Origin of the sequence: Aeoliella straminimaris (assembly GCF_024054565.1) — a bacterium.
GTDB lineage: Bacteria > Planctomycetota > Planctomycetia > Pirellulales > Lacipirellulaceae > Aeoliella > Aeoliella straminimaris.
In genome coordinates this window covers 115,344-173,014 of the sequence record NZ_JAMXLR010000003.1, presented here as the reverse complement: position 1 = coordinate 173,014, position 57,671 = coordinate 115,344, and the positions used below count along the sequence as shown (strand labels likewise).

Sequence of the window (57,671 nt, the reverse complement as noted above, 5' to 3'; positions counted from 1 at the left end):
CGCATTGCCGGCGAGCCGCGATTGATTGGCGCGGCGGGACGCCATCTGTCGTTGGAGCTCGAGCAGCATGGCATACGGCTTCGCGCCGTGGCGTTTGGCGGCAGCGACTGGTTGGACGACTTCCAGGCCGTGGCCGGCGGGCCGATCTCCGTGGCATTCCATCCTGTGCTCAACCGATTCCGCGGACGCGTGAGTGTGGAGATGCATCTTGCCGATTGGCGCAGAGACGACTGAGGCGACAAGCAACCGTCCGCCCCCCGACTGTCCCCCCCCTACGAATTCGCAGTTCTCCGGGCTCACCAACCGGGGACCCCGCGCGAACTGGCAAGGCATACGGAAGGATGGGGCGATCGTCGCGCTTTCCTCGCGCCCGCGGCGCGGGTATCCTGCAGAGTGCCCCACATTGCCCCACGGTAGCCTGTAAAGAAGTGTATGTCCGACTCACCCGACCTTAACTCGCCGCGATTTCCCCATCTGCAAGTTGCCTTGCCGACGTGGGTCGAGTCGTTTCTGCCGGCCGCCGACCACGTGTTCGAAACCGTGGAGGAGCGGATGCAGTTGGCGATCGACCTGGCGCGGCGCAATATCGAGCAGGGCACCGGCGGGCCGTTCGGTGCGGCGGTGTTCGATCTGCACCATGGCACGCTGCTGGCCCCGGGCGTGAATATCGTGGTCACCTCCAGGTGGTCGGGTGCGCATGCCGAGATGGTGGCCTTTGCCATCGCCCAGCAACTGGCCGGCTCGCACGACTTGGGTAGCGAGCAGGATCGCCACTACGAGATTGTGACCAGCTGCGAACCTTGCTCCATGTGTTTCGGCGCTACCCCTTGGTCGGGCGTGAAGCGGCTGGTGTGTGGCGCCACCGAGGCCGACGCCCGCGCGATTGGGTTCGACGAAGGACCCAAGCCGGCCGACTGGGTACAGGAGCTGGAGTCGCGGGGCATCGAAGTGCTCGAAGGGATCCATCGCCAGCAAGCGGCCCAGGTGCTGCGCGACTACGCGACCACCGGCGGCTACATTTACAATGGGCAGCGAGGTAGTTGAGAAAATAGTACAAGACATTCGGGTGCCTGGGGTCGAGTCCCGCGAGCCCCTAGAGCTGAACTTGCTAAGGCTCGCGGAGCTCGTCCCCAGGCACCCAGCGAAGTCGTTGAGAAGTTCGTCGCACAAAGTTCGTTAGCAAGAAAGAAACATAGCCGTGAAGACACCGTTTCCCCCGCTCGAGTTGCCGACTCGTTTGCTGCACGGCCCTGGCCCCTCGCCGGTCGCTCCGAGTGTGCTCGAAGCACTGGCCAAGCCTTGTATCGGCCACATGGATCCCGAGTTCATGCGGGCGATGAACGAGATTCGCGAGATGCTGCAGGCGGTGTTCGAGACCGAAAACGAGATGACGCTCGCCTGCAGCGGTACCGGTTCGGCCGGTGCGGAGATGCTGGCCGACAACCTGGTAGAGCCGGGCGACAAGTGCGTGGTATGCGTCAACGGTGTGTTCGGTGGCCGCTTTGCCGAGAAGTGTCGCCGCGCTGGTGGTGAGGTGCAGACGCTGAATGCCACGTGGGGCGAGGCGTTCGACCAGGACGCCTTGGTGGACCTGGTTGGCGAACTAAAGCCGAAAGTCATGATGATTGTCCACGCCGAGACTTCCACCGGTGTGCATCAACCGATCGACAAGTTAGGCGAAGCGGTGCACCAGAATGGCGGGCTGCTGCTGGTCGACTGCGTTACCTCATTGTGCGGCGTGCCGGTGAAGATCGACGAGTGGCAAATCGACGGTGCGTATAGTGGCACGCAAAAGTGCCTATCCTGCCCGCCGGGACTCGCTCCGGTGACGCTCTCGGAGCGGGCCATGCACAAAGTGAACAATCGCAAGCATCCGGTGAATTCGTGGTACCTCGACCTGACGCTGGTCGGCAACTACTGGAGCGGCTCGCGGGCGTACCACCATACCGCGCCGGTGAACATGAACTACGGCCTGCACGAAGCGTTGCGGTTGATCCTCGAAGAAGGCCTGATGAAGCGTTTCGAGCGGCATCGCAACGCACATGAACTCTTGAAAGTGCAACTCGAAGAGCGCGGCATCGAGTACGCCTCCGACCCGTTGAACTCGCTGCCACAACTAAACTTGGTAAAGGTGCCGGAGCGATTGAAAGACGAAGCGGCCGCGCGGCGCGCACTGCTCGAAGAGCACCACATCGAGATCGGCGGTGGACTCGGCGAGCTGGCCGGCAAGTGCTGGCGAATCGGCCTGATGGGGCACGGTGCCCGCGAGGAAAACGTCGGCAAGATTGTCGAAGCGCTCGACGCGGTGGCTCCGGTGTAGGCATAGTAACTTGCCAAAGCCGGGCCTCACCTGAGAGAGTGCGCGGCAGAGGCACCGCTGCTTCGAGCGGATGAGCTCCGACTCTTGGAACCGTAACAAACTAGCATCAACCTGCAGTTACCCGCCGCTCACGGAGCGTACTGACCCGCAAGACTCGTTCATTCGAGTCCAAACATACCCTCAATATCCCCTTTTCTCGACCAATTCTCGGCTTAGCTCGCTCGGCTTACCGAAGACGCGTGTAGATTGTCATAAGCTAGCAATCTCGCCCGCTCGAACCTTGGGAGCCTTCCGATGCTCAAGATACCCACCATCCGCCTGGCCATTGTAAGTGTGGTCGCAGTCATGGTCGCTGCTCCGGCCGTTGCTCAGATTCGCCTCAAACTGGGCGATGACTTCAAGCCGCGCATCGAATTCAATCGAGATAACGATGACGGTAACAAGGTCGAGGACCGACGCTGGCGTGGGGACGACCCGAAATACGACGGCAATCGCAACGGACGCCAAGAGAACTGGGTGATTCGCCCGGGCACCAATCCTCAAGTGAAGATCGTGCCGAACCTGGGCGGACGCGATGCGACATTCGTCATTCGCAGTGGCTCCTACAAGGGTCAGCATCACGGTTCGTACTACTGCAAGGGCGACAAGTACTACTACGTGCCGTGGGTCGATCACTCGCACAATCACAACCACGCCTCGCCACAGCCGGTGGTGATGACGTTTGGTGGCTACACGCATGTGGACGAGTTGGCGCTCGCGCTCGAGACTCAGTTGAACGAGTTGTGCCTGGACCTACACTACAACTATCAGCACAACCACGGTTACGTGGAAACCTACACCGAAGCGTACAGCCTACTGCAGACTGCCAAGCACGTCCACGCTGCCGAGCACCAGGGTGACCGCGAGACGATTCGCCAGCATTTGGGTGGCATGGACTCGCTGTTCCACCACATTGAAGACGATGTGCGCGGTTGGTCGCGGCACCAACATCGACAGATCGGCCAGGGTGGCTTGCTCACCAAGTGCGAGCAGGTCGAAGCGACACTGCACCACTTGATGTACGACGTTGGCGTGCATCTTGCCGCTGCCGGGGAACAGGCCCCACCGCCACCCGGATACGAGGAGCAGGCTCCGCCCCCACCTATAACTCCTCCGACTACCCCCCCCGTGACACCAAAGGTTGGTTCGCCAACTTAGATGTCGGAACTGAGTCGCCGGTTGTGAACGAATCCGTCGCGAATTCTCTGGAAACGCCAATCGACGGTAATCAGCTGGCGCAAAAAAAGCTCCACCCACCTCAAACGAACGAGGCAGGTGGAGCTTTTCGTGTTCTGCGAGATTCTGCTCGTTAGCGATAGGTCAAGATCACGCCGCCGTGGACGCGGAAGGCGATTTTGACTTCGAAGCCGCAGGGCCATTGATAGGTCACGTAGCCGCGACCCAGCAGGCCGACATCCGTTCCGCAGCAAACCGGAGCGCCGGTGCAGCAGGCGGGCACGCACACGTCGACCGCGTACAGGCAATTGGTGCAGTCGGCTGGGTTGTCGACGCACAAGGTCTGCGGCACGCCAGGTCCGTAGCAGCGGTACATCCGTCGGGCGGACAGCTTCGTGTGGTCGCGGACCACTTCAATCGGGCAGCAGGTCGGCGATGCCGGCATCGGCTGCGACTGGATGATGGTGGGAGCTTGCTCCATGATAGTTGCCTCGCTGGGCGGGGCGGGGGGAGCAACCAGCGACTCTTCGGTGGCCGGTGTGGGCTCCTGAGCGATGGCATGGCCATTCCATGACGCAGCCAGGGCCACGACGAACATTAGGGTGGCTAACTTCAGTGAGGTTTTCATGTTGGGCCTCCTCGAGCGGACAAATTAGTCGTGGGACTTTCACTAGTCTAGCATTGCCGAGATGGCGGTTGGGGCCAAGTGGGCGCTTTTTGCCGGTTTTTTCGCTTCCTTCGGAAATGTGGGGTGCCGAAGCGTGTTGCAGGCCGAATGGTCCACTACCTGTAAACGCGGGAAACTCGTCTGCGCCAGGTGGCGTCCTTGCCGAAAGACGCCTGGTTAGCGCCTTCGGGCAGGTAGCACGCCCGCAGTGGGTGCCATTTTGCCATGAGTCGCGGTGGCGTGGGAGTCGCTCAGCGATCGAGTAACACGATCGCGTGTTCGTTGTTCGAGGAATTGAACACCACCAGGCACTCGTCTTGAGCGATTGTCGCACTCGCGAACAAATGTGTCAGGTCGATGTGCGCCTCCGCCAGGGTGTCGGTCAGGTGTCGCAGCGCACCGGGCTTGTGAGCCGTATCGACGAGCACGACATCTCGAACTTCGAGCTTGTAGCCGTGTTTCTCCAAGGCCTCCGTGGTGCGCAGTGTGTCGTCGGTAACCAACCGTACGACGCCCTCGTCACCCTCGACCCAGGCGCTCATGGCCAAGGTGTTCACCCCTTTTTCGGCCACGACCTTAGAAAACTTGGCTAACCCGCCGATCTCGTCGGCCATTCGCACCACCACCTCTTTACCTTGTCTTGCCTTGAGCATGATTCTGTACTCCTTGCTAGTGCATATAGGATGAGAAATGCATGTAAGCACAACAACGGCTGATGCATCTTTCATTATAGCGATGTCGATGCAGAACCTTGAATCCGTCGTCCGACGGTCACCGGGGAGTTGCCTTGGAGGATGACTGCCAGCATCGCGATCCGCGCGCTGCAGTCTGCGGAATCGCACACGTGGTTGACTGCCAGTTGTCATGACATGCGTAGCGGCAGTAGGCTGGGATTGGGTGACTACCTCGCCGCATTGCCAAGAACCGCCGGTGTGCGGGACGGCTCCACGTTGCTCGCCCGTTTGAAGACTCTGCCGCGCCCGTTCGGACGAATATACAGAGGAGTTTGGGCAGACGCTTTTTGACTCCCGCCACTTGTCGATTGAAGCCCTCGTCCTCACTAGTCCGATGAACGACTCCAATCCCTACCAGTCGCCGGCGACGAAACCAAGACCACGCGGGTGGTTTTTGGTCGACTTCATACTGGCCGGCCTGTGGATCGCCATTCCCATCGGCGTGTTCGCAGGTCGGCAGATTCTACTGCCCATCTATCTCGAGTTTGGCATCGAGTTACCGGCGGTCACGCAGCTGCTGGTTCGTTTGTACGCGCCCGTGCCGCTGTCTTACTTGTCCATTCTGGTTTTGGCCGGGATCCTTCTGATCCCACACGGAAATGTGCGCCGCGTGTTCCTGGCATTTGCGTGTGTTCTTGGACTCTTTGTTGGCCTGCTTTGTCTGCTGGCGCATGCGACTGCGATGGTGCGTTTGATTGAAGGACTGGATGGTTGAGAACGGCAGAGGGCACCTGCCCCAAAGAAGCTGGACCGCGTCCCGACGGCTTGGTAAGCTGAAGGCCTCATCCAGGTCAGTCGGGAGAGCAGTTCGTGCGATCACGGCATTGGTTCGTTTACGCGAACGACAAGCAGTACGGGCCGTACAGCGACGATCAGTTGAACACGCTGGTCGAAGAGCACAAGATCGCGCCCGAGACACTCTTGCGCCTGGACGGTGGGAACGAATGGCGAGAGTCGAAGGAAGTCAACGGCTTGTGGGATCCGGAGGAGGTTGGCAACCCTCGTCTGCAGGACACGCTGTTTGTGGTGGAGTGCCTGTTCGCCGGCCTGCTTGGCGTTGTTGCCGTGTATGGTAGCGGCAATGCGATTGCCGGGGGCGGGGCGACCGTGTTTGTGCTGGTCGCGCTCAAGAACCGCAGGGATCGTGCGGAGATGCCACACTACACTCGCAGGTTTCTGCCGAAGAGCGTCGGAGGAATCCTGTTCTGCGTGGGGTGCGTCGCCGTGATGGCGACTGCCGTTTGGCTGGCCATTCGATAACTGGCACGCGCGAGGTCGCTCCACTCGGTTGGCACTCCACTCCGCTGGGTCGGTCGCCGTGAAGCAGCGTCGACTTGCCGATTTCTAGTTGCTGGAAACCGATTTCCCCGCGTCGGTAGCCCACGGCGACTTCGCAATGGTTCCCAGCTTGTCCTTCTTTGTGCGAAGCGCCAACCGTCCGGGCGTCGGGTGGGCGAAGGCAGGCGGGCGGGAGGGCGTCCAGAATCTGCACCTACCCGCTGTTCTGGAGCCGCAGCCCTCGGTTCCCTGCAGGGGATGAAAATCTTTCAAAGTCAACCGCCACAAAACGGCGCTTGGTGGTATTAGCAGATGTTGGGGAAGGCTTCTCCATGCTCCAGGGCGTGCCGCCCGGCTTGTGTTTCGGATGGAGGCGGCAGGCACCTTGGAGCTGTAACCTAGTTTCGCTTCAAGCCGGGCGGCGAGTAGCGTTCGTCCGCACGTGCTGCAGTTGGCAAACTCCTGCCATTTGGCAGCATGGCAAAGATAAGGACTCGTGATGCGACTCGTCCGAATGAAACCATCGGTCCGAAATGGATTTACGCTGGTTGAGCTGTTGGTTGTCATTGCCATCATTGGCATTCTGGTGGCTCTGCTGTTACCGGCAGTGCAGGCGGCACGCGAGGCCGCTCGCCGCGCCAATTGCACCAGTAATCTCAAGAACCTCACCCTGGCGATGGCCAATCTCGAGTCGGCCACGGGACGTTTGCCCTCCTCGGGATGGCGAGGAAACTGGACGGGCGACCCCGACCGAGGGCTCGATCACACTCAGCCCGGCGGTTGGATCTTCGCACTGCTGCCTTATATCGAGGAGCAGGCACTGTACGACACCGGTAGCGGCGCCACGGGTGCTGCGCGTGGTGTACTGCTGGCCGAACGCGATGCCACGCCGGTGGGCGTGCTGAACTGTCCCTCGCGCCGCAAAGGTGGCCCGTACCCGCAAAGTGGTATGAGCCCCTATTCCTCGAGTGGGTGGACCGCCAGATCTGGCGACGGCAAGGGAGGAGTGATTTCGTACGGCCAACCTCAGGGCGCTCGTAGCGACTATGCCTCGAACGTGGGCGACGCCACCGGCTACGACCAGAAGTGCCAAGAGATCTCACCCGGTAACTACTCTTCGTTGCCGGCCGGATTTCCCCCTCGAGTATCGGAATTCAACGGCGTGACGTTCTGCGGCACGGCGGTGAAGTTTCGCCAGATAACCGATGGCTTGAGCAACACCATCGCACTCGGTGAACGATGGGTGCCAGTGCAATCGTACACGGGCGAAGTCTACTTCAAGGCCGACGACTGGTCGATGTACACAGGTTTTCAGGACGACACCGTGCGATCGACCTACTACGACGGACGCAACGCGGATCACATTCCTCGCAGCGACGCCGACGAAACCTACTCGCTCACCGACCTGGCTGCCCGAGAAGCCTTCGGCAGCGCACATCCTGGCGGTTGCCTGTTCTCGAATTGCGATAGCTCGGTAAGCGTCGTGAACTACGACGTCGACCCGCAAGTGTTCCGCCAGATGGGCCATCGCAACGATGGTGGCGAGATCAAAGAGTACAGCCGGCGGTAGGGCATCGCAGCGGGCGCAGCCAAACGTGGTAGCGGAATTGGATCGACTGATTTTCTATTCTCTGAACGACACCTCTTTTCCAGAGCCGAACTCATGAAGAAAACTCACCCTCTGCGCGACCTCACTACCAATGCGGCCTATTGCCTGATGGCGGTGGCCACGCTTTCGCTCGCGGCCCCGGCATCGCACGCCATTGAGTTGATCTCGCCCGGCGACCCGGTGCTGGCAATCGACTTGGATATCTCCACCGGAAGCGATGTGCGCGACGGCCAATTGGCCGACCTGTTGCTCGATGGCGACTCGGGTACCAAGACCCTGAACCGCGGTGGCGACAACGCTGGCTTCATCGTAACGCCGTCGGTGGCCTCGATTGTGCAAAGCTTAGTCATGACCACGGCCAACGACTCCGAGGGTCGCGATCCCGCTTCGTACCTGCTGTACGGCACCAACGATCCGGTCACCAGCACCGAAGCCAGCAACGGCCGCCAAGAAGATTGGACACTGATTTCGATGGGCGACCTGGCGCTGCCCTCGGACCGTCAGTCGGTGGCCGACCCAGTGGGGTTCAGTAACGCGGTCTCCTACTCTTCGTACAAAATGGTCTGGCCCACCATGAAGGACACCGGCCAGAATCTGACGCAGTTGGCCGACATCGGATTCTATAGCTCGCTGGATGGTACAGGCGCCAACCTGCTGACGTTAGGCGATCCGATTCTTTCCATTCGCGACGTCGATTACCAGTACGACAGCCGAACCGGCTCGTCCGACGGAACCCAGGAGGCGGCCCAGGCCATCGACCAGGACCCGGGCACCAAGTACCTGAACTTCGGCAAAGACAACACCGGCATCATCGTGACTCCTTCGGCGGGGCTATCAATTGTCGACGGTTTTCAGCTCACCACTGCCAACGACGCCCCCGAGCGCGATCCTGCCTCGTGGGAGCTGTACGGCACCAACGACGACGTGACGTCGGTATACAACACGGATGGCCAGTCAGAGGATTGGACGCTGATCGACACGGGCTCGCTGGAACTTCCCAACGAACGACTAACGGTGGGATCCCTGGTGTCGGTGGAAAACGCAGGCGGTGCCTTTACCTCGTACCGACTGGTCTTTCCGACGCTGCGCAACAGCGGCGGTGCGAATTCCATGCAGATTGCCGAGATCCAATTGATCGGGACCAGAGTCCCGGAACCCAGCACGGCTGTCCTTTGCCTGGGCGTGGCGGCATCGCTGTTCGCATGGCGCCGACGCAACAAACTCGAATAGCTCGGCTGGCGTACCCCTATCACTGTTCTCGATCGCTGTTGGTTTGGCGGGCCACGTATAGATTCCGAGAGTCGGCTTGTCACTCTTCACCTTCGAGTCTCCTTCCATCGTATCTGTCTGTTACCACAAGGTGGTTCAACCATGGGATGTTCTCATTCGCTGCGTCTGATCGCGGCCCTTACCGTGCTGCTGGCGGCCAGAGAGGCCGCGGCGCTTAACATTCTCTCGCCGGGCGACCCCATCCTGGCGATTGACCTCGATGCCAGCACTGGGAGCGATGTGCGTGATGGCCAATTGGCCGACCTGCTGCTGGATGGCGACTCGGGTACCAAGACCTTGAACCGTGGTGGCGACAATGCCGGCTTCATCGTAACGCCTTCCTCTTCGTCCATCGTGCAAAGCTTCGTGATGACTACGGCTAACGATGCCGAGGGACGCGACCCCGCGGAGTACTTGCTGTACGGCACCAACGATCCAATCACCAGCACCGAGGCCAGCAACGGCCGCGATGAAGACTGGACGCTAATCTCGATGGGCGACCTGGCGCTACCCTCAGCCCGGCAAACGATCGCCGAACCGGTGGGATTCAGCAATGCGGTCTCCTACGCTTCGTACAAGATGGTATGGCCCAGCATGAAGGATCCGGGCCAGAACCTGACGCAGCTGGCCGATATCGGGTTTTACAGCTCGCTGGATGGCACGGGCTCGAACTTGCTTTCGTTTGGTAATCCGATCATCTCGATCCGCGACGTCGACTATACGTCCCAGAGTCGAACCGGTTCGGGTGGTGGAACTCAAGAGGCGCCCCAGGCCATCGATCAGAACTACGGCACCAAGTACCTGAACTTCGGCAAAGAAAATTCCGGTTTCATTGTGACGCCCTCCAAAGGATCGTACGCGGTCACCAGCTTCCAGCTTACCACCGCCAACGATATTCCCGATCGCGACCCGACCTCCTGGGAACTGTACGGCACCAACGATCCGATCACTTCCACCGACAACAGCGCCGGGAACGAAGAAAACTGGACACTCATCGATTCGGGCGAGGTGGAACTGCCGACCGACCGGACCGCCAATGGGCCAATCGTAGAGGTCAATAACACAGCCGGGGCGTTCAGTTCGTACCGGATGGTGTTTCCCACGCTCCGCAATGCGGGCGCCACGAACTCGATGCAAATTGCCGAAGTGGAGTTCTTCATCGACGATCCGGCCACGCTGGTTGTCGATCGGAGCAGTGGCGAAGTGATGATCCGTGCCGACCAGGATGTCACGTTCTCGGGATACTCCCTATCGTCGACGAGCTCGCAGATCATTAACATCGCTGGATGGCAATCGGTCGCGGCGAGCGGCGGCGATCCGGGCGACACTTGGCTCGAAGACCCAGACTCCAGCGAGGCGAAGGTGAGCGAAGCCGATACCGCGGGCGGCGACGACAACGGCATCACCCTGGCGGCCGGCGCCACCTATAGTTTGGGCAACCTGTGGTCGATTGCTCCCAGCAGCTACGAAGACCTGATCTTCCAGTTGCTCGACGAAAACGGAGCCGCCATCGCGGACGGCGTCGAGTACGTTGGCGACGAGATTGTTGCGGGCGACTACACCGGCGATGGCGTGGTCGACTTCAACGACTGGCAAGTGTTTCGCCAGGGCTACGGCAGCGATTACCTCGATGCCACTGCCGCGCAGGCCTACCTTGGTGGCGATCTGGATGGCGATTTCGATAGCGATCAGTACGATTTCCAGATGCTGGTCACCTCGGCCGGCGGCATGGCGGCTTTGTTCGGCACGGCCGTGCCGGAACCGAGTTCGGTGGCCTTGGTGGCAGTGGCTGCCGCGCTGGGCATGGTGCAGATGCGGCGTCGTGCGGCCGCGGCCTTGGCGACGGCTGCCGTGTTGATAGTGGGTGTGTTGGCGACCACCGATAACGCTGCGGCACAGGAGTTTTCGGTAGTGGGAGGGTTGCCCTCGATTACCATTCCCGAAGGACAGGCTAACGACCAAGAGACCCAGGGGCCCGAGAAGCTGTTCGACGACACCTACCTGGACGAAGGCAACAATATCAACACCGAGCTGTTCCTGTTGGACTACAATGATCTGACCGCGGATCTCGACCAGTACGCGGGCGACGGAGTGGGGCCGATGACCTTGTTCATGGATTACGGTTCCTCGGTGTCGGCCAACTGGTTTGCCTACGCTCAGCGATCGGGTGCCGATCCGACGGCCGACCGTGTTGGCAAGTTTGAGTTCTGGTTTAGCAACTCCGACTTCGGCGGCGTTCTGCCGGGAACCTCGCCCGACGCGAGTTTCAGCCTCGGCGCTACGGACGATCGTTTACTCAACAGTAAATTGTATCCCTTCACGCTTTCCGGCACGCACGCGGGGCGCTACGTTGCCGTACGGCTCACGGCTTCGGAAGTGTCCACCAGCCGCCCCACTAACAATATTGGGGGGCACGAGTTTCGTCTGCTCTCCGGGCCTGGCGATGTGGTGCTGAAGATCGACCGGGCCAGCGGCGAGATGACGCTCAGCAACAACGAAGCGGGCGCCACGGGCATCGAGATGCGGAATATCACCATCAGCAGCGCCGGTGGTGGGTTGCTGCCAGGCGAATTCGATGGCATTGGAGGCGACACCGCGTCGTTCCCGCTGGGCAACGGCACCGGCAATGGTTGGGAGATTGGCGGCGGGTCAAGTGAATCCCGCCTGGTCGAGGGCTACTGGTCCGATGGGTCGACACTGGCTGCCGGCACAACGGGGCTGTCTCTCGGCGCCGGCTATAACGCCTTGTTGCGATCCGAAGACGTGGTGCTGCAATGGATGAACTCCGACGGCGACGTGTACGACGCCCGTGTTATGTATACCGGAGTGGCTCCCCAACTGCTGTTTGGCGACTACAACGACGATGGCATGGTCGACATCGCCGACTACACCGTGTGGCGCAACCATCTGGGTTCGTCGACGGCCCTGCCTAACGATCCGACCGAGGGCGTCGACGGCGACGACTACACCCGCTGGCGCGACAATTTTGGCGCCGTCGGTACCCCATCGGCCGCCATGCTGGCGGTTCCCGAACCCACTTCGCTCGGGCTGCTACTGGGCGCGTGCGGCCTGTTGGGCCTTACCGCGGCACGTCGGAAAAAGTAACCCCTCGCAAGAACGCCCCTTGGTTGCTTGGGGCAGTGAGCAACCACAGGGCCGGAAGGCGAGATCCAAGTGCGACCATTGATGGGATGCCATCAATGGTCGTTCTTTTTTGGGGGGTAGGTTTTTCACGCCCGCCGCCAGGCGGTCGTGAACACTTATCTGACTTGCTGCGCAGCTCGCTTGATGAATCGAAGCGGCTGGGGCCGACGTTTGTGAAGCTTGTGTTAAGTTTGCCGGGGATCGCCACCTGCCTGTTCAGAATTCAATATACTGCCGCTTCGTCCGTTTTCTGCTTGTATTTCGTTGGATGGGGCGTTACTGTTGGCGGCGATGCGAAGGGCGGCGGGTCAACCAGTGCCGACAGGAAAGTGACGATCGAAGTGCGCGACGCAGGACAACGGCCATTGAACGGCATATCGCTGTGGTTAACTCGCCAGAGCCCGTTTGTCTTCTCAACTTACTGCATTATCGCTGCCTTTACCACGTATTTCTGCATGTACGCGTTCCGCAAACCATTCAATGCGGCGGAGTACAGTGGGCTGGAGCTGTGGGGCATTGGCTATAAGATCGTGTTGGTCACCGCGCAACTGGCCGGCTACACCTTGTCCAAGTTTATCGGCATCAAGGTGATCAGCGAGATGCCAGCCGCCCGGCGGGCGATTGCGATCTTGGCACTGATCGGCATCGCGCAGGTCGCCTTGGTGCTGTTCGCTATCGTGCCACCTCCTTATAACTGGCCCTTGTTGTTCGTGAACGGGCTGCCGCTGGGCATGGTGTTTGGGCTGGTCCTCTCGTTCCTCGAAGGTCGACAAGTGACCGAGGCACTCACCGCCGGACTGTGCGCCAGCTTCATTTTGTCGTCGGACGTGGTGAAATCGGTCGGCCGAACCTTGATTGTCGACTTTGGAGTCTCCGATTTTTCGATGCCGTGGCTCACCGGCATGATTTTTGTCCTGCCGCTGCTGTTAGGCGTGTACATGCTCAGCCAGATTCCGCCGCCAGGCGAGGGAGACGTCGAAGAGCGAAGTCGCCGACTGCCGATGAATCGCGCCGAACGGTGGGCCTTCTACCGCCGCCATGCGTTTGGCTTGAACGGCCTAGTGCTGATTTACATCCTACTGACCGTGATGCGTTCGATTCGCGACGATTTCGGCGTCGAAATCTGGCAAGATCTAAAGTACGAGGGGGAGCCCGCCATCTACGCGTGGTGCGGGCTGGCCATCGTGATCGGTGTGCTGCTGATCAACGGCAGTGCGATCCTAGTGCGCGACAATCGCAGCGCATTTCTGGGTTCCTTTGGTCTGATCGCCGGCGGGTTTGTCCTGGTGTTGTTCAGCTTATGGGGGTTTTCGGCCCAGATCGTTTCGCCGTTCCTGTTCATGGTGGCCGTTGGCCTGGGAACCTACGTGCCGTACGTGGCGTTCCATACCACGGTGTTCGAGCGGATGCTGGCGCTGTTTCGCGATCGTGGCAACATTGGCTATCTGATGTACCTGGCCGACGCCATGGGTTATCTGGGTGCCGTGGGGGTGTACATCGCCAAGTACAAGCTTTCCAGATCGAGTGGCTACCTCGAGCTGTTCACCGCCAGTAGCTACTGGCTCAGCATTGCGGCCCTGCTAATCACGACCACCTTGTTCGTGTTCTATTGGCGCACCTCGCGGCAGACGGTCACCAGTCCGGCGCCGGCCAACTCCGTGGCGGAGAGCGCCTGAAGTCGCTCGCTCCCACCTCTCATGGCGTGTTACGCGTCGCGCGGACTACGACGCTTGGAAGCGTCTTTCGGCCGCGTTGCCTCGGGATGGGTGAAGTGGGGCGGCGGGATGTCGTGGGCCAGGTTGCGGCGGTACTGCGACGGAGTGGCCTTGAACTCGCGGCGAAACGCCCGTGTGTAGAGTTCCGGCCGGTCGAAGCCGCACTCCTGGGCGATCCGGGTGACACTCCAATCGGTGTCGCAGAGCAGTTCGAGCGACTTGTGTAAGCGAACCCGTCGAATCTCGTCCCGCGGGGTCCGCCCCAGGTACTTGCGGAAGCCGATCTCCAACGCTCGCCGGCTGAGAGGAATCTCCGCCAGGATGTCGGAGATCTTCAGCCGTTCCGCATAGTTGGCGTGAATGTACCGAATGGCCTCAGCCAGCATCTCGTCGTCGATGGCAAATTTGTCGGTCGATTGCCGAGCAATGATTCGTGCCGGCGGCAGCCGCTGATCCCGCGCCCGACTGGGACGGTGATTCAACTGCATGTCGAGCATCTCCGCGGCGTGGAAACCAACGAGTTGCGGGGCCTGATCGATACCCGAGAGCGGCGGTTGCGACACCCGACTGCAGAGCTCGTCGTGTTCGCCCCCTAGTACGGCGATGTCGTCAGGCACCGAGATTCCCTGGTGGTGGCACGCCTCGGTGATCAGTCGACCCTGGATGGAATCAAAGCTCAACAGCGCCGTGGGGCGGGGGAGCGAATCGAGCCACCCGCCCAACCGCATGAGCTGCCCTTCGGTATCGAGCTGGTCCATGCACGTGTCGGGCTCGAACACCAGGCAGCGGTAACCGGCGTTCTGGATGCAGCGTTCGAACTCATCGCCCAGGCGGTCGAAGTACGTCGGTCGTAGCGTGGAGCGGCAGTAGGCGAATTGCCGGTAGCCCTGGCCCACAAAGTACTGCACGGCCAGTTCGGCCGCCTTCTCCTCGTTGCAGGTGCACGTAGGAATCAGGTTGGTGCCATAGCGAAACCACGAAACGTTAACGGACGGAATCTTCCGCGTGATGATCTGCTCGGCCAGCTTGGCCGTGGTGACGCGGGCGATCACTCCGTCGCCCTGCCAGCCTTCGGGCAATTGCATGTCATCGTACTTGCCACGCGGTTCGAACGAAAACAACCAACTCTTGCCGCGCGACTTGGAGTAGTCGACGATGCCTTCGATCAATCCCGATCCCCAAGTGGTCGACGTGTCGATCAGCAGTGCAATCCTCATCGATCGGCCGTCGCGAGATCGTCGCCGTGACGGTTCATTGCTTAGCGTTTCGCTCATGCGTGAAAAGCCCCAGCTGATTTGTGAGATCAGGACAGGACGCTGTGCGCACAAATACGGGCAAATCGCGTAGGTGGCTCACAGCATGCCGTATAACTGGCAAAGCCTGTGGGGCCCCATTATGTATTTCAATGTTAAGAATGGACGAAAGCATCAAAGGCAATTCGATCGATGAGCAATTCAACAACCTGGAGCCAACGATCATTGGCCGTGTTTCCCGCGGGTAGCAACGGCGAATTCAATCTGCCTGAGGATCTCGCGACCGTGATTCACTCGGGCACTGGTTGCCGATTGGTGACCGCCAGTGGACAGAAAATGCTCGACTTTTCCATGGGCTGGGGCTCGGTACTGGTGGGGCACGCCGACCCCAGAATCACCGACTACTGGTCGAGCCAGCACATGAATCGTTCGCTCGCCCGGCGAATCACCTTGGAGCTGTTCCGCCGCGGCATATTCCTCAATCCGATGGGCACCAAGCTCTACCTGTCGTTGGCCCATGATCAGGCCGTGTGCGACCAGTTTCTCTCGATCCTGGATGATGTGCTGGCGGAGGTCAAAGTGCAGACGAGCGCCTCATGCTGACGGCGGGCGCTAGGCACTTGCGGGCGTCGCGACTCGGTCGACGTAGGGCAGAAAGTGCTTTACCGGCGGCGTCTCGAGGTTGGCCACCTTGGCCTCGTCGTCCCACCGCCGCAGGCGAATGGCGGCCTCGAAGTGCTCGCCCTGGCGGAAGCTTTCGCACTCTTCGTCGGTCATGATGCCACCTTGCAGTTCCAGGCTTTGCTTCGATGGCAGGCTCAGGGCATCCCAATAGCCGGGCTCCGTGGCGCACAAGTAGCGTTTGGATTCCACATGCAGTTTCACCGGCTGCACCACGGCCGGAGGAAAGTGCCGCTCGAGCCACGCCGCGGCCAGGTCCTCATGCCGGTCGTCGATGCCTTGCAGCGGGGCATCGTCGGGCAATTCGTGCAGCAAATGACCGACGTCGTGCAACAACGCCGCGGCAATCAGGGCGTCGCCCGCCTGCTGCTGTTCGGCCAGCAAGGCGGCCTGCAGGGCATGCTGCAGTTGGGTGACGTCTTCGCCACCGTACATCGAGTCACCCTGTTCGTCGAACATTTCTTCAATCCGCAGGGTGCATTCGTGTTGCACAACACTAGCGTCGGCAGGCTGCATAGGAATCGGTTCCTCGTTCTTGGGGGCAGTCGATCATTCGCAAGGGGGGTGCCTCGAGCTTGCACCGAGTGTAACCACGGTGTATCCCGCCTGCGGGTACCTTATTGCGCAGATTCCTGGACCGCAAGCGCACGCGCACCTCGAGTGAGAAAACACAGGATGCAACTGCTTGCAGCAAGTGTGTGAAGATTTCGCGTGAGTCGCGCAGAGTGTCAAAAGGAGACCTCGTCCTCCGTTGCTTTTCGTGAATCTTCTGCGAATGGACCGAAGTCATCATGTTTTCTTCATAGTCGGTCGGCACCATCACACGCATCCGTTGGGGCGGAATCTGTGGGGGCGGCTGGTCTATCTCTCAATGATTGTCTGCCTTGGCTGTCGAAGTTCACCTGTCTTGGCTCTGAAATTTGGTGTGAGAAGGAGAAACTCATGAAGCGACATCTAGCGTGGTATTGTTGTCTAGTTGCCCTGGTGCTCGGTTTGCACACCACGAAGGCATCCGCCCAGGTTATCTTTTTTGAAGATTTCGAAGGCGCCGTACTTGGCAACAGCGTCAACGAACGCATCGGCACCTCGATTGCCGAACGCGTGGCGACCGAACCAAACACTTCAGCGATTCCCGGTGTGTGGAGCAGCACGGCTCCCGCTGGCTGGACCGTCGACAAGGCGGTCGATACTTACCGGGGGGCGCCCACCGTCACCGTTGGTGTGCCCGGCGTTGGCCTGGCCGATTACGGGGTCGACGAATGGGAAGGCTGGAACTTCGCCCGTTTGGACTTCTGGTCCACCGCGGCCGGCGATCAGGATCGCTCGCAGTTTGGCACCACCAGCAACGCGTCGGGTACGGTAGCGATTGCCGATCCCGACGAGTACTTCGACCTGGGTAGCCAGAACGATGCCGTAAATGGTGGCTACTACAGCACGGCTCTGATCACTCCCTCCTTCCAGGTAAACGGTGGTACCCTGCACGGAGTGGGCTTCGACTCCAGTTGGCGGCCGGAAGCGTTCGACGACAGTGCGCTCGGTGGCACGTTGGTCGATTTGAACAATCAGTCGGTGGAGATCGTTGCCACGTTCGACAACGGCACCTCGGTGGAGGTGGCTGCCTGGGATTCCGATAACAGCACGAATGATCCGGAGTTCAAGGACAACGCCCAGGACCAGCACTTTGATGCAGGCTCGGGAACGCTCGCCTTTGTCGCTCCCGCCGACGCCACATCGGCCACTCTATCTTTTAAGATTGCCAACGCCGCAAACGACTGGTGGTGGGCCATCGATAACGTCGAGGTGGCGGACATCACCGGCGGCACTGGGCAGAAGCTGTTCGAGGATTTCGAAGGCGTCACGCTGGGCGACAGCGTGAACGAGCGCATTACCGCCGGCTCGTCGCTCGAGGCCGCCTCGGATGGCACAACCAGTATTCTCGGCACCGAGTATCCGACCACCTCCCGAGAGAACGCCTTCACGCACACCTTCCCGACAGGATGGTCGACCGACAACGCGGGCACCCCCGGCGCCGGCGGTGGCGACGATGGCTTTGGCGTGCTGGAGTGGGAGCAGTGGAGCATTGCCGAGCAGGGGTTCTGGGCCGAAGTGGGTGGTTCTACCCGCAATGGGTTCACCAAAGCCACGGGCAATGTGGCCGTGGCCGATGGCGACGAATGGGACGATCTGGGTGATCCCGGCGATCAAGGCGACCTGACGACCCTGATGAAGACCTCGCCGATTGACGTTTCGGCCGAAGGTATTGTGACCATCGACTTCGACTCGAGCTGGCGTCCCGAGGATTCGCAGGAAGTCACGCTGATTGCTTACCTGGATGGCAGTCCCACTGAACTGCTGCACTGGGTTAGCGATAGCCAGGATCCCAACTACCACGGCACCAACGTGAACGAAGACGTTGGCTTCCTGCTCGACACGACGGGTGCCTCGATGTTGGAGCTGGAATTCGGCTACGTGGGCAACGACGACTGGTGGTGGGCCATCGACAACGTCCGCGTGCAGTCGGGCGCCATCCCCAGCCTGGTTCCCGAGCCATCCAGCATCGCCATGCTTGGCTTGCTGCTGGGCGGATTGGGCATTGCCACCCGGCGACGTCGCTAACTGCTCGCTGAATTGCTGAAGGTTGCCTCGCCGCCGCACGTTCACCGGCGGCGAGGCGCCTTGTGTCAAACACCCGCGATTAGCTTGCCACCCGCTGGCGGCCAGCTGTTGATCGCGGACCATCGGACGCCACTACTCCTTGCCGCCTGTTCTCAAAGACGTTTACCACTATGCCGAAGCTATTGATCGCACGACGCGTACACTTGCCGATACTTTTTGTGCTGGCGCTTTCCACACGACCGGCCACCGCGGTTGACCTGTTTTCCGAGGACTTCGAAGGGGTCGCGTTGCAGCCGACCGTGACGTTCGAATCGGAGCTCCGCAGCCGCAACGCTTGGCAAACCGTGGGGCCGGATGGTCCCGCCGGTTGGACCGAGGTGAACCTGACCAGTTCGCTGGGCGATCCCGCCAGTGGGGTGCTCGAGTTCGAAGGCTGGCGGTTTGTCGACAAGCAGTGGTGGATTGAGACTGCCGGCGACCAGGGCCGCACCAACTTTGTCAGCGGCGTGGGTACCATCGCGGTGGCCGATCCCGACGAATGGGACGACTTTGGCAACCCGGATCAAAGTTCGGAAGACGACTTGCTGCCCGAGAATGGCGTATTCGACTCCACGTTGGTCACGCCCAGCATCTCGATCGCTGGCGTTACCGATCCGGTGCGTTTGAATTTCAGTTCATCCTGGTTCGACGAGGATCAGCAAACGGCCACCTTGACCGCCACTTACAATGTTGGTGACCCCGAAGTGCTCGACATCTGGACATCGGTGCCCACCGATCCCAACTTCAAAGATCAGGCCCACGACGAAAGTTTGACCTACGAACTGCAGGACATTCCGGCCGGTGCCTCTAGTGTGAAATTCGAGTTCCGCCTGCAGGGCAATAACGACTGGTGGTGGGCCGTCGACAACGTGCGGGTCTTCACTGGCGACAACCAGGGGGCCGATGGCGTGTTGAAGGCCATTCTCGACCGCGACAACGGCACCGTTACCATTCTCAACAACACCGGCTCCCCCGTTCAGCTGCGGGGCTACTCTCTTCGTTCCGAAGAAGGAGCGTTCGACGAGGCGGCCGCCAACTTTCTGTCGGCGTCCGATTCCAACTGGGTGCAAGCCACGCAGGTGGGCGGCGACGTGAACGACCTGTCCGAACTGCACCTGAGCAGCACCACGTTGGCTGCCGGGGCCTCGATTCAATTGGGCGAAGACGTCTGGCTGCGGTACTTCGAAGAGAATCGTGATATCGAGTTCAACTACCTGGTCGAAGGTAGCGACGACCAAATTACCGGCCTGCTGGAGTTCGTAGGCAACGGCGGACAGTCGTATCAGTTCCTCGACCTGAATTTCGACGGAACCGTCGACATCGACGACTGGACCGCGTTTATCGACATCACGGACCAGGCGGACCTTTCGCAGCTTACCACTGCCCAAGCCTATCTGAAGGGCGACTTGAACGACGATGGCAAGCTGAGCGCGGGCGACTTCGTCGCTTTCCAGCGCGAGTTCGACGCCATCCTGGGAGCGGGAGCATTCGCCGCGGCGCTCAGCGGTGCGGTCGTGCCTGAGCCCAGTTCTACGATACTTGGCTTGATGGCGCTAGCCATGGTTGCCGGGGCAGTGAGATGGACCATTGGCCACCGTCCTGCCCGAGGGCTGACGATCGTTGGCACGGCAGTGGTTGGCTTGAGCCTATTGTTGGCAGCCGAACACAGTCATGCCCAGCGTTTGAGCGACGGTGTGGGCGTGACGGAATGGGAAGAGTGGGGCTTCGCCGACCGCGAATGGTGGGCGGACGTAGCCGGCAACCAGCGGCGTGCCGAGTTCACCAATGCGTCGGGCGTCGTGGCGATTGCCGACCCGGACGAATGGGACGACATCGGTGGTCCCGGCGGCATCTACACTTTCAACAGCCAGTTGCGCAGCCCGGCGATCGACCTGACGGGCGTCGACCCGAGTTCGCTGAGTCTGACATTCGCCTCGAGTTGGCGGCCCGAAGACACCCAGGGCGCCAGTCTTCAGGTGTTTTACGACGGCGTGGCCACCGAGGTGTTTCAGTGGAGCTCGGACGCGACCGACCCCAACTTCAAAGAAGACGCGCCGAACGAGATGGTCAACGTGAGCCTGCCATCGGCGGGTGCAGCCACCACCATGCAACTGGGCTTCAACCTGTTTAACGCCACGAACGACTGGTGGTGGGCCATCGACAATATCACCGTATCGGGTGGCACCGGATCGCTCATGTTCGAAAACTTCGAGAGCGTAGTGCTGGGGGAGGCCATCGATGAAAACAGAGACCTGGGCGATGCGGTTTATTCGCAGGAGGGGCCCGAGGGTTGGATTGTGAACACCGACAACTATGTGCCACCCGTAAGCCTGTTGCATGAACCACATCCCGATTCGATTACTCGATTCGTTCCACCCCCACCCCCCGCCAGTCTGGAACTGCACATCAATGCGAACAACGGGCAAGCGGCTTTGGTCTCGGTATCGGAAGATCCGGTGGTGCTGACTGGCTACTCCATCAGCAGCGAAGCGGGGGCGCTGATGCCCAGTGACTGGCAGCTTTCGAACCTCGACGCCCGCAATGTCGATAGCGGTGGCAGCGGCCCTGGCGATGCTTGGAACACGGTGCTCGCTACCCCCGAGTTGGTGTTCGAAGCTTTCCTCAATGGCGAAACGGTCATCGCGCCGGGGCAGTCGCTGTCGATTGGAAAGCTGTACGACACGCTCGTGGGTGGCGAAGACCTGCAGCTGGCCTACTCGTTCATGCAGACGGACGAGTTCGGCCAGGTGCTGGCCCGCTCGTCCGATACGGCATTTGCGCCTGCGGTGGTGAGCTACATATCGGTTTCCCTGGACGGCGACTTCAATGGCGACGGTTTCGTCGATCTGGCCGACTACAACGTGTGGCGCAACAACCTAGGTGGCACCGCCGATCTGAGCGGCAATGGCGACGAAACCGGGGGCAGCGCCGGCGTGGTCGACGCGGCCGACTACACCCTGTGGAAGGAGAACTTCGGAGTCACGTTCGCCTCGTCAAATCTGGTGGCTGGTTCCCAAGTGCCCGAGCCCGGCACGGTGGTGCTGCTGGTGGCTGCTGTGTCGTGTGGTTTGCTGCGTCGGATCCGCGTGGGCAAAACCCTGTCGATCGCGGTGCTGGCCATCGCCTGCATGATGGGCGCAGCTGCCAAGGCTCAGTTGCCGCCCGAACCGTTCGTGGATCGCGACTACCGCTTTGGCGACAACGATCCAGGGGCAGTTGCCGGAGCGGCCATGAGCCTGACGGACAACAGCGGTAACACCATCACCTACGACAGCGCCGGACAGGCCAACTTTAATCAGTTGATCGACCTGGTGGCCAAGGGACGCTTCAATCTGTTTCCCACGTATGCCGACACCAGCGACCGACCCGACGGCAACGGTGGCTTGGGGATCGCACTGAACCAGAACGCGTTCGACCGCCAGTACCTGCGAACCGGATTTGGCGAAGCGCTCAACTATCCCGAGCAGTCGCCTTCGTCGATTGCGTCGCTCGTGAACCCGGGCGGAACGCTGAACTTCTTCCGCATCAACGACCGCGGCTTTGACCTGTGGGTCAAACCGACCGACGTAGCCGCTGGCGAACAGCACATTGTGATGGATAGCCAGCAACATGGCGTGTTCATCGACAACGAAGGCAAGTTCACCATGCGTTACGCGAGCGAGTTCGACATCGACATCGAGGTGCTTCCCGGTGACGATGGCGTGTTGGGCACCGACGACGACGTTTTGAACGTGGGCGAGCCGGAGATCACTCCCGGCGACTACACCACCGATGTCACCGCGGTAGACGACCAGTGGTACCATCTGGAGGTGGTTAGACCACGCGGGCCGGGCAATGGCTCGATTCTCTACGTCGACGGCGTGGCCAAAGCGGTCGGTTTTGGCAACTATGCCATCGAAACGGTGGTAAACATCGGCGAGGGCGACCTTTTCACCAACATCGCCGCCCTGGACACCAGCCCGCTATACGTTGGTGCCCGGACCGATGCCGAGGTGCTGGACCGCAACCTTGGCAGCAGCACGCCTGAGGACGACTTCTACTTCCACGGGGTAGTAGACGACCTCGAGATGTTCGTCATGGGGTTGAACGACAACGACAACCTCGACGGCATTGGTAATAACCAACTAAACGACTGGGGCGAGTACGTATTTCAACGCGATAACGGCTACGCCCAAGCATTTGCCCCGGCCGTGGACGGCGACCTCAACGGCGACGACATGGTCAGCGAGGCCGATGCGTCGTTGTTTGTGTCGAACTGGTTGTTCGAGAATCGCTTGCAGTCGATCGATCCGTTCGACGAGTCGGTGACCAGCCGGTTGGTGGGAGATCTGTCGACGCGGGCGCTGGGCGATTTCAACTACAACGGCAAAGTCGATCTGGAAGACTGGGCAATCCTGAACAACGCCAACCCCGCTGCAGGGGCCTTCGCGATGCGGTTGATTTCGTCGACCCAAGTGCCCGAGCCATCGACCACCGTGCTGGTGGGTTTTGCCGCCACGGTGACGCTCGTGTGGGGCAGGATACGACGACCGGTGGCCCGCTAGCCGGCAGGTCGCCCAATGTTTTGCGCTGGCGGTCAAGTGAGATCGGCGGAGTGCGCGTAGAATCGCTTGGCCCGAGCGGAGCAAGCGCTAGGCAGACGGAATAAACATGTTAACCAAACGGCTGGCAAATCGAGGCTATGGAGTAGCAATGACCAACCAAGATAACGGAAGCACAGGTCGCAAGGCGGCCTTTACCCTGGTCGAACTGCTGGTGGTGATCGCCATCATCGGAATCCTGGTAGCTTTGTTGCTGCCGGCGGTGCAGGCAGCCCGCGAGGCCGCCCGCCGCACCCAGTGCAGCAACAACCTCAAGCAAATCGGCTTGGCCGCTTTGAATTACGAGTCGACCCGGGGAGTGTTGCCGCCGGGCACCTACCTGGGCGAAGGCAGTGCATGGTCGGCATTTATCTTGCCTCACCTGGAGCAAGGCTCCCTGTTTTCGCACCTCACGATTGGTGAGGACGAAAGTGGAAACTATCAGTGGGCCTACAACAATGGCGAATACGCCAGCGTGGGCGACCTGCCCAACGAGTACCGCAATATTGCACTCGTCGAGACCGTGCTCCCCGTGTTCCGCTGCCCGTCGATGGACCTGCCCGAACATATGTACGATCGCTCGGCGGTTAATTGGCTCGTGATGCGGCGTGTGCCAGGTTCGTACCTGGGGGTCTCCTCGGGGTTGATTCAATCGCAGTACCCCACGTTCTGGATTCGCCATAAGAAGCATCCCAAGGAGAATCCGCTATACGAAGGTGCCGACGGCGTGATGGTGGGTGTCCATCACAAGCAGGATCGCAAGGGTGGTTCCATCGCGCTGCGGCGCATCACGGATGGTACGTCGAATACCGTGATGGTTGGCGAGGCCGTGTCCGACACCGAGACCATCGAAACCGACGGCCGGCAGTCGGAGGCCGTGGAAGGCAATCGCAAGGATCACTGGTACGGGGGAAGCGACGACATTGATACCAAGATCGGCAACTCGGAAGAGGACTTCAGCGATCCATCCGAGTTCCTTGGCTCCACAGGCGTTGGCATCAACTTGCAGCGTTCGAGCGCCGAGAACCGCGGCATCTGCACCAGTGGTGCGACCCCCCAGTGCCAGGCCCTGCAACTGAGCTTCGGCAGCGAGCACTCCGGCATCGTGCAGATGCTGTTTGTTGACGGGCATCTCGAGCAGGTCGAGGAGAATATCGATCCGCAGGTCTGGAGCGACATGGGTAACCGCGATAGCCGCGTGCTCACCACGGGGGGAGCCGATCGCCGCTAGTTTGCCTTGGTAGCTATCTTTGTGGAGTGGTCCGCTCGCTCGCCGGCGAGACTGTACCCGAGCCGCACTCCACCTAGCTTTTGATTCTCACCCTCGCTCTTGGCATTTCCTCCAGAAAGAGTTGTTGTCGATGACTTCGCACTTCTGTCGCTTCAGTCTTGCGTGGCTGGTCCTGGCCTGCTGCACCACCGTTACCCTCGCTCACCAGGGCCCCGATCCCGTGGCCCATTGGACGTTCAAACGCGCTTCGATCGTCGATGGTGTGTGTCGGGCGCGGCTAGGGCCCGACCTGAGGCTGGCCGACAGCGTCCGCGTGGTGAACGATGCCTATGGGCAGTCGCTCGATCTGACGGACGACCGCCAGGTGGCGGGTGTTTCCGACGCGGCGCCGAGCGATGCTGACTCCACGCCGGCCGAAGTCCTCACCGTGGCCGCTTGGGTGTTGATCGACGAAGCCGAGTCCACAGGGGGCATCGTCTCCGCGTATCAAGACGATCAGGGAAAGCCACAACTGGCGTGGTCACTCGGGTACGACGAACACGTGCCGACGTTTCGCCTTCGCACCGCCGATGGTCAGGTACAGGTGCTTCGTGGATCGACCAAGTACCAAAAAGGCCAATGGGTGCATGTGGCGGGCGTATTCGATGGTTCGCTGGCCGAGCTGTACGTCAACGGTCAACTCGATGCAGAACTGCAACTGACGGACGGTGTTTCCTGGAATCCTGCAGGCACCCAGTACGCCTTGGGTGGGCTGCTCGATGCCGAGGCGACACCACTGCGGGGCCGATTAAAGGAGGCCAGCGTGTACGATATGGCCGCCAAGGCCCAGTGGGTGCAGCACGCTTTTTCGCACATGGTGAAACTGACCACCATCGAACCCGACGCCCGAGCCGACGCCCTGGCGATGATGGTCGAGCCTTACCTGCAGTACGGTACGCAAGATGGCATGACCGTAATGTGGCAAACCACGCTGCCCGGTTCGTCGATCGTGCACTATGGCGAGACAGCCGATTGTCCTCAGCAGGTGGAGGGCGATGCGGCCGAGATCCACGAGGTTCGCATCACGGGGCTCGAGCCCGAGACCCTGTACTTCTATTGTGTGGAGTCGAAGGACGACGGGGGCCAGACTGTCACCAGCGACGTCTCCACATTCTCGACCGCGGTGCTACCAGGCACGCCGTTTGCGTTTGCGGTGATCAGCGATACGCAGATGCATCCCGTGGTGGCCGGCAAGCTGTCGAAGCTCGCGTGGGCCCAGCGGCCGAGCTTCTTGTTGCACCCTGGCGATCTGGTCGACACCGGCGTAAACGACTCGCATTGGACGCAGCACTTTTTTCCCGGCATGCACGAGCTGATCTCTCGCGTGCCGATGTACCCGGTGCTCGGCAACCATGAGCAGAATGCACGCAACTACTACGAGTACATGTCGCTCCCGAGCCCAGAGTACTACTACGAGTTTCCCTATGGCGACGCGCAATTCTTCATGATTGACTCCAATCGCAACGTGGGTCCTGGTTCCGAGCAGTACGAGTGGCTGGACGAGCAGTTGGGCAAGTCGCAGGCTAAGTGGAAGTTTGTTTGCCACCATCACCCACCCTATTCGTCGGACGAGAACGACTACGGCGACTTGTGGAAGACCAACAAGAGTTCGCGGGGCGATCTGCGTGCCAGGCAGCTTTCGACGCTGTACGACAAGCACAAGGTCGACATCGTGTGGAACGGTCACATCCATTCCTACGAGCGAACGTGGCCCGTGAAAGACGGTCAGGCGGCTGACGACCAAGAGGGCTCGATCTACATGATCGTTGGCGGTGGCGGCGGCAATTTGGAAACCCCGGGGCCGTATCGTCCGTTCTTTCAGAACCAGGTCCGCCGCGGCCATCACTACGTGATGGTGCATATCAATGGGCAAACCTTGGAGCTTAGATCGTACGACCTCGACGACCGTTTGTTCGACACGGTGCAAATCAAGAAGCCGGCCGCCACCCCCTGACTCGCACAGCGAGTTTCGCCGTTACCCAGCATGGGGGAGATGCTTGCGGCCCCTGGCATGTGAGCGAATTTGCACACTGCCCTGTAGAATGCGAAGAAGTTCAAGCACCGACGGGCAGTTTTCGTCGTGCATTGCGTCTGTACAGCGGCCGCAGACGCTTTGGCATACGGATTGCGTATAATTTGAGTTGTCAGTTTGGTTCCTTGTAAAAGGAGACGCTCAAATGACCACGCATGCAAACCGGCTTGGAGAGAGTCTCGACCGGGCTTACCGCCATTGGCGGGAACGTGGGGTTTTAGAGACTTCACACAAACAGGATTCCACCCCTCCGCATCTGACGGTGGCCATCAGCCGCGAGCGAGGTGCCGGTGGTGGTAGTGTCGCGAGAAACCTGGCGCAGCGACTGGACTGGCCGCTGTACGACCGCGAGCTGCTGGAGCACATCGCCGAGAAATCGGGTGTTCAGGAGAAGATGCTTAGCGACCTCGATGAGTCGCGGCCGGCGTGGTTCTCGGAGATACTCAAGTCGCTGGGCACCGATCGGCCGATGACCGCGGCTGGCTACGCGGCCTTGCTCCACAAGCTGCTGGCCGGGTTGTACATGCACGGCAATTGCATCGTGCTGGGACGCGGGGCGGCTCAGATCCTACCTCCCGAGCACACCCTGCGGGTCCGGTTGATCGCCCCGTATGAACATCGCGTTGACCGCGTGGCCGAGAACTTCCCCAGCCGGCAGGAGGCCATCAAGCACGTCAAACAGGTTGACAAAGATCGTGCACTGTTCGTCAGGGAGTACTTCCATCGCGATGTGAACAACTGCCACGACTACGACCTGACCATCGACACTGCCCGGCTGGATGTGGTGACCTGCTGCGAGTTGATCGAACGGGCCATGGCGGGGCGAATTGCCGAACTGCAGCGACAGTAAACGCAAGACAATCGCGCCGCCTGCAAACGAGGCACTCGGATGTGCTTGGGTTCGTGATCTACAGTCGCGGGTCGACCGGTTCGCTCTCGAGCGCAAGTACACCGAACACGCATTCGTGCACTCGCCGGAGTGGTTCGCGGCGGACGAATCGCTCGAGCGCCTCGATGCCCAGTGCGAACTCACGCAGGGCCAGCGAACGCTTCGCGCCGAGCCCCCGCTTGCGTAGCCGCGACAGGTTCTCGTCGCTCGTGTAGTCCGGGCCATAGATGATCCGCAGGTACTCGCGGCCCCGGCACTTCACGGCCGGCTGCAGCAAGCCCTTCTTGCCTTTGGCGATATAGTCTAGCGGCTTGACTACCATGCCCTCGCCGCCGCGGCTATTAAGTTCGGTCCACCAGTTGGTCGCCTCGGCCACCTGCTCCTGGTCGGTCACGTCGACCACGCGATAAGGCGTGGCGAGCATCACCTGTGGATCTTGCTGGCAGACCTTGGCGAGAGTCTGCATGTGCCAGTGGTGGTTCTGCTGCACGTGCGTGCGACCTTGGGTGGCCAGGATGTGAAACGGTGCGAGCTTAAGGTCGTCCACCGACTCCACTGGCCAGCAGTAGTGGCGGTAGGCGGCGACGAACTGCCCGGCGGTTTCGGCCCGCTGTTCGAATTGCTCCTGAAGACCTTCCAGAAGTTCGGATTCCTCTCCGTGCAGTCGGGAAGTTGCAGCGCGAAGCGACTCGAGTACCGCCGGTAGTGCGCCCCGGGCCGCCGAGCCCACCGCGGCGTACTGCGATTTTAGCAATTCCTGAGCCTTGGCCGACCACGGCATCAACTCACAGTCGAGCACCACCCAATCGGTAGCGAACTCATCCCAGAAACCGGCCTTCGTGAGCGCCTGACGCACCCGTTCGAGCAACACCGCTTCGAGCGCAGTGTCGTTGAAGAACCGGCGACCGGTACGCGTGGTGATGATGCCGGCTTCGCCCTCCACGCCGAATCGCTCCGCCGCGGCTGCTTCGTCTCGACACACTACGACCACCGCCCGCGAGCCCATGTGCTTCTCCTGGCACACAACCTGCGGCATGCCTTGGCTGCGGTAGTAGGCCAGTGCTTCCTCGGGATGCTCCAAGTAACCTCGCTTGGTGCTTGTTTCCGAAGGCGACATCGTCGGCGGCAGATAGACCAGCCACTTGGGGTTCGCGGCAAACCGGCTCATCACCTCCAGGGCGGCGGTGCCGTTCTCTTCGCGGATGGTCACGTTGTGCCGCAGCCGGGTGGAGATGATCCGCTTGCCGGTCACGTCGGCCAGGTCCAACAGATCGTCGTGCGCGTGCTGCGAGGAAAGCGCAGGCGACTTCTGATCGTCCGCCAGAAACGGCCGGGCCGGCTCGCAGTAGGTTTGCTGGGCCTTGACCGAGAGCGTCTCGAGTTCCGGATAGCGAAGCGCGGTCAGCGCGCCGCCGAATACGCAGCCCGTGTCGATGTTGATCGTCTTGTTCAGCCACTCCGTCTCGGGCACCGGCGTGTGGCCGTACACCACCATCGCGCTGCCACGGTACTCGGCGGCCCACGGGTAGCGGACCGGCAGGCCAAACTCGTCGGTCTCGCCGGTGGTCTCACCGTACAGGGCAAAATCGCGCACCTTACCGGAACCACGCCCCTGCATCGATTCCTTCATCCCGGCGTGCGCAACGACAATCTTGCCATCGTCGAGCACGTAGTGGCTCACCAGGCTGTCGAGAAAGTCCGCCAGTTCTTTAGTGAAGGTGTCTCGCTGGTCTTCGGGCACCGCGTCGATTTCTGCGAGCGACTCGGCCAGCCCGTGCGCAATCTGCACGTCGCGGCCGCGAAGCTTGCGCATCAACTTCGTGTCGTGGTTGCCCGGCACGCACAGGGCGTTGCCCGAGGCGACCATGTTCCGCACCAGGCTCACGGTGTCGAGGACCCTCGGTCCGCGATCGACCAGGTCGCCGACGAACACCGCCTTGCGGCCGGCGGCATGCACATAGTGCAGGGGTGACCAGCCCGGGCCAGTGCTTCCGATCGGCTGACTTTCATAGCCAAGCTGCACGAGCAACTCTTCCAACTCGTCGCAGCAGCCGTGCACGTCGCCGATGAAGTCCAGCGGACCGTGCTCGTCGCGGCGGTCGTTCCACAGCGGCGTTCGCTGGATGGTGACCGCGTCGACCTCCTCAGGCGAGTTGAGCACGAAGATATGGCGAAAGCCCTCCCGCTTGAGGCTCTTGATCGACCGCCGCAGCTGCGAGCGTTGCTGACGAATGACATGCCGGCCAAACTCCCGATCCGCTCGGTCGCGGTTTCGCTCCTGGCAGAGATCCTCTGGCAGGTTAAACACGATGGCCACCGGCAGTGTGTGGTACTTCCTCGCCAGCGATACCAGCGGCGCCCGCGCCTCCCGCTGCACGTTGGTCGCATCGACCACGGTCAGCCGCCCCGCCGCGAGCCGCTTACCGGCGATGTAGTACAACACATCAAAGGCGTCGTTTGTCGCGAACTGATTGTTTTCGTCATCGCTCACCAATCCGCGGCAATAATCACTCGAGAGCACCTCGGTCGGCAGGAAATGCTGGCGCGCAAAGGTGCTCTTGCCGGAACCACTGGGGCCGATCAGGACAACGAGGGATAGGTTGGGGATGGCGAGTTCAGGCATTGACCTACTTACTATTCCTTTCGTTCCGTCCGCAGCCGTACCAGCAAGTCATTCAGCACCGCCTTACCAGTCGCTTGTTCTGGCAAAGTCGACTTCTCCATTGCAGACTCCAGCTCACCGATTAGCCGCACATACTCCCGCTCGTGGAACGTGAGGTCCGCCGTGTCGAGTGTGCCCTTTTCGGCGCCCGCGAGCTTTCGCTCCACGAGTTCGTCGATGTAGGGCAGCTTGGCCGCCTGGTTGAGCGTCAGCAAATTGGCTTCCACCTGGCCGGTTCGCATCAGGTGGATGCCGGTCAGCAGTACGCGATAGACGTACAGCAGGGGCTTGACCTTCGGCGGATCGTCTTTGCCAAACAGCTTCCACTGCGTTGCCGCAAAGCCGAGGTAGTGGTGCCCGTGGAACCTGGTGATGCAGTCCTGGGCGATGGACTTCAGTTCCTCGTGCTCCGGCGTGGTATGCACCACCAGAGGCGAGAGCAACTGCTCCAGCACGTAGCCATTCTTCCTGAGCATCAGCGTGAAGAACTTCTTCGCGTCGTGCGTCACCAGGTCCATCTCCAGCCCATCGTGGATGCCCTCTTTTTCGACGGTCTCTTCACCGGGGTCCAAACCGACTACTTGCTCCAGCGGCAGCAGGTGCACGCCTCGCAAATCAAAATCGGAATCAGCCGATGGAAAACCATAGAGGTGCGCGCCGCTGATCGTGGCGAACAGCAGCGGGTACGGGTGGGCGTCGACTTGACGCTGCAGTTTGGAGTAGTCGATGGTTTGGGCGTTCATATCAATCTATCTAACCACAGAGAACACAGAGGTCGCAGAGTTTGGGGCTTGCCTTAGCTCAGTGCCTCTCTGTGAACTCTGTGTTTTTCGCATTAATTGCATGTGTGTTGTCTGTCACGGCAACTCCTCTCCCACCGCCAACCTCCGCGCCCGCACCAAAAATGCATTCGCTCGCTCGTAGTCCGGCCGCTCCGGTAGCTTCGATTCTTCGAGCGCCCGGTCGAAATCTTTATGCAGCTCTTTGCGCCAGGCCTCGATCTCGTCCCATGGCATCTGCTCCGTCTTGATCGCGAACAGTCGCTCGCGGTGCTGGCCGACGTCGACCGGTACGAAACCCTCGCGGAGCACGTGGATGCCCGAGAGCAGTAGTCGCACCAGGTGCATGACGTGTTTGGGTTTGATGCGGCCGTGGCTCCTGAGGTCGGCCTGCATTCGCTTGAACTGGCTCATCACGTAGCCGTTGTAGGTCTGGTACACCAGCCGCGAGAGGAAGGCGTCGCGCATCGCCAGCAGCTCCTCGGCCAGCGGCGTGGCGAACTCCACCAGCGGCGTATACAGGCACTCCAGAATGTTGGGGTTCCCCTTCAGGGCCATGACCAGGAATTTTTGGATTTCCCAATAACACTCATCGGAACCCTCGTTTTCCAGTTGCTCGGGCACACCGTACAACGACCATTCGAGCTCGGCGGATGGCAGGTAGATGCCGCGGCGATCGGTATCCGACTCGTCGGTGTCGAGCCCGAACGCCCGCGAGCCGACCACGCACCGATAGATCACGCGGTCGAACAGCCCGTGCGTCGACAGGGCTGGGTTGGAGTGGCCCACGTCGCCCTGGCCGGATGGCATCGCCTTCCACTGGGCGAGCAACATCAATTGGTGATGGTGCAGCAGCGCTTCGAAGCCATCCGGAAAGCGGATGCGATAGGAGTGATTCTGATCCAGCGGCGAACGCACCACCACGCCCACTGCCCCCGCCGGGTGCACAGCCTTCCCGTCGGACCCTTGAACGGCCTTGAGTGCAACGACCTGGGTACCTACGGAGTAGATGAGGTTCGGTCCTGTGTGGACGCGGGATTTCATGGGCTGGCGGTTTGGGCAAAGGTCATTTGACAACGGCGGGCGCGCCGTAAGCGTTGTCCGAGACATGCGTCTTTTCGGCCGCTACAACGGCATCGGCTGGGGCTTGGTGATTGGGAAACCAGTTTTTCGAGACGTCGCAACTTTGCTCCGGCACGCCGCGGATCTTGATCGGCAGCTTCTCGGCACCGAACGTATTGTTCTCAATGCGGATGGTCGTACCTGCGATGTTCGTACCATCTTTGCGATCGCGTCCTCCGTGCATGTCGAAGCAGTGGCTGAGCGACTCGCCGAGTTCGACGTTGTGCCGCGCCGTGTAGCTGCACCCCGGCTGACCCGTGCCCGCAATCGAGTGTCGGTTCCAGTTGAACAGGTTGTATTCGATGAGCGACTGCGAGTCGGCGTGGCATACGCCGTAGCCGAGGCCATTGTACTGGCAATGGTGGATATAGTTGTGATGAATATGGTGGCCATCACCGCCGCGAAGGAAGACACCCGCGTGGGAGAAGCCCTTGATTTCACAGTTATCGACGGTGAGCTTGGGTACATGGCAGACAATGCCGTTCGACGTGGGGAGCTTGTAGTAGTACTCCCGGCCCTTGCCCCCTTCGCCGAACGAACGCCGATGATGATCCAGGTACCGCCTGTCATTCGGTCCCTTGAGCCGCAGTCCGGTCACTCGTACGTTCGGTCCAACCGGCTTCAACACGACGGGCGTATCGAGTGCGTCGCACAACAGTAGAGCACCTGACGAGCCCTGCTGGCCTCGATTGCTCGCGAGTGTTACGCCTGCGGGTATCTCCAGCACCAATCGCTCGATGTAAACCGGTGCAGTGAGGTTTACTTCCACGTCGCCCGGAAGGAAGACGACCTCACCCGCCTGTGCCTGCGTCAGCGCGTCAAGCAGTTGGTCTACCGTGCGTACGGTGTAGTCTCCGCCGGTAACGATGTCGACGTAACCCGCCGCACCGCCAATCGGGCCACGGGCATCGGGCTTCGCTCCGTAAACCGCGCCGTCGATAATGGTCCAGCTCGAGGAATCAGTTGCCGGCGTGGCCGATCGCGAAACGCTTGCCATCGACATCCCGAGCACGGTAGCGGTGATCACTCCGAGCGATATGCGGATAGAGTAACTGAGGGGCATCATGTTGGTTCCTTTCGCAAGTCAATCCAGTTGTCAAACGCGGCTTGGTTGGCAACTGGCGTGGGTACCCTTTGAGTCGAAGAGGTCCGGCGAGTTCATAAAAGGATGAATGATGAAGGAGAAAACGTCGTAGCTACTTGCGCGCCTTGGCGTTCTTCACGCATGTCACTAGGATCGCGGTGAGCTCGTTGATCTCAGACTGCAACTCTGAAATTAGTTCTGCGACGACTATGTTGGCGTGCACGAGTAGTACTATCCAGTAAGCCGCCTCTTCAAGTTCCTGCAAGCCGACCTCGATCTTGCTAACAAATTCCGCGTTAGTTCTCGCTCGTGTCGACTCCCGGCAGTGCGCACCGACAGACGTACCAGAGCGAAGCAGTTGCTTTCCAATTACCTGAGCTTCTGTCGTTTTAGGGAGTGCTGCGTACAACCGGATGATCAGCAAGGCAAACTGCTTGGTGCGCGTCGTCAAGTCAACCATGTTCTCACTCATCATTCATCCTTCCGCCTTCATTCTTTGGAAAACACGGCCATCTGCGACGGGGCACCCAAATCCGCTTCTTCTGGACCCACGGGCAAGAATCGCACCTGATAACCATACTGCTCGGCCACGCCGCCCGCCCAGGTCTCAAACTCCGCCCGCGTCCACTCGAAGCGGTGATCGCTGTGCCGCATCTCTCCGGCGGGGAGCGACTCCCACACCACGTTATACTCACGGTTGGGCGTGGTGAGGACCACGGTCCGCGGACGGGCATGCTCAAACACCACACGTTCGAAGGCCGCCAGCCGTGGCGGGTCGAGGTGTTCAATCACTTCGACAATGGCGGCCGCGTCGAAGTTCGCCAGTCGCTCGTCGCGGTAGGTCAGGGCGCCGTGCAGCAGGCGGATTCGCTCTCGCTGCCGCTCCGGCAGCCGGTCGAGCTTCAGTCGGCGATGGGCGATCTCCAGCGACCGCACGGAGACGTCCATGCCGACGATCTCGGTGAACTGCCCGTCAGCGAGCAATTCGCGGAGCAGCTTGCCCTCGCCGCAACCGAGGTCGACCACTCTTTTCGCGCCCGAGGAGCGAATCGCGGCCAGCACCGCGCCGAGACGTTGTTCATGCAGGCTGAGCTCGCGCTCGGTCGGTGGAGGCGCAGCGCTGATCGGTGCTTCTTCGTCGGCCGGTTCGACTGCTTCCTCCTCGACCAATCGCGCGAGAGCCTGTCGCACCAGGCTGTGCCGCTTCGACAAGTAACGCTGGGTGATAGTCGACTTCTCCGGATGATCGCCAAGCCACGACTCGCCCTTGGCGAGCAGCTTCTCGACTTCGTCCGGGCCGATGTAGTAGTGCTTCTTGCCGTCGAACACGGGAATCAGCACGTACAGATGCTGCAGCAGTTGGGCGATGGTGGTGGTGTGCCGCAGCTCGACGGAGTAGTAGGGACTCTCGCCCCACTCGAGGAACTGCTCGTCGAGCGGATGCCGCGTGGCGGTGATCTCGTACCCGAGTGGGCCGAACATCCGCTCGAGCATCTCGGCGGCCGGGCAGTTGGGTCCGCTCCGCACGGGGAGCACATCGATTCGCGCGGTGAGCGGAATCTCGACGTCCACCAATTCCGGGCGGTCCTTCGACTTGCCAGACAGGGCCGATCCAAACACCTGCGAAATCGCCACGCTCATGAGCGACGACGCCACGTAGGGCCGATCGTTGACGTACTGGTCGAGCAGCCCATTGCTCCAGTTACCCTTACCGCGAACTAGTCCGACCGGATCGACGTCAAGCAGCAGGCAGCACGCGCAGCGGTCGGCTGTCGCCTCGGGATAGTAGACGTGAGCCTTGCCAAACGACAGCGGAAACGTCTGGCACCGGTCGGGGTGTTTGTGCAGCAGGTAACCGAGGTCGGTGGCCGGTGTGTGGGTGGTGGAGATGGTCAGGAGCATGCCATTGCCCCGGGGGGTGAATGGAGCGAGGCCCGACACTTGGCGTGGTGCGGGCCTCGCGAAAGTTTGTCTGTTCGTCCTTAAAGGTACCAGAGATGGGCTGTGCTCACTCAGGTGTGTGACGAGCAAGACATCCGCACCGTGTAGCGGGTTCACTGGAAGAAGCGCGCCCGGACTATCTATATAGGGTCTTGTTTGAGCTCCAGAGTTTTGCTCGCCGGGACCAAAACCCCATCACGCAAGTTCCTATTATCAAAGCAGTTGCGTTTTGTCCCAGCGGGGAAGAATCCCCCAGGTGAATTCGTGGTACCAAAACCCTTGGGGTTTCGCTGCGGAGGTAATTTGTAAGTCGTTTCTGCCAAACGATTTACAGTTCTCTCCCGCTTGCAGCCCAGCCGAGTTTTGTCCCTCGGTTGACCGCAGGGGGACAAAACTTGGCGGGGGTTCGGTGCAGGGGCGCAGGGAGACTGCCGTCCACCGACTTTGGTGTACCGCCTACCAATCGCTACACAATGCCCCGTACCTATTGGACCCGTTGGCCCATCGATTTCAACGGCGATTTTTAGACACGCGCAGTTTTGAAGCCACCAGTTCGGGATAGGTGAAAATCAGTAGCGGAGCGGCAGGTCCGGTTTCGCCCTTCCTGCCGCCTGTATCGCGAACTTGGGTTATACTGCTGGTTCGTCATTCGCCCTCGCCGCCGGATACTGCCCGGCCCCGCCATGCCACTGACCAAGCCCCGTGTGATTCTTGCTGCTTTGCTGCTCGTAGCTAGCGCGACGGTGGTGCGCGCCGAGATCACTTGGACGGGAAGTGTTGCTCCGAGCGATCCGCCGACTTCAATGGCGATGGTCTCGCGGGGGTCGATATCGGTGACTTTGAGATCTGGAAGAGCTACTTCGGTGAGTCCGCAAGAGGTGAGGATAGCATCGCGCCGAGTGCGGTGCCGGAACCATCGAGCGTGGCCCTGCTAGTGCTGGCGATTGCCACCGTGGCGGGACGCTTTGCCCGGCGTCAGCAGCTGCGCAGGTAAGAGCTGCTACTCTTCGTCGGTGTCCGTGGCGCCGATGCGATCTTTGCCGACCCATTTGCGGAGCACCTCGGGAACGATGATCGAACCATCGGGCTGCTGGCAGTTTTCGAGAATGGCGATCATCGCGCGACTGACGGCGATGGCGGTGCCGTTGAGGGTGTGGACGAAGTGGGTACCCTTCTCGCCCTTCTTCTTGTAGCGAACATCCAGACGACGCGCCTGGTAGTCGGTGCAGTTCGAGGTGCTCGTCACTTCGCCGTACTCACCACCATTGCCACGGCCGGGCATCCAGGCTTCGAGATCGAACTTGCGATAGGCTGGCCCGCCCAGGTCGCCCGTGGCGATGTCGATCACCTTGTAGGGTAGCCCCAATTCGTCGAACAAGCCGCATTCCAGATCGAGGAAGTAGTTGTGCATGTCTTCACTCTGTTCGGGCGCGGTGAAGGCAAACATCTCGATCTTGGTGAACTGGTGCACGCGGTACAGTCCGCGCGACGCGCGGCCGGCCGCGCCAGCTTCGGTACGGTAGCAATGGCTGATGCCGACCAGCTTGATGGGCAGTTGTTCCTCTTCCAGCACCTGGCCGGCGTACAGACCGCCCAGGGTGATCTCGGCCGTGGCCACCAGGTTGAGGTCGAAGTTCTCGATGCTGTAGATCTGGGTCTCCGGGCCGCGCGGTACGAAGCCCACGCCCTGCACGATGTCGCCCCGCGCCAAGTCGGGCGTGATCATCGGCACGAACCCTTCCTTCATCAGGTACTCCACGGCAAACTGCTGCAGCGCCAGCTCCAGCAACACCGCTTCGTTCTGCAAGAAGTAGAATCCGTGGCCGGCGATGCGGGCGCCACCCTCCAAATCAATCAGCTTGTGCTGTTCGCCCAGTTCCACATGGTCCTGGATGGGAAATCGCAGGGGCCGCACTTCCACCGCACCGCGGCGAATCTCGCGGCTGTCTTCTTCGCCTCCGCGGGGCGATTCGGGGTGGGTGAGGTTAGGGATGTGGCTGTAAATGGCGCCGGCTTCGGCCACGATGCGGTCGATCTCGGCCTGCTTGGCATCCTTCTGCTCGCGGAGCATCCGCCCTTCTTCCTTGCGGGCTTCCCGTTCGGCATCGTCCTTGGCTTTGCCGATCGATTTGCTGACCTGATTGGCCTGGCGGGAGAGCTCTTCGACCTCCTGCTGCAGGGTCCGCCGCTCGGTTTCGAGCTGGGCGTAGCGAGCGACATCGGCTTTTACGCCGCGAATGTCGCAGTTCTCCTGGACTAACTCCACGTTTTCGAGAATGAACCGAGGGTCGAGCATGGCAGCTTGTAGTTGGGCGAATAGGGGGTACACAAGCGGCGGCGGATGGCCGCCCATCAAGCGACATAATATACTCGGGGAGTAAGCATTTCACCACCGCGGGTCACGCCCCGGCGGCTTCCCACAGGCAGGAACCACCATGGACGACATCCGTTTCGAAGACACCGAGCAGCCCGACGACGGTGGCATGTCCACCGTCGTGGCCCCCAAGAAGGAGCAAAAGGCGGAGCGGACCGGCCGCGAAGTGCCCAAGTACCACGTGGTGCTATGGGACTCGGATGATCATACCTTCGACTACGTCGAAAAGATGCTCCGCGAGCTTTTTGGCCATACAAAAAAGGACTGCGAACAAATCGCCAAGGGCGTGGACGAAGAGGGCAGGGCGATCGTGTTAACCACCACCAAGGAGCACGCCGAACTGAAACGCGACCAGATCCACGCTTACGGCAAAGACAACCTCGAGGGCAGCAAGGGGAGCATGTGGGCGACCATTGAATCTGCAGACTGAGGAAGGACGCCGGTTTGCAATAGTGGGACACCGTTTTGCGCGGATTGGCCGATGTGATCGCGGATTTGCTAAGCGTGTCCGTTCCCCAGTATCTTACTCGCGATCCTCTGCTTCGATCCGCGTCCATCCGCGACATGTTTCCCTTCCAGAACGTCTATGAAGTTAAAGACCCACACGCTCGGCTGCAAAGTCAATCAGTACGAAACGGAGTACCTCCGCGAGGGACTGCAGTCCATTGGGTACGCCGATGCGGCAAATGACGAAGTGGCCGATCTGTGCATCGTCAACACCTGCACGGTGACAGGGGAGGGCGACTCGAAGAGCCGGCAAGTCATTCGCCGGATGGCGCGGGAGAACCCGGCCGCCAAGATCGTGGTGATGGGATGTTACGCCACTCGCGCGCCCGACGAGATCAAAGCCCTGCCCGGCGTAACCGAGGTACTGACCGACAAACGGGAGCTGCCCGACCTGTTGGGGCGGTTTGGCGTGACGGACGTGCCGACCGGCATCAGCGGTTTTGGCTCCCGGCACCGCGCATACGTGAAGGTGCAGGACGGTTGTCTGCTCAGGTGTAGCTTCTGCATCATTCCCCACGTCCGCCCTCAGCTTACCAGCCGGCCGATGGATCACCTTGTCGACGAAGTGCGGCGACTGGTCGATGGCGGCTATCGCGAAGTGGTGCTCACCGGCATTCACCTGGGCCACTACGGGGTCGACTTCAATCGCCTGAAGCCGAAGAGCGAGTGGACGCGGCTTGCCCACCTGTTGGTCGCGCTGGCGGAGCTACCCGGCGACTTCCGCGTGCGACTTTCCAGCATCGAAGCCACCGAAGTGACGCGCGAACTGTTGGATGTGATGGCCGAACACCAGGAGAAGATCTGCCCCCACCTGCACATCAGCATGCAGTCGGGTAGCGACAGCGTGCTGCGGCGGATGCGGCGGCGGTGGGGCAGCCAGCGGTTTATCGATCGCTGCGGCATGTTTAAAGACAAGCTCGACCGCCCGGCAATTACCACCGACATCATCGTCGGCTTCCCTGGCGAGACGGCGCAGGAGTTCCAGGAGACGATCGACGTTTCGCGCGAGGTTGGCTTCTCGAAGATCCACATCTTCCCGTTCAGCGCCCGCCGCGGAACGCCGGCCGCCACGCTGCCCGATCAATTGCCCAAGTCGCTCAAGCAAGAGCGAGTCCATCGGCTGGGGGAAGTGGAAGCCGAGCTACGCGACGAGTACTTCCGTTCTCTGGCCGGAATGCCACTGCGGGTGTTGGTCGAAACGCCGGTGGAAGGGGGAAGGTGGAATGCCGAAGGCGGAGTTCCGTGCGTGGGAACATCCTGCCGGTACGCGCCAGTGGAAATGGTGACCACGCGCGATGCTGAAGGGAAGTTTGTCGAAGTCATTGCCGGTGAGGTTGCGGAGGGGCGGATACGCTCAGCGTCGCAATGTCTGAGCTAGAGCCAGACGAATCGGACACCCCCACTGAGCCGGCGTTGGAAGAATCGCCAGCCATCAGGATCCAAGGGACGCTGTATGCTCGGCTGTTCCGCTACTGCTTTCTGATTCTGTGGGGCTTGGTGGTTCCCACCGCCTTTCTAGCGGCATCGAGCATCTACGGCGGAATGGATCTGTGGCAATCGGGCCAGTTCGGCACCTGTTGCGTGTTGGTATTCAAAGCCCGCGCCATGGTGTGGCTATACCCGCTTGTGGCTTTTAGTGGTTGCGGGCTCGCCTATCAAACTTTTCGCAACCGCCAAACCGCCGCTCCCCTAGCGCTGAAGTTTGCGATTCTGTCGGGCGCGTTCATCTGGTTCGAGTTGTGGATCGCCTGGTGCGGGGCGACGTCGCACGAATTTTCGCCCTACCTTTGGAGCGTGCTGACCGTCATTGCTGCCCCCCTGGTTGGGTTCCTGTTTCTTCAGCCTCTGATCGCTATTGGCATCCTGGCGATACGAGTTCGCAACGCCATGGACCTCATAGACAACGCACCGTACGTGGGAGTACTACTACTCTTTGCAGTGACGCTGCCGTGGTATGGCATTTACCTGGTGGCAAGCATCATCTGTGCTGCGCCACTCGCACTGTCGGCCTACGTTTGGGCGAGTGCGGAGGTGATCACAGCCAATCGCCAACGTTGGCGAATATCTATCGCTGGCATTTTGACGATTTTCGTCTGGCTCTCGGTGAACTTCGCGGCCTGGCGGCGAGCAGTGCTGGTGGCCGTGGAAGAGTACAACCGCCTGCCCACGGAGCCTCCCGAGCCGTGCTTCATCATCACGGCCGCTGCCCAGGGGCATGCGTCGCTCGTTGGTTCCCGTGACGTTGGGCAGTCGTTTCGAGTAACCCGCCAGTTGCAGTTACTTAAGGCGCTCGAGTTGTTGCTGCACACCACCCTTCCGAGCTTCCACCGGCGGCTACGGAGAATTTACAACCGCGTAGGCCCTGCCATTGCCCGGCGAATCAGGTTCGCGTGGCTAGCCGACGTGGTGTACCTCACCCTGAAGCCAGCCGAGTGGTTCGCCTGGCTGGTGGTTCGCGTGGTGGCCGGTGTGCCGCGGCCGGTCATCAGACGAGTTTACGTCCGGCACTCACTTACGCCGCCATGCCCACCAGGGCCCAACAACCAGGCCTGCGATCAGGAGCCACGGCACGCACGCCACCACGGCCAGCATGGCATTTTTGGCCAGTGAGAAGATGGCACCGGTTGAACCTGTCCAGGTGGTAGCGATCTGAGTGCCAAAGCCCGGTGCTTGGGGTGGCTGGTAATCTTGTTGTTCGCGGACATAGAGCGTGATGGTCGTCAGCTCGGTGCGATCGGCCAGGTACCGTAGGCGGCCTTCCATCTGCTCGATATCCGTCCGTACGCGCGACAGTTCGCGTTCGACTTCGATCACATCCTTGATCTCGCCCTTGTTGGCGGCCAGCAGTTCCAGGATGCGCTCTTCCAGCTTCTTCTTGCTGCGAATGCGGGCTTCGAGGTCGACGTACTCTTCGGTCACGTCCTGACCATTCTGCTCGCGGCGTTCTGGCACACCTAGGTCGCCGGAGGCGTCGAGGAACGACTCGAACGATGCCACCGGTACCCGTACTGTCCACGTGCCTGAGCGTTCGCTGCCCTGATTGAGCGCGAGGTTCGCGTTGGCAATGAATCCGCCATACTGCTTGACGAGCGACGTGATCGACTGCTCCACGCCGGTGAAGTCATCGACCACGATCGAAAGCGACGCGGTGTAGATGATTTTGCGATTGTCGGCAGCTTCGCTGGGAGAGGAAATAGCCTCGCCGTTCTCTCGATAACTCTCGAAGGCAACCCCCAGTTCTTTGAGTTTATTTGCTACCTCGCTGCGAGGGACTTTGGGCGCATCGGAAGATATCCTATGGGAGGCAGACTGACCACAACCAAGGGTCGCGGCCAGGCACGCGAGGGCAAGTGTCAGGCGAAACATGGTGGGGACCTCAGGCTTACAGGACGGGCGAGGGATTGCACACGCTGTAGCTTGGACGCCCCAAATTCACACCGAGTTCCCGCTATCCATCCGGAAACTGTCGGCAGTACTCGTACATCGCCATCACCGTGGCCGTGGCCACGTTGTAGCTGTAGGGCATCCCCCAGACGGGTATCTCGACCACGGCGTCGAGTTCGGCCAGTACGTCCTCGGTCAGACCTTGTCGTTCGTTGCCAATGACGAGCACCGTGCGGCGATCGAACGCGTATTGGTGCAGGTCCGAGGAGTTGGTGGTTTGTTCGAGGCCCACGCGGGTGTAGCCTTCGGCCTTGAGCTTCTTGAGTACCGGCACCAACGAGTTGTGCGATTCCAGCTTGAGTGTTTGGGCGGCGTCGCGGGCGATTTTTGCGTCCAGCTTCACGCGGCCGGCACAGACGATCCGCGTCACCCCACAGCAGCCAGCCGCCCTGGCGATGCGCGATAGGTTCACATTGCTCCGCGTCGGCGCGCATGCAAGCAGAAGCTCCCGGGGCTGGGTAAGCGTGCGGGGCTCCTTGTGTCGAAGATGCTCAAATCGCGGCATTGTGCAGTGAGCCTTCGACGGAAGTCGAAGGTTTACGAAGTTCGGCAAACACTACTTACGCAATTCCAGTTGGAATTAACGCGAATACTGCGTAAGCTATCAGTTCTGCCTGCCTTCCGCCATTCGTCCCGCCTGGTGCCGATGAAACTCCGCAACAACCTACCCGCCATCGTGCTGGTGACCTTGCTCCTTGGCGGAGTGGCATGGTCGCTTACCGCCAGCCGACTTCCCCCGGCGGATTTCACCTTCAACAATCACACGGAAATTAAGACCGTCGACCCGGCGTTGGTCAGCGGTCAGCCCGAGGGGCGTGTGATCAACGGCCTGTTCGAAGGCCTGGTGCGGCTGACGCCGCAGGAGCGTTTGCCGGTGACAGGCGGTCCCGAGGAGTGGCCCGGAACCGCCGAGCGCTGGGAGATTTCCGAAGACCAGAAGACGTATACCTTCCATATTCGCGAGGACGCCCGCTGGTCGAATGGCGATCCGGTCACGGCGGAAGACTACCGCTACTCGATGCGGCGATTCCTGAGCCCCATCACGGCCGCCGAGTACGCCAAGCAAGGTTGGTACCTGAAGAACGGCAAGAAGTACAACTCGGCCGGCGCCTACCTCGAGCCAGGCGACCGCGTGGAGGTGGAATTGAACCTGAAGCCGGGCGAGCACGAAACACGCATCGGCCAACTGGTGAAAGGGGTACTCGTCCGCAAAGACCCGCCTGAGATGCCGGAGGATGAAGAGGAGCGGGACAAGATCACGCAAAGGTTCTACATCGATGTAGATGGCGAGGAGCGGTGCTACGTGATTGGCGACGCCAGTCGCGGCGACGAAATTCCAAACGACGCCGAGCCCTGCCGGATGGTGACGCTCGACTTCGACGAGGTGGGCATTCGGGTAGTCGACGACCGCACGCTGGTGACGGAACTCGAGAATCCCACGCCATTCTGGCTGCAGTTGTTGGGCTTCTACCCGTTGTTTCCGGTGCATCGTGGTTGCCTGGAAGAGCACGGCGCGCCCGATTGGACCCGCCCCGAGAACATTGTGACCAACGGTCCGTACCGCATTGGCTTCCGCCGTCCCCGCGATCGGGTGCGGCTGGTGAAGAACGAGTCGTACTGGAACAAGGACAATGTGCGGCTGGAGACCATCGACGCCCTGTGCGTGGAGAAGTCGACCACGTCGCTGAACATGTACATGCTGGGTGACGTTGATTGGATCGAGGAGCCGCCGCCCAACCTGATCCGCGAGTTCATGAACGCCGACCCGCCGCGCGACGATTTCAATCCGGCGCCGCAACTGGGGACCTACTACTACAAGTTCAACGTCGAACGGGGCCCGCTGGCCGATAAGCGGGTGCGGCAGGCCCTGGCCCTGGCGCTCGACCGCGAGGAGATCATCCGCACCGCCGTCCGCGGTCCGCAAAAACCGGGCTACAGCCTGGTGCCGCCGGGTGTGGTGGGGTACACCTCGCCCGAAATTCCCCATTCGGATCCCCAGCGGGCGCGAGAACTGCTGGCTGAAGCGGGCTATCCGGGCGGCCAGGGTTTCGAGTCGCTGGAGATCCTCTACAACACGCACGAAGCCCACAAGGCGGTGGCCGAACTGGTTCGCAAACAGTGGCAGCGCGAGCTGGGCATCACCGTCACGCTTCGCAACGAAGCCTGGCCCGCCTACCAGGACCGCCTGCGGATGTCGCAGTTCGACGTCGGCCGCCAGGCGTGGATTGCCGACTACAACGACGCCAACACGTTCCTCGACATGTATGTCAGCGACAATGAGAACAACCAGACCAACTGGGCGAACGACGAGTACGATCGCCTGATCTCGGCCGCCGAGGCCGAGTCCGACGAACAAAAGCGGGCGGAGTTACTGTACCAGGCGGAGGAGATATTGCTGGATGAAGTGCCGCTGGTGCCCATCTACTACTACTTCTCGCGCAACATGGTGAAGCCTCACGTGCGAGGGTTCTATAACAACCTGCAAGACTTCCATCCGCTGCACGCCATGTGGATCGACGACGAGCCGGGCGTCGTGAACGAATACATGCAGGGGGCGGAGCGTTGATTGCCTACTTCGCCAAACGGTTCGTGTGGCTACTCATCACCGTCTGGGTGGTGTTTACCGTGACGTGGATTCTGGCCAACAACTCGCCGGGCAATCCGTTCACTTCGGAGAAGAGCTTTCCGCCGGAGATCGAAGCCAATTTGCGCCGCCGGTACAACTTGGACAAGCCGCCGCTGGTCCGCTACACCCTCGATTTGGGCAACTTGGTCCGCGGCGACATGGGCGTGTCGACCAAGCAGGTCGACTTCACGGTGAACGAGCTGATTTCGCTTTGTTGGCCCGTCTCCGCAGCCTTGGGCCTGGCCGCGCTGGCCTGGGCGGCCGTCGTGGGGCTGGTGGCGGGGGTCGTGTCCGCGTCGCGGCGCGGCACCTTGGCCGATTTGAGTTTGATGTCGCTCGCCACGGTGGGCATTGCGCTGCCGAACTTCGTGATTGCCGGATTTGCGATCCTGCTGTTCTCGTTCCTCATTCCGCTGCTGCCACCGGCCGGTTGGGGCAGTCCCCGCTATCTGCTGCTGCCCGCGTTTTGCCTGGGTGCGCCGTACGCTGCGTACATCGCCCGCATCGCCCGTACCGGCATGCTGGACGTGCTGTCGCAAGACTACATTCGCACCGCCCGGGCGAAGGGGCTTTCGCGACTGGCAGTGATTATGAAGCACGCTTTGCCGACGGCCGTGATTCCCGTGGTGTCGTTCCTTGGCCCCGCGGTGGCCGGCATCATTACTGGGTCGCTGGTGATCGAGAAGGTGTTCGCCATTCCGGGCATCGGTTACTCGTTCGTGCAAAGCGCCATCGATAACGACACGCCCATGGCGATGGGCATCGTCGTGCTGTACACGATCCTGCTGTTCACGATGAACACGCTGGTCGACGCCGCCTACACATGGCTCGATCCGCGGGTGAGTTGGGAGGACGTTTCCTAGGTCCATGCAGAACACCGGTCCCCAGCCCGAGACCCCCCGCATTGGCAAGTCGCTGTGGAGCGACGCCTGGGGCAAATTGTTGCGCAATCGGTTGGCGGTGGCCTGCATGGTGGTGTTGGCGCTGGTAGCCAGCGGGGCGTTCCTCACACCGCTACTGCCGCTGCAGCCATCGGACAAAGCGGTGACCAGTCGCGACTTCGAGCCCCCCACGTTTCGGCACCAGCCCAGCGACAACTTGCAGGTCCGCAGGAATGACGAAGTGGTTCCGCTGACGCTCGTAGTCATCGCCGAGGCCGATGCCAAGGCCGAGAAGGTCGAGCAGCAGCTTGCGGACATCGACTCGGGCGACCACGAGCGGCGAAAGCGTGTGCTTAACTCCATCGAAGATGTCCGGCAACGCCCTTACCTGGAAGCCGGTTTCACGAACATGGGACCCTTCAGCCGCTGGATGACTCGCATGCGGCTGAGGATCTTTGGCAACTGGTCGATTCCCTCGCTCTGCGGTCGCGATAGCCTGGGGCGGGATGTTCTGTCTCGCGTCTTCTGGGGCGCGCGGGTGTCGATTATCGTCAGCATCGTGGCCACGTTGGTTTCGCTGGTGATCGGGGTCAGCTACGGTTCGATCTCCGGCTACTTTGGCGGCACGGTCGATGGTGTGATGATGCGGATTGTGGACGTCTTGTACTCGGTGCCTTTCATCTTTGTGGTCATTTTCCTGCTCACCATCCTGGGCGAGGAGCAGACCAAGAAGCAGTTGGCCGAGTACGGCATCGACCGCATTACGATCTTTTACGTGGTGGTGGGCGCCATCTACTGGCTCACCATGGCGCGCGTCGTGCGGGGGCAGGTGCTTTCGCTGAAGAAGGAACTGTACGTCGAGGCAGCGCGGGCCCAGGGCGCCGGCCAGATGGAGATCATCGCCCGGCATATCGTGCCCAACGTGATGAGCGTGGTGATCGTGTACCTGACGCTCACCATCCCCCGGGTGATGCTGTTCGAGGCGTTTCTGTCGTTCCTGGGGCTGGGGGTCGAATCGCCTGATGTGTCTTGGGGCATGCTCGCCAGCGAGGGGCTCGACGTCATCAACCCGGTTCGTACGTACTGGTGGCTCGTGGTTTTTCCCAGCATAGCGATTGGTTTGACGCTGTTCGCCCTGAATTTCTTCGGCGACGCGCTGCGCGACGCCCTGGACCCGAAGCTCAGGGAAGGGCGGTAGACAGCTTGCTATCGCCGCTCGGGTTGGCGAGAATTGTAGGGGGCACTTTTCATTCTTCACTGGGGAGGTCTTCATGCGCTATTGTCCTTTGCTGATCGTCGGTGTCGTTGTGATGGCCACTGCTGGTTGCGTGGTTAAGGAGGAAAAACCCTCGTACGCCGACCTGGTGGTGATCTACAACGCCGAATCGGAGACGCTCGAGCGACTCGAACGCCAACGGGCCACGATGGTTGCCGAGTACGAAGCAACGCTGCAGCCAAGCGGTGATGCAGCCATCGAGGCCCTGAGCGGCATGCTTGGCGATCTGAAGAACGATACGACCCCAGATCTCAGTACGGCTGATCCCAACGAACTGCTGGACAACGCCATTGCCAACGCCGAGAACATGGACGCCAAGGCGGCTGAGCTACTGGAGGCGGCTGCTGGCAGTGCGGGAAAACCGCTCGACCGCGAGTCGATCGAGGCCCTGTACAGCGAGGATTTCAAAGCCAAGCTCGCCGAACTGGATGCCGAGATTGCCGAGCAGCGGGCCCGCGTCGAGAAAGCCAAAGCCGATCGCGATGCGGCACAGCCGGAGTAACGCGCCCGACGCGACAAAAACAGTGTGAATCTCCTCAACGGGTGATTCTCGACCCAAGTCGGTGGTCGGAGAGTCACCACGTAGCGGTTCTCTTGCCCAACCGCTACCCAATCGACATTGACGGCAATCCGCTTCTTTCACTTGTTTGCCGTGGGCTGACTACCTGTGACACAGAGTCAAAGCTCTGCTGCGCCCTTTCTACTGGCAGGTATCGCGGAGTTGGTATGGCATGTGCTTCCTGTCTGTAGGGGGAGCAGCCGACTGGCTCGATGGAGTCTTCTCTGGTCGCTGCGCAACAAACCAGGACGAGCAACTACCACTTCTTTAGGGGTACCAATCATGAATGAACACACTGAACACATCCATCACGAACACAATCATCCTGCCAATGGAGAGTACGCGGTAGCTGCTGGCAGCCGTTTGCCGAGGATTAGCTGGGGTGCCATCTTTGCCGGCGTCGTGGTCACACTCGCGCTGTCATGGCTGCTGCACCTGCTGGGCACTTCCATCGGCGTGAGCATCGCCGACGCTTCGGACACGGTTGCCATGGGCGAGGGCGTCGCCGGCGGAGTCGCCATCTGGATCGTACTCAGTTGGTTGATCTCCTTCTTCATTGGCTCGCTAGTCGCTGCCAGGCTGGCCGGCAGCCTGGAAGACTTTAGTGGAATGCTGCACGGCTTAGTGCTCTGGGGATTAGGAACCATTATCGCGGTTTATCTTGGATACAGCGGCGTGATGTCCGTCCTGAATACCGGGCAGCAGTTGGTTTCTGCCACGGTGGCCGGCACTGCACAGGCCGTGTCTGGAGTGGCGAGCGGAATCGGTACCGCGACAACGTCCGTCTCCAGTGGCATTTCGCAAGCCATGGATACCAAGATTGCTCGCGATATCCGCAGCCGATTGAGCGAAAGTGCCATCGAGGCTGCAGCCGATATGGACGAGCAACTTTCTGAGCAGGACATTCGTACTGCGGTCAACGAGCTGGACCAGCGAACGTTGCGCCGTGTGACGCAGGACCTGATGAACGACGACCAGGAGGGTGCTGCCGAGTTGTTGGCTGATTCGTCCGAACTCTCGCAACAGGATGCACAAGCACTTATCGATGGGGCCTACCGGGAGCTGGAAGAGCAATTTGGCAATCCCGATAACGAGCAGTCGCTGTCCCAGGACTTGAAGGGCCAGCTAGCCGGCCAGGTCGATGGCTACATTGCGTCGTTGGATTCGCAGGGCGGCGTTGAGGTCACGGCCAAGGACGTGCGAACCGCTATCGACAAGCTCGACTCCGAAACGATGACGACCATCTCCAATCGATTGATCAATGGCGACACCCAGGGCGCTCAACGCGCGTTGGTGGCCAATACGAATTTGTCGCAGGAACAGATCAACGCCATCTATAGCGGAGTGGAAGAAGACATTTCGCAGGAAATCGAAGCTTATCAGCAAGAGCTAAAACAGGCCGCCGAAGCAGTTTCGACGTACACCCAGGAAGTCCTGTGGCTGACCTTTGCTGGTAGTGCCTTGGCGTTGGCCGTCTCGCTTGGTGGCGGATGGCTCGGTGCAGATTCGGCTCGACGACTCTATGTCGAACAGTACGGTCCTACTTCGACCACCTGAGCCGTAACTCGACCCCCAATCCACTATCTCTCATTTTTTGAACAAGCGAGTATTGTCATGCGAATTGGACTAATCGGCGTTGTACTGATCGTGTTGCTGGTGGCTGCCCTGGTGCAGAATGTCTACATCGGCGGGTTGGGTGGCCTACTGCTCCTGATCCTCCTGGTGTTGTTACTCACCGGACGGGTTTAGCGCTGGGAAGTCAAGGCCACGCGCGACGCAGCCAAAGCACCGCGCTATTCATCCTCCGGCGAAAGCAACTCCAGGGCCACGGCGCCCATGGTGCTGATGCTGGTCTCGAGCGTAGCACTCGGATCCGGGTAGTAACGGGGTGAGTGCAGCGAAGGGGGCGGAGTGTCCTGCTGCTTAAACTGGTCGAGCCGCTCCTGGCTCACCGAACCAACTTTTATCATGCAGATCGGGATGCCGGCCAGGCCGTAGCGGCTGAAGTCTTCGCCCCCCATGGTCGGGTCGCTCTGTTTCACCTGATCGGCCCCGAGGATGCGGCTGGCGATGCCGGCCACGCGCTCGGCGAGTTCGGGATCGTTGTACAGCGAAGGCGTTCCTTCGGAGATGAGAATCTCCGGTTCCGGTGCGCCGGCGCTCATTGCGGCGGCCTTGGCCTTGCGCTGAATCGCCTCGGCCAGTTGCTGCCGAACCTGCGGAGAGTAGCTGCGCACCGTGAGTTGCAGCTTGCAATCGTCGCCAATCACGTTGTGCTTGGTGCCTCCCTCGATGGCTCCGACCGTAACGACGGCCGGTTCGGTCGGTTTGATCTCGCGGCTGACGATCGTTTGCAGATCGAGCACCAACTTGGCAGCGACCACGATGGGGTCGATGGTGGTTTCGGGATACGCCCCGTGGCCGCCGCGGCCTTTGATGGTGATGTCGACACTATCGACGTTGGCACAAGCATAGCCAGGGCGATAGCCAATGGTGCCGCACGGCGTGTCGGCCGCCACGTGCATCGCCACGGCAAAGTCGGGCCGCGTAAACATAGTGAGCAAGCCATCGTCGAGCATGGCCTTGGACCCCGCGCCGCGTTCTTCGGCTGGCTGGAACAATAAGATGGCCGTCCCCTGCCAGGCGTCCTTGTTGTCGGCCAGCAGGCGGGCAACGCCTACCAGGTTCGACATGTGAATGTCATGACCACAGGCGTGCATCACCCCAACCGTCTGCCCACGCTCGTTAGTGGTCAGCACCTTCGAGGCGTATGGCACGCCAGTTTCTTCCACCACCGGCAGCGCATCCATATCGGCCCGCAACAGCAGCGTTTTGCCCTCGCCATTCTTCAGGATGCCAATCAGCCCGTGCCCGCCGATATCGGTCCGCACTTCGGCGCCGATCGCGCGGAGCTCGTCGGCCATGCGGGCGGCGGTCTCCTTCTCTTCGAACGACAGCTCCGGCGCCTGGTGCAGCTCGCGGTATAACGTTTCCACTTCGGGCAGATGTTCGGCAGCCCACGTCTTGGCGAGTTCATCGGTCTTGGGCGGTGCTTCTTTCGCCGCGGCCAGACCAGCAAACAACACAGGTAGCAAACAACAGAGGCGCAACAACATGGTGGAACTCTGGGGAGAAACTTGGGAAGCGGAGGCGACGTTCCCAAATTGTAGCGCACAAACGGGCGTACTGCGAGCAGAAGGAGGGTGCTCACGCGGAAATCAGCGCCACCAACTTCGGCACGATGGCCCGCATGGCACGCGAGCGGTGGCTGAGAGCCCGCTTCACTGCGGGGCCGAGCTCGCCGAAGGTGCGGTGGTACTCGCGTACCTCGAACAGCGGATCGTAGCCAAAGCCGTTCGCGCCCACCGGCTCGCGGCGGATGATTCCGCGGCACGTGGCGTGGCTTTCGGCGCGCACCTTGCCGGTGGGATTGGCCAGCGTCACGTGGCAGTAGTAGCGAGCTCCCCGCTTCTCAGGGGGTAGGTCGCCCAGCTTCTCCAGCAACAATCGATTGTTGTCCTCGTCGGTGGCCTGCTCGCCGGCGAAGCGGGCGGAGTAGATTCCCGGCGCGCCCTTCAAGGCGTCGATCTCGATGCCGCTGTCGTCGGCCAGGACCCACTCGCCCAGGTGGACGGCTTGCTGCGTGGCCTTCAGTCGGGCATTGGCAGCAAACGTATCGCCATCCTCCACCACGTCGAGCGCGGTGGGAAAATCGTCGAGCGTCGCGACCTCCAGCCCGTACGGCCCGAGCATCTCGGCCAGTTCAACGCCCTTCTTCTTGTTGTGGGTCCCGATGACCACTCGCTTGCTCATGCGAGAAGTGTAACGGGGGCCCGGACCGAAGTGCAATTCCCCAGGTGGCGAACCGCGGCGTGGTCAATGAGCATTCGACGTTGGTCGTTTGCCGATCACCTTCCCCAGGCATAGGCACTGGTAATCGATTTCCGCGGTGCTTCGATCACCTCGGGGGTGATATCGAGCGGCACGAACTTGTTCTTGGTGTACTCGATGTACTTTGGCTCCAGGCCCGTGGCGATCTGCCCGTGCTGGTTGGAGAACAAGTTGTTGAACTTGCGTTTAACCTCTTCGGCCCGCATGCGGTCCTGCATGGGGACGTTCGCGCCCACACTCAGGGCGCTGGGCGTCTTGTACGCGGCGCCGAAGGTGCGCAGGATGACGTCGACATCGCCTGTGGGCTGCAACTGACCGTCGGCCGTTCGATTGGCCACCTTGTCGAACGAGCCAATCGTCACGTAGCTCTCGGTGCGATCGTGGAACTCGTAAGCTTCCCAGCCTTTGGCCCGCAGGAACACGACGATGCGGTGCGCGTTCAAGGCTGCCTCGACCAGCGGATCGACGTCGGGTTCACTGTTTCGATTGCGACTCTTACTGCCGCTGCTGAAAGCGCCCTGCAGGACCGCCTTGCCCCTGAACGTGGCGACCTTCACCGTGTACCGCTCGGGGCAATCGAGCACCGAGTGTTCCACGCCGGCGTTCATCTTGGCCACGAAGGGATCGACGCCTTTGGGATTGAAGTACTCTTCGGGCAGTATTGGATTGCGCGTCAAAAAGGCCTTCGACATGGGGGCAGCCCCCTTACCGCCGGCCGCCTTGTTGTAGTAGTCGCGTTCGATGGCCAGGTTTTGCGATGTCTCGTTGTAGTCACGGTCCAGGGTCTTGGGGCGGAGCTTCTTTACTTGATCCAGAAGCTTCTGGGCGGCCGGGTCGTCGATGGCAGGGAAGTTGCCGACCAGCACAGCGTGCTCTTGGCTCTGCTCACCACTCTGGTACCGCATCCGCAACGGTGCGCCATAGCGATCGAGACCCCGCCCCAACCGCTCGTCGCCGGTGTGTTGAAAGGTCATCGAGTGGTGATAGGCTTCCAGGTTGAACTGCTTACGAAGTTCCAGCACCAGTTCGCGGGCTTGCTGTTCGGCTCCGCTGCCACTGAAGGTGGCAGCCATGACCATCCAGGGTCCACTCTCCTGGCTGAGGGTATAGTCGGCATTCACGTTCGATTCGACACGATTGGTCGGCATGAACATCCGCCAAACCGGTTCGGCCTGGGCGGTGCAGGCAGCGATCAGGGACATCGTTATCAGTGCGTACGTACCGCGAAATCGCATGGTATTTCCTCGGAATCCAGGAGCAGCAAAATGCCAGCATCCGGCCCCGCCGCTGGCAGGCGGCGTCGGGCGGGCGGCAGACAAGGAGCGGGAAATTACCAAAGCTGTCGCCGTGCAGCCAGAGAGAATTTCGCTCGAAATGCGGAGATTTAACCCAATTTGCACCTTTGGGATGGCGAAATCCCTGGCAAACCTGAAACCCACGAGCAAGAATTGCGGTAATGTAGGCAAACTGTTCCGCCCGCCCTGCCAGTGTCCCAAGCTTGGCCAGCGGGCGTCTAATTGGCATTATGCTTTTGATATCTGATTCCGGAACACCCGAATTGACAGGGAAAAACCATGTCTAATAGTAAGGCCACCTGCGCCGCTCGCTTTCTTGCTCTGCTGCTGTTCGTGTCGGTAGCCTGCGCCACGATACCGGCTGGTGCCGACACCGCCACGGCGGAGAAACCAGCCGCTGCCGAGAAGGCCAAGGATAAGAAGGACAAGAAGGAGGCCAAACAGGACGAGCCCAAGAGCGCGTCGGAAGACAAGGCCCCCAAGGGCAAGAAGCTGGCCAAGGCCCGTCTGGCCCAAGTGCTGCTGTCCAGCAGCCTGCCCGAGGGGCCAGGTGGCACCGGACTGTTTGCCGACATCCAAGTCGACTTGCGGAGCATGCTGCAGCGCATCGAGCGGGCGGCCGAGGACGACGACATTCACGGGCTGGTCCTCACCATCGAGAATCCATCGCTGGGACGCGGCACCATCAACGAAGTGCGGGAAGCCATCAAGCGTTTTCGCAAGAGCGGCAAGAAGGTGTACGCCCAACTGACGATGGCCATGCCGACCGACTATCTGGTAGCCTGCGCTTGCGACGAAATCGTAATGCCCGAGTCGGGTACGCTGGTTCTGCCAGGCGTGCGGATGGAGGGCATGTTCTATAAGGGACTGCTCGACAAGATTGGCGTCGAGGCCGACTTTGTGCACATGGGGGAAGCCAAAGGGGCTGCCGAGCCGATGACCCGCGAGAGCTTTAGCGAAGGGGTCCGGGCCAATCTGACCTCCATGACCGATGACGTGTACGAGCAAATGATCGCCACCGTGGCGTTCGATCGTCCCATCACCCGCAAGCAGGCCACCGAAGCCATCGACCAGGGCCTGTTGACGGCCGGTCGGGCGAAGCAGCTCGGCTTGATCGACCGCGTGGCCTACCCCAGCGAGTTGAAGTCCGACCTGCAGAAGTCGCTGAACGCCGACAAGTTGGTCTACGTGCAGAACTATGGCAAGAAGAAGGTCGACACCGATTTTTCCGGCCCCACCGGCGTGCTGAAGCTGATCAAGCTGATGTCGGGTGGCTCGAGCAGCAGCAAATCGAGCGGCAAGAAGATAGCCATTGTCTACGCCGTGGGAGCCATCACCACCGGCAAGAGCCAGTCGGATCTGTTTGGCAGCTCCAGCACCATGGGGTCGAGCACCATCGTCGAAGCATTGCGTGAGGCCAACGACGACGAAGACGTGGCGGCCATCGTGCTGCGGATCAACAGTCCTGGTGGCTCGGCGATCGCCAGCGACCTGATGTGGAGCAAGATTCAGAGCATCGATAAGCCGGTTGTTGCCAGCATGGGCGATGTGGCTGCCAGCGGCGGTTACTACATTGCCATGGGCACCGACAAAATCTACGCCGAGCCGGCTACGATCACCGGTTCGATCGGTGTCGTGGGTGGCAAGATCGCCCTGAAAGGCCTGTACGACAAGCTAGGCATTTCGATCGACGTTATCAGCCGTGGCGCCAACAGCGGCGTGTTTTCCACCACCAACAAGTTCACCGAAGGCGAACGCGAAGCCATCACCAGCATGATGGAGGACACCTACGAGCAGTTCACCTCCAAGGCCGCGGCTGGCCGCGACATGCCGGTCGAGCAGCTGAAAAAGCTGGCGGGTGGCAAGGTCTATACCGGGCGTCAGGCCCTGGCCAACGGCCTGGTCGACGAGCTGGGCACCCTGGACGATTCGATTGCGGCGGCCAAGCAGCTGGCCGGGATCGATTCCGACAAAGAGGTCAAAATCATCACCCTGCCCAAGTCGCCCGATCTGTTCGAGTCGCTCCTGGGGGGAAATGAAGCCGAGAAGGAGGTCGAGGTGAAGGTCGACCTGGGGCTGGGCGAATTGCACCCAGAATTCAAGAAGTTGATCGGCCATGCCAAGACGGTTCGGCGGGTATTCCGCGAGCCGGTGGTGCTGATGATGCCTTTCTCGCTGGAGATTAAGTAGCCCGCCCGCCCGGCAGCTTGACCGCCCCCACCTATTGGCCCTAAAATCCGGGGTTTGTGCGGTTTTCTTCGCGTAAATGAGGGCGAGTAGCGTGCCGGGTACATGTGTAATTGGTCTGCAGTGGGGCGACGAAGCCAAAGGTAAAATCGTCGACCTGCTTACGGCGGGCCGTCGCTATGTCGTTCGCTATCAAGGTGGAGCCAACGCTGGCCACACGGTGGTGGTGGGCGACGAGGTCTACAAACTCTCGTTGCTGCCCAGTGGCGTGCTGACGCCGGACGTGACCTGTTTGATCACCGGTGGCGTGGTGCTGAACCCCGCCAAGGTGCTCGAAGAGATCGAAGAACTGGTCGGCCGCGACATCAATCTGGATGGCGACAGCCTGAAGATCAGCAATCGGACGCATGTCATCTTGCCTTGGCATTTCGCCGAGGACCGGGTGCTCGATACCAGTACCGGCGGCGAGAGCATCGGTACCACCCAGCGCGGCATCGGCCCCTGCTATCGCGACAAGGTGGCTCGCAGCCATGCCATCCGCCTGGGCGACATGTACCGCGACGATTTCAAAGAACGCATCTTTCACATCACCGAAGCGAAGAACCAGGTGCTGGCCGCCATGGTTACTGATGGTGAGTTCGAGCCGCTCGAGGCCGACGCCATCTATAAGCAATACTCCGACTTCGCTGAGCGCCTGAAGCCTTACGTCGACGATACCACCGAGCTGTTGCTCTCGGCCCTGGAGCAGGGCGAGCATGTGCTGTTCGAGGGCGCGCAGGGATCGCTGCTGGACGTCGACCACGGCACCTATCCCTATGTGACCAGCAGCAACAGTTCCGGCGTCGGTATCTCCAACGGATCGGGCGTGCCGGGCAAGTACCTCGATCGCGTGCTGGGCGTCGTGAAGGCCTACTCCACGCGAGTCGGCGGCGGACCTTTCCCCACCGAACTGCACGACGACACGGGACAGTACCTGCGCGACCGTGGCAACGAGTACGGCACCGTTACCCGTCGTCCGCGTCGCTGTGGCTGGCTCGACGCCGTGGCGATCCGCTACACCGCTCGCTTGGGCGGTGTGGATGGGCTATGCATCATGCTGATGGACGTACTCAGCGGGCTGGACGAACTCCACATCTGCACGGCCTACGAGATCGACGGGCAGCAGACCAACGTGTTCCCCAGCCACGTCGACGATCTGCGGCGCGTCAAACCGATCTACGAGACCGTATCGGGCTGGAAAGAGGAGATCGATGGCGCGCAGTCGTACGACGATCTACCTGCCGCGGCTCATGCGTATCTCGATCGAATCGCCGAGTTAGTGGGATGTCCGGTCGACGTGGTGTCGGTGGGGCCGGGTCGCGCCCAGACTATCGTGCTCAACGAGTCGCTCACCCAGACCAGCTAGTAGCGAATCGTCATGTTGCCAGCCGATGCCGCCGGACCGCTCTCCGACGTTCCCCCCGAACGCCGCCCCGCCCACATCGCCATGATCATGGATGGCAACGGTCGCTGGGCCCAACGGCGGGGACTGCCGCGGGTGGAAGGCCATCAGCGGGGGGCTGCCGTGGTTCGCGAAATCACCGAGCTCTGTTCCGATCTCGGCATCGGCCAGCTCACGCTCTACTGCCTGAGCAGCGAAAACTGGAAACGGCCCGCCGACGAGATTTCGTTTCTGATGTTGCTGCTCAAGCAGTACATCATCGACGAGCGGGAACCGATCATGCGCAATAACCTGCGGGTGAGGATGCTGGGCCGGCGGGCCGCCATTCCCGATCATGTCTTGGAAGAGCTCGACAAAACCATCGAAATGAGCCGTGGCAACACGGGCATGTGGCTCAATTTGGCCATCAATTACGGTGGCCGGGGCGAGATTGTCGACGCGGTTCGCGCCATTGCCGGCCGGGTGCGAGACGGCGCGCTGCAGCCCGAGGACATCACCGAGGATACGGTTTCGGGCCATCTGTACACGGCTGGCCTGGCCGATCCGGACTTGCTGGTTCGTACGGCCGGCGAAATGCGCGTTAGCAATTTTCTGCTCTGGCAGATAAGCTATGCTGAGATCTGGGTGACCGACCGTTGCTGGCCTGAGTTCGATGAATCGGCGTTGCATGAAGCGATTCGCGCTTACGCAGCCCGAGATCGACGCTTCGGTGGACTCCCCGATTTAGCCTGAATAGTCTCCAGCCATGAATTCGATCGCTGCGAGAAGCTGGGCATCCTTCGTTTCCGAATTCCTCCTGTAACGTCCCGCATCGATGCTCCACTGGCGACTTATCCTGGCGGCGATTGCCATCTCGTTGGTGCTGGGGCTGGCATGGCTTGATCAGTTTGGCCCTCGGCCTGGTATTTTCATGTTACCGCTGGCGTTGGTCGGCGCATGGATGTGCGCGGGCGAACTGATGGGGCTCAACGAAAAGGCCGCCGCCCAGCGGATGGGTGGCAGTGTCAAAGAAGCCAAGCAGGATCGCACCAAGAGTATTCCCTGGCGCCCTCTGGTTTATATGGCCACCATGCTGACGGTGTTGGCCAGCACGGCGCCCATGACGCTCTACTACCCGGATGGTGGCGTTAGCGGTCGCACCGGCTGGATCGCGTGGGGGCTGATAAGCGGCTTGCTACTGGCCCTGATATATGAAATGGCCACCTACGATGGACCCGACCAGCCGCCAGGCACCATTGCCACTCGCCTGGCCCGCACGATGTTCGCCATTAGCTACGCCGGCGGATTGATGGGCTTCCTCGTGCAGCTGCGGATCATCTCTGGTGGTGTGTGGATGCAGCCCGATGGTACGGACGACTGCCGCTGGGGCATGCTGGCCCTGCTCACCACGATTGCCACGGTAAAGATGAATGACACCGGCGCTTACTTCGCCGGCCACGCGTTTGGGCGCCACAAGATGACGCCCAAACTCAGCCCCGGCAAGACCTGGGAAGGCACCATTGGCGGCTTCATCGGATCGATTGCCGGGGCGATGTTCTTCTTGGGGCCGGTCGCCCATTGGCTTGGGTGCGAGCACGAACAAACCTCCACGCAGTGGATGACAGGCGTCGTCATCTATGCACTGATCGTGGGATTGGCCGGAGTGCTTGGCGACTTGGCCATTAGCCTGTTGAAGCGGGACGCCGGTGTGAAGGATTCCAGCACCTGGATGCCCGGCTTCGGGGGCTTTCTCGACCTGTTGGACTCCATTCTGCTGGCAGCGCCGGTGAGCTATGCCTTGTGGATGGGACACGTGGTCGGCCCCTGAACCGCCTTACCACGGCTTCAAGCGCCAGCCCAGCACGAAGCCCAGTCCAAAGCACCACATTGCGGCCACCTTCGGTTTCTGTCGAGCGTAGTCGCGGACGTAGTCAATTAGATCGGGCACGGGTTGCATCGATTCGTCAGTCAGTTGGTTCTGTTGCTGTGTGGAGACTTTGGTCGAACGGTCCATTTCGTTGGTTGTAGTAGCTGCGGACATGGCGAAACCTTTCTCTGCAAGGGATTATTTATTTGGCGCTGCGTGGCGGGTGGCCAGCATCGTCGGAAGTGAGTGAACTCTTGAGCCACGCCAGATTGCGTTGCAGCTCGCCGCGCGAACGCTCGAGCGATTTCGCTCCGCGTTTGGCCAGGTGGTAGGCCGAGGCACCCAGCACGCCAGCAATAGCAGCGGTCACCGCCGACACGCTGGCCAGACTTGCAGCCATCGACAATTCCGTCTGCTGGGTCAGCCAGTGAGCTACGGCCGTGAG

At 60.8% G+C, this 57,671-nt stretch carries 48 protein-coding genes (2 of these 48 cut by a window edge); 30 read left to right on the top strand and 18 right to left on the bottom strand.

What is annotated here, in order from left to right:
• From recJ to NG895_RS00670, 4 genes are all read left to right on the top strand, one after another.
• Positions 1 to 234: the final stretch of a single-stranded-DNA-specific exonuclease RecJ gene (recJ, locus tag NG895_RS00685; RefSeq protein ID WP_252850511.1), read on the top strand. 1,512 nt of this gene lie to the left of the window's left edge; the window shows 234 of its 1,746 coding nt (coding positions 1,513–1,746); its start codon lies off the left edge, out of view; its stop codon occupies positions 232 to 234.
• 198 nt (positions 235 to 432) lie between these two features.
• Positions 433 to 1,044 (top strand): nucleoside deaminase, encoded by a 612-nt coding sequence (locus NG895_RS00680; RefSeq protein ID WP_252850510.1) that lies wholly within the window; start codon positions 433 to 435, stop codon positions 1,042 to 1,044.
• A gap of 154 nt (positions 1,045 to 1,198) precedes the next feature.
• Positions 1,199 to 2,320: a pyridoxal-phosphate-dependent aminotransferase family protein gene (locus tag NG895_RS00675; RefSeq protein ID WP_252850509.1), complete on the top strand. Its 1,122-nt coding sequence runs from the start codon at positions 1,199 to 1,201 to the stop codon at positions 2,318 to 2,320.
• Between the two features lie 294 nt (positions 2,321 to 2,614).
• Positions 2,615 to 3,517 carry a hypothetical protein gene (locus NG895_RS00670; protein WP_252850508.1) on the top strand — a complete coding sequence of 301 codons (903 nt, stop codon included), beginning with the start codon at positions 2,615 to 2,617 and terminating at the stop codon, positions 3,515 to 3,517.
• Between the two features lie 151 nt (positions 3,518 to 3,668).
• Here NG895_RS00670 and NG895_RS00665 read toward each other — a convergent pair whose 3' ends face one another.
• Together NG895_RS00665 and NG895_RS00660 are read right to left on the bottom strand one after the other, a co-directional pair.
• Positions 3,669 to 4,163 carry a hypothetical protein gene (locus tag NG895_RS00665; protein WP_252850507.1) on the bottom strand — a complete coding sequence of 165 codons (495 nt, stop codon included), beginning with the start codon at positions 4,161 to 4,163 and terminating at the stop codon, positions 3,669 to 3,671.
• A 290-nt stretch (positions 4,164 to 4,453) separates the two neighbouring features.
• Positions 4,454 to 4,855, bottom strand: a complete 402-nt coding sequence (locus NG895_RS00660) for a hypothetical protein (RefSeq protein WP_252850506.1) — start codon at positions 4,853 to 4,855, stop codon at positions 4,454 to 4,456.
• 415 nt (positions 4,856 to 5,270) lie between these two features.
• Here NG895_RS00660 and NG895_RS00655 point away from each other — a divergent pair, with 415 nt between their 5' ends.
• The 6 genes from NG895_RS00655 to NG895_RS00630 all read left to right on the top strand — a co-directional run bounded on the left by NG895_RS00655 (position 5,271) and on the right by NG895_RS00630 (position 13,912).
• On the top strand, positions 5,271 to 5,651 hold the full coding sequence (locus tag NG895_RS00655; RefSeq protein ID WP_252850505.1) for a hypothetical protein: 381 nt from the start codon (positions 5,271 to 5,273) through the stop codon (positions 5,649 to 5,651).
• Positions 5,652 to 5,746: 95 nt separating this feature from the next.
• Positions 5,747 to 6,196, top strand: a complete 450-nt coding sequence (locus tag NG895_RS00650) for a DUF4339 domain-containing protein (protein WP_252850504.1) — start codon at positions 5,747 to 5,749, stop codon at positions 6,194 to 6,196.
• Positions 6,197 to 6,713: 517 nt separating this feature from the next.
• Positions 6,714 to 7,784 (top strand): DUF1559 family PulG-like putative transporter, encoded by a 1,071-nt coding sequence (locus NG895_RS00645; protein ID WP_252850503.1) that lies wholly within the window; start codon positions 6,714 to 6,716, stop codon positions 7,782 to 7,784.
• Positions 7,785 to 7,877: 93 nt separating this feature from the next.
• Positions 7,878 to 9,053, top strand: coding sequence for a PEP-CTERM sorting domain-containing protein (locus NG895_RS00640; protein WP_252850502.1), 1,176 nt, complete (start codon positions 7,878 to 7,880; stop codon positions 9,051 to 9,053).
• 141 nt (positions 9,054 to 9,194) lie between these two features.
• Entirely contained in the window at positions 9,195 to 12,197 is a 3,003-nt protein-coding gene (locus NG895_RS00635) for a PEP-CTERM sorting domain-containing protein (RefSeq protein WP_252850501.1), read from the top strand.
• Positions 12,198 to 12,565: 368 nt separating this feature from the next.
• Positions 12,566 to 13,912 (top strand): DUF5690 family protein, encoded by a 1,347-nt coding sequence (locus tag NG895_RS00630; RefSeq protein WP_252850500.1) that lies wholly within the window; start codon positions 12,566 to 12,568, stop codon positions 13,910 to 13,912.
• A gap of 29 nt (positions 13,913 to 13,941) precedes the next feature.
• Here NG895_RS00630 and NG895_RS00625 read toward each other — a convergent pair whose 3' ends face one another.
• On the bottom strand, positions 13,942 to 15,168 hold the full coding sequence (locus NG895_RS00625; RefSeq protein ID WP_252850499.1) for an AraC family transcriptional regulator: 1,227 nt from the start codon (positions 15,166 to 15,168) through the stop codon (positions 13,942 to 13,944).
• Between the two features lie 228 nt (positions 15,169 to 15,396).
• Between NG895_RS00625 and NG895_RS00620 the strand changes: the two genes are divergently transcribed.
• Positions 15,397 to 15,807, top strand: coding sequence for an aminotransferase class III-fold pyridoxal phosphate-dependent enzyme (locus NG895_RS00620; protein WP_252850498.1), 411 nt, complete (start codon positions 15,397 to 15,399; stop codon positions 15,805 to 15,807).
• Between the two features lie 9 nt (positions 15,808 to 15,816).
• Here NG895_RS00620 and NG895_RS00615 read toward each other — a convergent pair whose 3' ends face one another.
• Positions 15,817 to 16,401, bottom strand: a complete 585-nt coding sequence (locus tag NG895_RS00615; RefSeq protein WP_252850497.1) for a phosphonate degradation HD-domain oxygenase — start codon at positions 16,399 to 16,401, stop codon at positions 15,817 to 15,819.
• A gap of 426 nt (positions 16,402 to 16,827) precedes the next feature.
• Between NG895_RS00615 and NG895_RS00610 the strand changes: the two genes are divergently transcribed.
• The 5 genes from NG895_RS00610 to NG895_RS00590 all read left to right on the top strand — a co-directional run bounded on the left by NG895_RS00610 (position 16,828) and on the right by NG895_RS00590 (position 27,272).
• Positions 16,828 to 18,501: a PEP-CTERM sorting domain-containing protein gene (locus NG895_RS00610; protein WP_252850496.1), complete on the top strand. Its 1,674-nt coding sequence runs from the start codon at positions 16,828 to 16,830 to the stop codon at positions 18,499 to 18,501.
• A gap of 170 nt (positions 18,502 to 18,671) precedes the next feature.
• The gene (locus NG895_RS00605; protein ID WP_252850495.1) at positions 18,672 to 23,084 is read left to right on the top strand and encodes a hypothetical protein; all 4,413 of its coding nucleotides are present in this window, start codon (positions 18,672 to 18,674) and stop codon (positions 23,082 to 23,084) included.
• Positions 23,085 to 23,232: 148 nt separating this feature from the next.
• Positions 23,233 to 24,351, top strand: a complete 1,119-nt coding sequence (locus NG895_RS00600) for a DUF1559 domain-containing protein (protein ID WP_252850494.1) — start codon at positions 23,233 to 23,235, stop codon at positions 24,349 to 24,351.
• A 130-nt stretch (positions 24,352 to 24,481) separates the two neighbouring features.
• The gene (locus NG895_RS00595; RefSeq protein ID WP_252850493.1) at positions 24,482 to 26,344 is read left to right on the top strand and encodes a LamG-like jellyroll fold domain-containing protein; all 1,863 of its coding nucleotides are present in this window, start codon (positions 24,482 to 24,484) and stop codon (positions 26,342 to 26,344) included.
• Positions 26,345 to 26,567: 223 nt separating this feature from the next.
• Positions 26,568 to 27,272, top strand: a complete 705-nt coding sequence (locus NG895_RS00590) for a cytidylate kinase-like family protein (protein ID WP_252850492.1) — start codon at positions 26,568 to 26,570, stop codon at positions 27,270 to 27,272.
• Positions 27,273 to 27,330: 58 nt separating this feature from the next.
• On the opposite strand, the gene NG895_RS00585 is transcribed toward NG895_RS00590, so the two are convergent.
• From NG895_RS00585 to NG895_RS00560, 6 genes are all read right to left on the bottom strand, one after another.
• Positions 27,331 to 29,934: a polynucleotide kinase-phosphatase gene (locus NG895_RS00585; RefSeq protein ID WP_252850491.1), complete on the bottom strand. Its 2,604-nt coding sequence runs from the start codon at positions 29,932 to 29,934 to the stop codon at positions 27,331 to 27,333.
• An 11-nt stretch (positions 29,935 to 29,945) separates the two neighbouring features.
• On the bottom strand, positions 29,946 to 30,716 hold the full coding sequence (locus tag NG895_RS00580; protein WP_252850490.1) for a nucleotidyltransferase domain-containing protein: 771 nt from the start codon (positions 30,714 to 30,716) through the stop codon (positions 29,946 to 29,948).
• Between the two features lie 114 nt (positions 30,717 to 30,830).
• Positions 30,831 to 31,796: a nucleotidyltransferase domain-containing protein gene (locus tag NG895_RS00575; protein ID WP_252850489.1), complete on the bottom strand. Its 966-nt coding sequence runs from the start codon at positions 31,794 to 31,796 to the stop codon at positions 30,831 to 30,833.
• Between the two features lie 22 nt (positions 31,797 to 31,818).
• Entirely contained in the window at positions 31,819 to 32,937 is a 1,119-nt protein-coding gene (locus NG895_RS00570; protein ID WP_252850488.1) for a right-handed parallel beta-helix repeat-containing protein, read from the bottom strand.
• Between the two features lie 133 nt (positions 32,938 to 33,070).
• Complete coding sequence (locus tag NG895_RS00565) at positions 33,071 to 33,430, bottom strand: four helix bundle protein (RefSeq protein ID WP_252850487.1); 360 nt, start codon at positions 33,428 to 33,430, stop codon at positions 33,071 to 33,073.
• A 17-nt stretch (positions 33,431 to 33,447) separates the two neighbouring features.
• A complete protein-coding gene (locus tag NG895_RS00560; RefSeq protein WP_252850486.1) occupies positions 33,448 to 34,860 on the bottom strand; it encodes a 3' terminal RNA ribose 2'-O-methyltransferase Hen1 in 1,413 nt (470 codons plus the stop codon).
• Between the two features lie 802 nt (positions 34,861 to 35,662).
• On the opposite strand from NG895_RS00560, the gene NG895_RS00555 reads away from it, so the two are divergent.
• Positions 35,663 to 35,893: a PEP-CTERM sorting domain-containing protein gene (locus NG895_RS00555; RefSeq protein WP_252850485.1), complete on the top strand. Its 231-nt coding sequence runs from the start codon at positions 35,663 to 35,665 to the stop codon at positions 35,891 to 35,893.
• Between the two features lie 6 nt (positions 35,894 to 35,899).
• Here the strand turns inward: NG895_RS00555 and serS are convergent, their stop codons facing one another.
• On the bottom strand, positions 35,900 to 37,195 hold the full coding sequence (serS, locus tag NG895_RS00550; protein ID WP_252850484.1) for a serine--tRNA ligase: 1,296 nt from the start codon (positions 37,193 to 37,195) through the stop codon (positions 35,900 to 35,902).
• Positions 37,196 to 37,334: 139 nt separating this feature from the next.
• Here serS and NG895_RS00545 point away from each other — a divergent pair, with 139 nt between their 5' ends.
• The 3 genes from NG895_RS00545 to NG895_RS00535 all read left to right on the top strand — a co-directional run bounded on the left by NG895_RS00545 (position 37,335) and on the right by NG895_RS00535 (position 40,390).
• A complete protein-coding gene (locus tag NG895_RS00545) occupies positions 37,335 to 37,703 on the top strand; it encodes an ATP-dependent Clp protease adaptor ClpS (RefSeq protein ID WP_341871422.1) in 369 nt (122 codons plus the stop codon).
• 156 nt (positions 37,704 to 37,859) lie between these two features.
• Positions 37,860 to 39,158 (top strand): tRNA (N(6)-L-threonylcarbamoyladenosine(37)-C(2))-methylthiotransferase MtaB, encoded by a 1,299-nt coding sequence (gene mtaB / locus NG895_RS00540; RefSeq protein WP_252850483.1) that lies wholly within the window; start codon positions 37,860 to 37,862, stop codon positions 39,156 to 39,158.
• A complete protein-coding gene (locus NG895_RS00535) occupies positions 39,146 to 40,390 on the top strand; it encodes a DUF6688 family protein (RefSeq protein WP_252850482.1) in 1,245 nt (414 codons plus the stop codon). The genes mtaB and NG895_RS00535 overlap by 13 nt, the downstream gene beginning before the upstream one ends.
• On the opposite strand, the gene NG895_RS00530 is transcribed toward NG895_RS00535, so the two are convergent.
• Together NG895_RS00530 and NG895_RS00525 are read right to left on the bottom strand one after the other, a co-directional pair.
• Positions 40,289 to 41,146, bottom strand: a complete 858-nt coding sequence (locus tag NG895_RS00530; protein WP_252850481.1) for a DUF4349 domain-containing protein — start codon at positions 41,144 to 41,146, stop codon at positions 40,289 to 40,291. The two genes, NG895_RS00535 and NG895_RS00530, sit on opposite strands and share 102 nt — an antisense overlap.
• Before the next feature lie 82 nt (positions 41,147 to 41,228).
• The gene (locus NG895_RS00525; RefSeq protein WP_261360600.1) at positions 41,229 to 41,729 is read right to left on the bottom strand and encodes a TrmH family RNA methyltransferase; all 501 of its coding nucleotides are present in this window, start codon (positions 41,727 to 41,729) and stop codon (positions 41,229 to 41,231) included.
• 141 nt (positions 41,730 to 41,870) lie between these two features.
• On the opposite strand from NG895_RS00525, the gene NG895_RS00520 reads away from it, so the two are divergent.
• The 6 genes from NG895_RS00520 to NG895_RS30130 all read left to right on the top strand — a co-directional run bounded on the left by NG895_RS00520 (position 41,871) and on the right by NG895_RS30130 (position 48,315).
• On the top strand, positions 41,871 to 43,790 hold the full coding sequence (locus tag NG895_RS00520; protein WP_252850479.1) for a peptide ABC transporter substrate-binding protein: 1,920 nt from the start codon (positions 41,871 to 41,873) through the stop codon (positions 43,788 to 43,790).
• Positions 43,787 to 44,713, top strand: a complete 927-nt coding sequence (locus NG895_RS00515) for an ABC transporter permease (protein ID WP_252850478.1) — start codon at positions 43,787 to 43,789, stop codon at positions 44,711 to 44,713. Before NG895_RS00520 ends, NG895_RS00515 begins: the two co-directional genes overlap by 4 nt.
• Positions 44,714 to 44,717: 4 nt before the next feature.
• Positions 44,718 to 45,929, top strand: a complete 1,212-nt coding sequence (locus NG895_RS00510) for an ABC transporter permease (protein WP_252850477.1) — start codon at positions 44,718 to 44,720, stop codon at positions 45,927 to 45,929.
• Between the two features lie 73 nt (positions 45,930 to 46,002).
• Positions 46,003 to 46,509, top strand: a complete 507-nt coding sequence (locus NG895_RS00505) for a hypothetical protein (protein ID WP_252850476.1) — start codon at positions 46,003 to 46,005, stop codon at positions 46,507 to 46,509.
• A gap of 339 nt (positions 46,510 to 46,848) precedes the next feature.
• A complete protein-coding gene (locus NG895_RS00500) occupies positions 46,849 to 48,123 on the top strand; it encodes an AAA family ATPase (RefSeq protein ID WP_252850475.1) in 1,275 nt (424 codons plus the stop codon).
• Positions 48,124 to 48,180: 57 nt separating this feature from the next.
• The gene (locus tag NG895_RS30130; RefSeq protein ID WP_261360599.1) at positions 48,181 to 48,315 is read left to right on the top strand and encodes a hypothetical protein; all 135 of its coding nucleotides are present in this window, start codon (positions 48,181 to 48,183) and stop codon (positions 48,313 to 48,315) included.
• 44 nt (positions 48,316 to 48,359) lie between these two features.
• On the opposite strand, the gene NG895_RS00495 is transcribed toward NG895_RS30130, so the two are convergent.
• The 3 genes from NG895_RS00495 to NG895_RS00485 form a co-directional block, all read right to left on the bottom strand.
• A complete protein-coding gene (locus tag NG895_RS00495) occupies positions 48,360 to 49,682 on the bottom strand; it encodes a M20 metallopeptidase family protein (RefSeq protein WP_252850474.1) in 1,323 nt (440 codons plus the stop codon).
• Between the two features lie 91 nt (positions 49,683 to 49,773).
• Positions 49,774 to 50,379, bottom strand: a complete 606-nt coding sequence (locus NG895_RS00490; RefSeq protein WP_252850473.1) for a non-canonical purine NTP pyrophosphatase — start codon at positions 50,377 to 50,379, stop codon at positions 49,774 to 49,776.
• Positions 50,380 to 50,474: 95 nt separating this feature from the next.
• A complete protein-coding gene (locus NG895_RS00485; RefSeq protein ID WP_252850472.1) occupies positions 50,475 to 51,659 on the bottom strand; it encodes a hypothetical protein in 1,185 nt (394 codons plus the stop codon).
• A 372-nt stretch (positions 51,660 to 52,031) separates the two neighbouring features.
• Here NG895_RS00485 and sppA point away from each other — a divergent pair, with 372 nt between their 5' ends.
• The 4 genes from sppA to NG895_RS00465 all read left to right on the top strand — a co-directional run bounded on the left by sppA (position 52,032) and on the right by NG895_RS00465 (position 57,187).
• Positions 52,032 to 53,942 (top strand): signal peptide peptidase SppA, encoded by a 1,911-nt coding sequence (gene sppA, locus NG895_RS00480; RefSeq protein ID WP_252850471.1) that lies wholly within the window; start codon positions 52,032 to 52,034, stop codon positions 53,940 to 53,942.
• 91 nt (positions 53,943 to 54,033) lie between these two features.
• Complete coding sequence (locus NG895_RS00475) at positions 54,034 to 55,344, top strand: adenylosuccinate synthase (RefSeq protein WP_252850470.1); 1,311 nt, start codon at positions 54,034 to 54,036, stop codon at positions 55,342 to 55,344.
• Positions 55,345 to 55,356: 12 nt separating this feature from the next.
• Complete coding sequence (locus NG895_RS00470) at positions 55,357 to 56,112, top strand: isoprenyl transferase (protein ID WP_252850469.1); 756 nt, start codon at positions 55,357 to 55,359, stop codon at positions 56,110 to 56,112.
• An 82-nt stretch (positions 56,113 to 56,194) separates the two neighbouring features.
• Positions 56,195 to 57,187: a phosphatidate cytidylyltransferase gene (locus tag NG895_RS00465; RefSeq protein ID WP_252850468.1), complete on the top strand. Its 993-nt coding sequence runs from the start codon at positions 56,195 to 56,197 to the stop codon at positions 57,185 to 57,187.
• A gap of 6 nt (positions 57,188 to 57,193) precedes the next feature.
• Here NG895_RS00465 and NG895_RS00460 read toward each other — a convergent pair whose 3' ends face one another.
• Both NG895_RS00460 and NG895_RS00455 read right to left on the bottom strand, forming a co-directional pair.
• Positions 57,194 to 57,400, bottom strand: a complete 207-nt coding sequence (locus NG895_RS00460; RefSeq protein ID WP_252850467.1) for a hypothetical protein — start codon at positions 57,398 to 57,400, stop codon at positions 57,194 to 57,196.
• Between the two features lie 28 nt (positions 57,401 to 57,428).
• On the bottom strand, positions 57,429 to 57,671 hold the 3' portion of the coding sequence (locus NG895_RS00455) for a phage holin family protein (protein WP_252850466.1). The gene runs 186 nt beyond the window's last position; the window shows 243 of its 429 coding nt (coding positions 187–429); its start codon lies off the right edge, out of view — the gene reads right to left on this strand; its stop codon occupies positions 57,429 to 57,431.

Excerpts from the sequence above, each read along its gene's own strand:
- NG895_RS00640 (WP_252850502.1), top strand. The coding sequence starts at position 7,878 with ATGAAGAAAACTCACCCTCTGCGCGACCTCACTACCAATGCGGCCTAT.
- sppA (WP_252850471.1), top strand. The coding sequence starts at position 52,032 with ATGTCTAATAGTAAGGCCACCTGCGCCGCTCGCTTTCTTGCTCTGCTG.
- NG895_RS00470 (WP_252850469.1), top strand. The coding sequence starts at position 55,357 with ATGTTGCCAGCCGATGCCGCCGGACCGCTCTCCGACGTTCCCCCCGAA.
- mtaB (WP_252850483.1), top strand. The coding sequence starts at position 37,860 with ATGAAGTTAAAGACCCACACGCTCGGCTGCAAAGTCAATCAGTACGAA.
- NG895_RS00545 (WP_341871422.1), top strand. The coding sequence starts at position 37,335 with ATGGACGACATCCGTTTCGAAGACACCGAGCAGCCCGACGACGGTGGC.
- NG895_RS00510 (WP_252850477.1), top strand. The coding sequence starts at position 44,718 with ATGCAGAACACCGGTCCCCAGCCCGAGACCCCCCGCATTGGCAAGTCG.
- NG895_RS00490 (WP_252850473.1), bottom strand. The coding sequence starts at position 50,379 with ATGAGCAAGCGAGTGGTCATCGGGACCCACAACAAGAAGAAGGGCGTT.
- NG895_RS00500 (WP_252850475.1), top strand. The coding sequence starts at position 46,849 with ATGAATGAACACACTGAACACATCCATCACGAACACAATCATCCTGCC.
- NG895_RS00645 (WP_252850503.1), top strand. The coding sequence starts at position 6,714 with ATGCGACTCGTCCGAATGAAACCATCGGTCCGAAATGGATTTACGCTG.
- NG895_RS00520 (WP_252850479.1), top strand. The coding sequence starts at position 41,871 with ATGAAACTCCGCAACAACCTACCCGCCATCGTGCTGGTGACCTTGCTC.
- NG895_RS00625 (WP_252850499.1), bottom strand. The coding sequence starts at position 15,168 with ATGAGGATTGCACTGCTGATCGACACGTCGACCACTTGGGGATCGGGA.
- NG895_RS00575 (WP_252850489.1), bottom strand. The coding sequence starts at position 31,796 with ATGAAATCCCGCGTCCACACAGGACCGAACCTCATCTACTCCGTAGGT.
- NG895_RS00465 (WP_252850468.1), top strand. The coding sequence starts at position 56,195 with ATGCTCCACTGGCGACTTATCCTGGCGGCGATTGCCATCTCGTTGGTG.
- NG895_RS00680 (WP_252850510.1), top strand. The coding sequence starts at position 433 with ATGTCCGACTCACCCGACCTTAACTCGCCGCGATTTCCCCATCTGCAA.
- NG895_RS00570 (WP_252850488.1), bottom strand. The coding sequence starts at position 32,937 with ATGCCCCTCAGTTACTCTATCCGCATATCGCTCGGAGTGATCACCGCT.
- NG895_RS00605 (WP_252850495.1), top strand. The coding sequence starts at position 18,672 with ATGCCGAAGCTATTGATCGCACGACGCGTACACTTGCCGATACTTTTT.
- NG895_RS00610 (WP_252850496.1), top strand. The coding sequence starts at position 16,828 with ATGAAGCGACATCTAGCGTGGTATTGTTGTCTAGTTGCCCTGGTGCTC.
- NG895_RS00495 (WP_252850474.1), bottom strand. The coding sequence starts at position 49,682 with ATGTTGTTGCGCCTCTGTTGTTTGCTACCTGTGTTGTTTGCTGGTCTG.
- NG895_RS30130 (WP_261360599.1), top strand. The coding sequence starts at position 48,181 with ATGCGAATTGGACTAATCGGCGTTGTACTGATCGTGTTGCTGGTGGCT.
- NG895_RS00485 (WP_252850472.1), bottom strand. The coding sequence starts at position 51,659 with ATGTCCCTGATCGCTGCCTGCACCGCCCAGGCCGAACCGGTTTGGCGG.
- NG895_RS00670 (WP_252850508.1), top strand. The coding sequence starts at position 2,615 with ATGCTCAAGATACCCACCATCCGCCTGGCCATTGTAAGTGTGGTCGCA.
- NG895_RS00595 (WP_252850493.1), top strand. The coding sequence starts at position 24,482 with ATGACTTCGCACTTCTGTCGCTTCAGTCTTGCGTGGCTGGTCCTGGCC.
- NG895_RS00655 (WP_252850505.1), top strand. The coding sequence starts at position 5,271 with ATGAACGACTCCAATCCCTACCAGTCGCCGGCGACGAAACCAAGACCA.
- NG895_RS00660 (WP_252850506.1), bottom strand. The coding sequence starts at position 4,855 with ATGCTCAAGGCAAGACAAGGTAAAGAGGTGGTGGTGCGAATGGCCGAC.
- NG895_RS00620 (WP_252850498.1), top strand. The coding sequence starts at position 15,397 with ATGAGCAATTCAACAACCTGGAGCCAACGATCATTGGCCGTGTTTCCC.
- NG895_RS00530 (WP_252850481.1), bottom strand. The coding sequence starts at position 41,146 with ATGTTTCGCCTGACACTTGCCCTCGCGTGCCTGGCCGCGACCCTTGGT.
- NG895_RS00590 (WP_252850492.1), top strand. The coding sequence starts at position 26,568 with ATGACCACGCATGCAAACCGGCTTGGAGAGAGTCTCGACCGGGCTTAC.
- NG895_RS00665 (WP_252850507.1), bottom strand. The coding sequence starts at position 4,163 with ATGAAAACCTCACTGAAGTTAGCCACCCTAATGTTCGTCGTGGCCCTG.
- NG895_RS00505 (WP_252850476.1), top strand. The coding sequence starts at position 46,003 with ATGCGCTATTGTCCTTTGCTGATCGTCGGTGTCGTTGTGATGGCCACT.
- serS (WP_252850484.1), bottom strand. The coding sequence starts at position 37,195 with ATGCTCGACCCTCGGTTCATTCTCGAAAACGTGGAGTTAGTCCAGGAG.
- NG895_RS00585 (WP_252850491.1), bottom strand. The coding sequence starts at position 29,934 with ATGCCTGAACTCGCCATCCCCAACCTATCCCTCGTTGTCCTGATCGGC.
- NG895_RS00535 (WP_252850482.1), top strand. The coding sequence starts at position 39,146 with ATGTCTGAGCTAGAGCCAGACGAATCGGACACCCCCACTGAGCCGGCG.
- NG895_RS00615 (WP_252850497.1), bottom strand. The coding sequence starts at position 16,401 with ATGCAGCCTGCCGACGCTAGTGTTGTGCAACACGAATGCACCCTGCGG.
- NG895_RS00635 (WP_252850501.1), top strand. The coding sequence starts at position 9,195 with ATGGGATGTTCTCATTCGCTGCGTCTGATCGCGGCCCTTACCGTGCTG.
- NG895_RS00560 (WP_252850486.1), bottom strand. The coding sequence starts at position 34,860 with ATGCTCCTGACCATCTCCACCACCCACACACCGGCCACCGACCTCGGT.
- NG895_RS00525 (WP_261360600.1), bottom strand. The coding sequence starts at position 41,729 with ATGCCGCGATTTGAGCATCTTCGACACAAGGAGCCCCGCACGCTTACC.
- NG895_RS00565 (WP_252850487.1), bottom strand. The coding sequence starts at position 33,430 with ATGAGTGAGAACATGGTTGACTTGACGACGCGCACCAAGCAGTTTGCC.
- NG895_RS00580 (WP_252850490.1), bottom strand. The coding sequence starts at position 30,716 with ATGAACGCCCAAACCATCGACTACTCCAAACTGCAGCGTCAAGTCGAC.
- NG895_RS00460 (WP_252850467.1), bottom strand. The coding sequence starts at position 57,400 with ATGTCCGCAGCTACTACAACCAACGAAATGGACCGTTCGACCAAAGTC.
- NG895_RS00600 (WP_252850494.1), top strand. The coding sequence starts at position 23,233 with ATGACCAACCAAGATAACGGAAGCACAGGTCGCAAGGCGGCCTTTACC.